This is a genomic window from Prosthecobacter sp. (assembly GCF_029946185.1).
Taxonomy (GTDB): domain Bacteria; phylum Verrucomicrobiota; class Verrucomicrobiia; order Verrucomicrobiales; family Verrucomicrobiaceae; genus Prosthecobacter.
On the sequence record NZ_JAQSEA010000117.1, the window covers coordinates 1660 to 48621 of the forward strand.

The following is a 46962-nucleotide window of genomic DNA, read 5'->3' on the forward strand; positions in this document are numbered from 1 at the left end:
CTGAAGAGCAGCAGATGCGTGCCCAGCAGGAGGCCGCACAACGGGCGCAAGAGATGGCGCAGCGTCAGGCGGAAGAGCAGGTCCGCCGTGCCCAGGAGGAAGCCCAGCGTGCCGCTGCTGAAGCTGCGCAACGCGCTGCCGCCGAAGCCGCCCGCAATCAGCCGCAACCCGCGCCTGGATCGTGAGTGGGCGGGGCTATTTGACCGTTTTGATTGTAGTTCCTGATTGTCATGCTGCAGATGGGCGGGATAGAATTGAGCATGCGCTGGCTGCTCCCGATATTCCTGTTCTGCGGTGGGCTGGCGGTGCGTGCGGATGAAGTCATCCGGGTTACTTGGAAGACGGCGCATGCGGCAGCACCGCCGCAGTTCAACCGCCCAGCGGCTGATTTTCTGCCGATGTTTCGGCTGGCACTGAACACGCTGCCAGAGGCTGCGATCGTCGCGCTTGCCTTGTCACAACCCGTGCTGCTCGGCCTGACACCTGCGCAGGCAGGCATGATGAGACCCTTGGTGGCGGAGCGGTATGCATTGATCGCGAAGTCGCCGGTGTATTCCAGCGTGGGGTCGGCACTGCCGTATTGCTTTGCGGAAAAACGGCCGCAGGAAGGACTGGCACTGGTGCATCTGCCGGCGGGTGCGGATGCGCGAACGCCCGTGCTGGTGTTTCTGCACGGCTACGGCGGCAGCTTCCTCTGGTATCAGCATTTGCTGGCCGAGCATTTCGGCAATCACATCATCATCTGCCCAGCGTACGGCATCAACACGGCCACCGTTCCCAGTGAGTATGTGCAGGAGTGTGTGAAGGCGGTGAGCGTACGGCTGGGGCGAGCGGTGATGAGGCCGGTTTTGCTGGGGCTGTCAGCAGGTGGCACGGGTGCCTGCAATGTCTTCACGAAGCACCCGGAACGTTTTGACCGCCTGATCTGCATGGCTGCGTATCCGCCGGAAGATCTGCTGCTGAAATTTCCGCGTGATGCGAAGGCTGCATTCATCGCAGGCGGCCGCGAATACTTCGTGAAGTCGGGCGATTTCGCCCGGCGCATTGCGAAGGTGCGGCAGTTTGCACCTGCCACGCAGGAATTCACCGTGACGCAGGCGGATCATTTTTTTCTGCTCAGCCACACGGTGCTGACGATGACGAAGCTGCGCGAATGGCTGCCGCGTCTGTGATTCACACCCGCAGCATGTCCTTTACGACCTGCCAGTAGAGGAAGATGCAGCCGCGCCAAGAGTAGCGGAATTCGCCGTTGCCGGTGGGCTCGATGACGCCGCTGGTGATGTTGTGATCAATGAGCACGCTCATGTCGCGCTCGATGTAGGCGTGGAGGTACTCGGTGTCCTGCAGGGCGAGATCTTCGAGACGAATGCCTTCGTTGTGGAGGAAGAGTTCATGGCGCTCCAGCAGGTCTGAGAAGGATCCGGCATGCGTGAAGCGGTTCAGGCGCTGCCGGGGCGAGTGCTTCATGGTGGCGGCGAAGGGGTAGTTCGTTGTGGTGAAGGTGACCCCGCTGGCGGCACGTGAAGTGAGGCTGACGTATGAGAAGCCAAAGTCGCCCTGCTGTGCGAGTGCGATGGCGGCCTGCATGCGTTTTTCCTCGTGGTAGAACAGCCGCATGAAGTAGTCCGTCTGGCTGAACTTCCAGCCGGTGTCACCGATCTCGGAGAAGCCGTCATCATCCGCTTCGCTGCTGAGCTCGGAGAGTTCCGGGAACACCTCGCGGGAGGGTGGGAAGCGGTGTTTGACCTCACTTTTGATCGGGAAGCGCAGGCGGCGCACGCGGAAAACGATCTCCATCCATGGCAGCATGAACCAGGCACCGACAAAGATGGCACCGCCGACGTGGGTGTAGGTCAGGTAGTAGCCGCTGAGATAGGAAGCACCTAGCAACGCCAGCCAGCCCAGCTTCTGAATGAAGCGGTTGTTGAAGGAGCGGCAGGCGATGGCAAAAACGAGGGCCGCCGCAACATAGAGAATCTGCTGGATTGTGGTTTCCATAAGGCGGCAGGGTTTGGAGCGAAGGCGAAGCTAAGGGATGAGATGAGACAAAGCAACCCTGCATCCATTCGTCCGAACCGTGGAAACGAGGAGGCCGGACACATCTCCCGATGCGCCCGGCCTCCAACTCAACCGATGAACCAAAAATGACTGTTAGAAATTGACCTGAGCCTGCAGGCCCAGATAATCATAATTCACATTGTTGTAGGGTGCCACCGCCGTGTTGGTGCGCATGCCGTGCATGAACATGGCCGTGAATTCCAGTTCCGGATAAGGGACGTAGCGGAAGCCGACGCCCACTTCGTTGACCTTGTCCTTGGGAGCGTTGGCGGCGAATTTGCGGGCGCCGTCGTAGCTCTGCCAGCGGACGAAGGGGATGAACTCCTTCTGGTTGGCAAATACATGGCGATAGCTTGCCTGTACATAGCCGCCGCTCAGACTGGCGGAGGTGATGGTGCGCATGTCATTGGAAAGCTGCGGGCCTTTACCCCAGTTCCATTCGGTTTCGATGCCGAAGGGCTGCGGATACAGAATGGCGGAAATGCCGACGCGTGCATCGGTGATGCCACGGTTGGCCCCGTTGCCGTTATTAGGTGTGCCAACGCCTGGGATCGCCGCCGTGGTGGTGTTGAATCTCCCGGCATAGCCTGCGATGCCCAATTCGAGGAACTGGCCGTTTTCGAACTCGAAGGGATAGGTGGCACGGGCCACCCAATGCGGCTGTCCATTCGTGTCCGGCTTGTTGATGCCCTGGCCGGAAAAAGCACCAAAGGCGATCATGCCATAGTCACCCGAACCGCGCAGGCCCATCTTGACTAGGTTTTTGAAACGTTCGCGGATTTCATAAGGGGCATACATGTAGTAGACGCCAAAGTCACGCTCGCCTTCGATAGCAGTGCTGATGGCTTCAGGGCGCTCCAAGGCAAGGCGATTCTGGGAGGACTGCAAGATGGCATGGCCATAAGGGACTTTGGACAGACCCATGCGGACGCGATGTTCACGGGCGGGATCCAGCGAGACATCGGCGTAATAGTCGCGCGCCTGGACTCCGCCGTTGCCATTGACTCCGCCGAAAAGGTCTGCTTGGAAATAGAGATAGACGTGGTTGGTCAAGTCACCGCTGAAGGCCATACGACCGCGGCGGATGCCGATGCTCGACTGGCCATTGGCCAAGGAGTCATTCTGAACATGCAACTGACCACCATCCTCGTGCATGACGGAATCCGTACGCACCTGCAGGTAGCCTTTCATTTTCAGGCGCTCATACCATTTGTCTGCCAGCAGCACATCAAGCTCGGCAGCAGACATCGTGGAGGGGGAGGTGTTGTCAGTGATCCTGGAGATGTCCTCAATCTGCCCACGGGTGTTGGTAAGGACGTTTTCGAGACTGCCCACCTTGCTTTCGGTCTGAGACAGGCGCTGCTCCAAGGCGGATGTGTTGGGGGCTGGTGCGGAAGCTGGTCTTTCCTTGTCCTTGTCATCCGCACGTGCGGCGGCGATGAGCATATCATACTCATCCTGAGTCAGGGAGCCCTTGGATTTGAGGATGAAAAACAGCTTTTCCATGGCCGGACTGGCGGCAACGGGCAAGGATGGCGGCAACGCGATGGCGACGGAAGCTAGGGCCGCCAGTACGCGTGAAATGCGGGAATGTTGAATGCGCATGTGTGAGGTATGTCAGGTGAGTTTAGGAGCTCCCCGGCTGATTTTTTGGTATCGCCCAGGAAACGAATGTCACATGCCCGTAACATTAAATTAACGCCAGATGCTTACTGTGACGCTTTCGTCACCTTTGGAGTTATTCACATATAACAGATGGCGCGGAGCGTTTCGGGAGATTCAGTGTGGTGTTTGTGACGCTTTCGTCACAGTGAGCATTTTGACCACCTGCCGCCTTCCGCCAATATCCGGCTCGTCGCCGCAAGCTGGCGGCGGACAAGTCAATCGCCCCATCCTATCCCAAACAACTCATGAAGATCGCCTTCCTCTCTCTCTGCACCACCTTTGCTGCTGCGCTGTCGCTTCAGGCTCAGACCACCCTGCGCATTCGTGGTTCCGACACTCTCGGCGCGAAGCTCGTCCCGCAGCTGGCTGAATCCTTCAAGAAGCAAGGTGGCAAAGTGAGCTTTGACATCGCAGCGGAAGGCTCCTCCACCGCTTTCACGAATTTGGCCTCCGGCACTGCGGAAGTGGGCATGTCCAGCCGCAAGGTAAAGGCGGACGAGCGCACTCTTTGCCGCAGCAAGGGCGTCTCACTCAAGGAATTCGAAGTCGCGTGGGACATGATCTCCGTGGTTGTGAACAAGAACAATCCCATCGCGGATCTCTCCAAGAAGCAGCTTCTGCAGATTTTTGCCGGTGACATCAAGGACTGGAGCGAAGTCGGGGGCACCCCCGGCCCCATCTCGGTTTACACCCGCAATACGTCTTCTGGCACGTACAAAGACTTCATCGGTCTGGCCATGAAAGGCCGCGAGTATGGCAAAAACAGCCAGAAAATGGCTGGCAATGAGCAGATCGCCGCCGAAGTCGGCTCCAATTCCAACGGCATTGGTTATGTCGGCTACGCCTATTCAGGAGCCAAAGGGATCAAGGTTGTCACCATTGCAGGCTCTGCACCCAACCCTGCGTCGGTGAAGTCCTACCCCCTGTCCCGCCCGACTTTCCTCTACACCAGCGGCGAGCCCACCGGCACCACCAAGGAGTTCATTGACTTCTGCCTCAGCCCTGCGGGAGACGCCATCGTCAACAAGGCGGGCTTCGTTCCTCTTAGCATTGCAAAATAACTGTTGATTGACCGATCCACCAGTCCGGCGGAAGAGACTTGTCTCGACCGCCGGATTTGGTTTCAACTCCGGTGTAATCCTTCCCCTTGCCGCATGAACAGCCTCCCGACGCCCAGCAGACCGCCGCTGCGCAGCGTGCTGCTCAGGAGTCGCAAGCACACGATTCTCGGGGTCGATCCCCAGAAGCTGATCAAGTACTTCTTCGGGAGCAATGCCAGCGTCGCCATCATCGTGCTGGTGCTGATCATGGTGTTCCTGCTGCGTGAGGGCATCGACTTCCTACCCACCTACCAGCGCGAGCTGCAAACCTATCGCCGTGCGGGACTGGAATTTTGTGACATCATCGACCAGCCTCTGCAACGTAATCAGGCGCTTTCAAGCAGTCTGCGCCAGGCGGTCAGTGCTTCGTTGGAAACGCTGAGCAAACCGGCGCGTGACCGGCGTGACGCGGCCTTCCTGCTCAAGCGGCAGGTAGAGGACAAAACCGCGCGGCCCCGCGAATCGCTCAGGCAGGTGCTCGAAAAGACACCGCCTGAACCGGAGCAAATCAAGGTTTTGCGCGGTGAACTGGTGGCGGCGTCTGCCAGTGCCGCCGCCGCACTAAGCTATCCCGATTTCTTCAGTACAGCAGAACGCGAACAGTTGCAGCGTGAATTTGCCGCGCTCACCCCGGAGGTCACTGACCTGCCACCGTTGCTGCAGACGCTCGTGGCGGAATTCGATGTCAAAGACGGCGAAGCACGAACCCAGTTTGCCGAGCTCGTGACGGCGCAGGAAGAATTTGAAGAAGCTGCGGAGCCTCTCCAGGAAGTGCTGGACGACCTCAAGGCAAAAGCGCTGGAGACCAAGGAGAAAGCGGTTGAGTTCGACGTGCTCGAAATCAACCGTCAGAGACTTCTCGAAGCTGCCGCCACAGAAACCGACCCGGAGGAAAAGGCCAGTCTGACCCAAGAGGCGGAGGAATCCGTCTCTGAAGCCGTCAATCTGGAGGAGAGCATCAAGGAAATCACCGGTCGCACCGCCGAACTGCGCGAACAGGTTGAAAAATATGCCGTGGTCATTGAAAAGGCAGCCGCCGTGCTGCCCAAAGACGCGGGCACGGGTGCCGCCCGAGCGATGGTCAACAAAGTGCGGGAAGACATTCCGGCTCACGCTCGTGAAATGCGCGCCGCTGCTGCCACGCTCGAAGGCTGGCGCTGGGACAAGCCGGTTTCCATTTTCCGCGTCATTGGAGCTTTCTTCTTCGGCACCCAATGGATTACGAACAGTTCGTGGCAGGACTTCTATGGTTTTGTCCCGTTGCTGACCGGTTCGCTTGTCATTGCCGCCATTGCCATTTTGATCGCCACGCCGGTCAGTGTCGTGGCCGCCATTTACACGAACCAGTTCGCCAGTGAGCGGGAGAAGGAACTGATCAAGCCGGTGATCGAATTCATTCAGGCTATTCCATCGGTCGTACTGGGTTTCATCGGCATCTCGCTGCTCGGTAATCTCATCAAAGACGTGAGTGAATGGGGCTGGCTGCAATGGGTGCCTGGTTTCCCCATTCAGGAACGGCTGAACATGTTCAATGCGGGCTGCCTGCTCGCCTTCATGGCCGTGCCGACTATGTTCAGTCTCTCGGAGGACGCTCTGAACAACGTCCCGCGCGCCTACATTGATGCCTCCGACGCGCTCGGAGCCACCAAGCTGCAAACTGTCTTCCGCGTCATCGTTCCGGCGGGCATCTCCGGCATTCTTTCGGCCATCCTGCTCGGGCTCGGGCGTGTGGTGGGTGAGACGATGGTGGTGCTGCTCGTTGCGGGCAACCGCATCGCCATTCCCGACTTCAGCAGCGGGCCTGGTGTCATTTTCCAACCGGCGCACACACTGACAGGCATCATCGCGCAGGAGCTTGGCGAAGTGTCGCGCGGCAGCTCGCACTGGCAGGCGTTGTTCATGGTCGGCATCGTGCTGTTTGCCATCTCACTGCTGGTCAACTGGTGCGCGCGCGCTGTGGCACGCCGCTTTGAACCCCACAAGGCATGAATCCCGCCCCTACCAACGAGAACCCCTTCGCAGGCGACAGCTCCGGCATTCAGCAGCGCGAGACGGCTGCACGCTGGGGGCTGCGGGTCGGCAGCTACATCGTCGTGATCATCACGCTGGCGATCATGCTGCACATTTTTGTCAAAGGCGCGCCGGTCGTGTTCCAGTCGAAGTGGCCGTTTGTGAACACGCAGTTCCTCACCGAGCTGCCCGCCACACTGCACGTCATTGAAGACCAGGAGGGCACCCGCATTGAAACCGATGTGAACGGCGCCGACGCGGTCAAAAAGAAACTCGGCGACAACTTCCGTTCGGAAAAAACCATCTCTTACTCTGGTGGCGGCATTCTGGGGCCGATCGTCGGCACAGCTTTGCTGGTGATCGTCAGCGTGGGTGTTGCGCTCTTCCTCGGCGTCGCCTGTGCGATCTATCTCAGTGAGTATGCCAAGCACGGCAAGTTCCTCGAAATGGTAAGGCTGGCGATCTTGAATCTCGCAGGGGTGCCCTCGGTCGTGTTCGGCTTGTTTGGTCTGGGAGCGTTCGTTTTAACCGCGCCGACCTTTGTCGATGTTCCGGCGGACCGCTCTGTGTTTTCCATTCCGCTCGGCTTTACCACGCTCAGCTTTGAAGGCTGGGACACCTGCGTGCTATCCGGCGGTTTTACGCTCGCCTTCGTCATCCTGCCCGTCATCATCACTGCCAGCGAACAGTGCCTGCAGGCGGTGCCGCAGGGCTTTCGGGAGACGAGCATGGCGCTCGGGGCCACGCGCTGGCAGACGATCCGCTACAGCGTGCTGCCCTTCGCCACACCTGGCATTCTGACCTCCAGCATCCTCGGCATCGCCCGTGCGGCTGGTGAGACAGCCCCCATCATGTTCACCGCTGCGCTAGCCTTCAAAGACAAGCTGCCTTGGCAGAAAGACCTGCCACCGCTGCCGGCGGATGCGTCGATCTTTGCGCATTGGGAGCAGAGCGTATCGCGCTTCCTCGGCATTTTCACCGAGTCCGTGCAGGCCCTGCCGTATCACATCTACACGCTGGCCGCCAAGATCCCGCAGAATGAGTATGCTGAGCGTGCGCAGTATGGGTCCGTGTTCGTTTTCCTTGTTCTGGTCGCTTCGCTGGCCGCCAGTTCTGTGCTGCTGCGCAAACATTTGCGGGCCAAGTATCGCTGGTAATTGCTGCTCTCTTCATGACCCCTGCCGCCACTCCTCAGTCCATCCCGCCGCCTGTCGTCCAGGTGCGAGACATGGATTTTTGCTATGGTGCCAGCCAGGCCTTGTTTGACATCAATCTGAAGGTTGAATACCACCGCGTCACCGCGCTCATCGGCCCCTCCGGCTGTGGCAAGAGCACGCTGTTGCGCTGCATTAACCGCATGAACGACCGCGTGCCCAGTGCCCGCGTGACGAAGGGGGAAGTGCTGGTCAAAGGCAAGAACATCCATGATGGGGATGTCGATCTCACGCAGTTGCGCAAGCAGGTCGGCATGGTGTTCCAGAAGTCGAATCCCTTTCCCAAGAGCATCTATGAAAACGTGGCCTATGGCCTGCGCATCCATGGCGAGAAAAACAAGAGTGTGCTCGATGAGGCGGTGGAACGCTCACTGTCGCATGCAGCGCTGTGGGAGGAGCTTAAAGACCGCCTCCATGCAAACGCCCTCGCTCTTTCTGGCGGTCAGCAGCAGCGGCTGTGCATCGCCCGTGCGATTGCCACGGTGCCGGATGTGCTGCTGATGGACGAGCCTTGCTCGGCGCTTGATCCCATTTCGACGCTCAAAATCGAAGAGCTGATGCACCAGCTTGCGAGAGAGTTCACCGTGGTCATCGTCACCCACAACATGCAGCAGGCCGTGCGTGTCTCGGATTACACCGCCTTCCTGCACCTTGGTAAGCTGGTGGAATTTGCGCCCACGGAAGAGCTCTTCACCAATCCGCGCGAAAAGCTCACCGACTCCTATTTGCGCGGTACTTTCAGTTAAACATGGCCGCAGATACTCCAGATCTTACCGTCGCAGAGCCGCTCATTCAGGTGGAGAAGTTCAACTATGCCTATGGTGACAACCAAGTGCTCTTTGATGTCGATCTGAACATGCGCAGCGAGGATGTGATGGCGCTCATCGGCCCCTCCGGCTGTGGAAAGAGCACCCTGCTGCGCTCCATCAACCGCATCAACGATCTCGTGGACTCCGCCCGTGTCGTCAGTGGCAAAATCAAGATCGATGGCGTTGATCTCTATGCACCCGACGTCGATGTGATCAGCCTGCGCCGCAACGTGGGAATGGTGTTTCAGAAGTACAATCCCTTCCCGCGCTCCATTTTCGAAAACGCCGTTTACGGCCTGCGCGTTGCCGGGATCAAGGACCGCCACGATCTCGAAGAAGCCGCCGAGCGCAGCCTGCGCTCCGCCGCCTTGTGGGATGAAGTGAAAGACCGGCTGCACGAAGTGGCCACCGGGCTTTCTGGGGGTCAGCAGCAGCGTTTGTGCATTGCCCGTGCCATCGCCTTGCAGCCGCGCATTCTGCTGATGGACGAGCCCTGCGCCGCGCTCGATCCCATCGCCACCGCACGCATTGAGGAGCTGATCCATCAACTGCGCGGCCAGTATACGTTTGTCATCGTCACGCACAACATGGAGCAGGCGAAACGCATTGCCGACCGCACCGCGTTCTTCTACAAGGGCCGACTGATCGAGGAAGATGAAACGATGAACATCTTCAATCATCCGCGCGATCCGCAGACCGAGGCGTATATCACTGGGCGGCTGACTTGAGGGCGGGGCTCCAAAGCCGGTACTCAGAGCGGCCCGCCTTGCTATCCCAGCCCGGAGTTGAAAAAGCCGGTTTATGCCGCACTGTGGGGGCGCTATGAACCTCCGCCCCCTCGCCCTGCTCCTTCTCATCGCCAGCGTTGCCAACGCTGGTGTGGAGGTGGACATCGATAAATTTGGCAGCAGCCTTGGCGGTTGGAACAAAGAAAAGAAGAAGGCTGCGGAGTATAAATTCTCCGAGGTCGATTTCCGCACCTACAAGCCCGAGGTCACATCCGCGCCCGATGGCGGTCTCTTCATCTCTGTCCGTGTGGATCACATGCGCGGCATGTTTTCCTCTGACGACCACGCCAGCCTTGAGATGAGCTTTGCACCCGATGGCACTCTGCTTTCCTCCCAGGCCTCCATCTCCATTCAAGCGCGCCGCATTAGCAGCGACATGTTTCGCAGCGGCGGCAGTTCCGCTGCCAAGGCCGCAGGTGAACTCGCCGGGGGAACCGTTGAAAAAGCCGCCAAGCTCAGCAGCAATGTCTTCGCCAGCCTTGCCGGGAAGCTCCTCCGGGAAAACGTCACCGAGCCCGGTCGCATCGCCTACCCAGCGGCCCTCCGGCATAACTACAATCTCCTCTATCAATGCGTGAAATTCGTCAAGGACCCGCCCAAGGCCCTCGTCGTTGAAGGCGATCCCCTGCGACCCAAGCAAGAAGAAGTCAAAGGTGCGCCTGAAAATATGTTTGGCGTGAACACGTTTGGTGAGGCCCCCAAGGAGGAGAAGAAGGAAGAGAACAAAAAGGAAGACGACACGGCCAAGCCATGAGCCGGAGGCAGCTGCTCATCGACGTCGGCAATGGACGCACCAAGTTTGGCCTCGCGACGAGCGAGACCATTCTCGAACGGCGCGAGCATGCCACGCGCGAGCTTTCGCCCGATGCTGTGCGTGAGGTCACGCAGGGCTGGCAGTTTGAAAGCGCTGTGATTTGCAGCGTCGTGCCGAAAGTGGTGCCTGCGTTTCGCGAGGTATTTGGCGACCAGCTCATTGAACTGCGGCACGACACACCGCTGGGCATCGGCATTCGTTATCCGAAACCCGAGAGCATCGGCCCCGACCGGCTGGCGAATGCTGTCGCGCTGGCGCACATGCATGGTGCGCCGGGCATCGTGATCGACTTCGGTACTGCCGTGACCTTCGACATCCTCTCGGCTGACAAATTCTACATCGGTGGCGTGATCGCCCCGGGGCTGCGCTTGATGACGGATTACCTCCATGAGCGCACCGCCTTGCTGCCCAGCGTGGATCTTCGCGAGCCGAGCACAGCCATCGGTCAGTCAACTGAGGGGGCCATTCTTGCCGGGGCTGCCATTGGCTATCGAGGCATGGTCAAAGGTATCCTTGAGGCACTCAAAAAGGAGCTCGGCAGGCAGGATGCCCACATCGTCGCCACGGGGGGGGATGCCGAATGGATCATCTCCGGCATGGAGGAAGACATCCTCACGGACCCGGATTTGACCTTGCATGGTCTGCGTTTGGTGGGCAATCTCCGCGCCCCGCTTTGAGGCGGACCGCGTTATGGCTGAAACTGATAAAACCTCCATTGGCATCGACTTTGGCGGCACCTCCGTGAAACTCGGTGTGTGCCGTGGCGATGAACTGCTCGTCACCGACGAACCCATCCCCACAGGCCAGTTCCACGGCCCTGCCGCGCTCATTGGCGAGATGGCTGCCCGCGTGGCGAAGCTGCGGCAGACCTATCCTGACATCTGTTCCATCGGCGTGGGAGTTCCCGGCCTCGTCGATTTTGATCATGGCTTCGTGCATGAGCTGACGAACGTCCCCGGCTGGAAGCATGTGCCTCTTAAAGCCATTCTTGGCGAGAAGACCGGGCTTCCCGTGCTCGTCGAAAATGATGCGAATGCGATGACCTATGCGGAGTTTCGGCATGGGGCAGCGCGAGGTCTGAAAAACGTCATCGGCCTCACCATGGGCACCGGCATCGGCGGTGGTCTGGTGCTGGATGGCAAGATGTTTCGCGGCAGCGGCTTCGTCGCGGGAGAGATCGGCCAGATGAGCATTCACTATGACGGCAAACCCGGCCACTACGGCAATCTGGGTGCTCTGGAGAAATACACCGGCAACCAGCAGATCGCCGAACACGCCGTGTTTCGCTACGCTGAGGCAGGCATTGGAAAAGACATTGCGGACTGCACGCCCAAGAAGATCGCCGATGCGGCGCAGGCGGGTGATGACATCGCGCGTCAGATCTGGGGTGAAATTGCCGACTGGCTTGGCACCGCGATTTCCAGCATCGCCTGGCTTCTCAATCCTGATGCCTTTGTGATCGGCGGCGGTGTGGCCCAGGCGGGTGATCTGATTTTCACGCCGCTCAAGAACAAGGTGCAGAGCATGCTTAGCACCGTGGTGTGGGAGCGTCTGCAGATTTTGCCCGCCCGCTTTAGCAATGAGGCCGGCATCATCGGCAATGCTGCACTGGCGGCGGATGCGGTGTAAAGCAGCCCTGTTCCCGTGGAACAGGGCTGTCTTGTTGCACAGCAACAAGGCTACTTCTTCTTTGGCTTGGGCTCCCAGTCCTCCACCTTGATGATGGCTTCCAAATCCTTCTTGGCAGCGATGTCTTCCGGCAGGATTTTGAACTTGGTCAGGTAGCGCAGTGCCTTGGCCACTTGCAGAATCTCGCCTTTCTTCGACTCAATCTTGCCGGGGGGCACCTCTTTAATCACGCCAGTGAAATCGCTGAGAGCCGCGAGCGCAAATTCACGGGCCTCGGCATCCTCCGCGTAGCAGAGAGACTCGAAGAAATGCAGCATCTTTTCAGTGCCTTCGAGCTTGGCAGCAGAAGCGCGGATGTTTTTGGCGATCTCCGCACGCTTGGCGGTGGTGGCGGCTTCGGTCATGTGGCTGGTTTCGCCACCGTCGATGGCGCGCTTGGGCAGCGGGCGGTACCAGATGTTGCGATAGCGCACTGGATTGCCATGGTCCTGCAACTTGAGCGGGCCTTGGTCTGGGAAGGCTTTGGGGGAAGAGCGGCGCATGTGACCGCCACCGCCTTCGAGCGGGGTGTGGTCCTGGGTGAGGACGCCGTTTACGAAGACGGTGATGTAGCCGGGATCGAGCTCCTTGCCGTCTTTGAAGATGGGGCGGCGGAAGACGATGTCATAGGTCTGCCATTCACCGGGCGCGCGCAGGGGATTGGCCATGGGCGGATTGATGCCGTAGATGGAGGAAGCCATGCCGTCCGGGTAGCTGGGGTTGTTGTAATTATCCAGCACCTGGACTTCGACCTGACCCATGAGGAAGATGCCGCTGTTGCCGCGGCCCTGGCTGTTGCCTTCGACCTTGACGGGTGCGCTCCATTCAATGTGGAGCTGGCAGTCGGAGAATTCTTCCTTGGTGCGGACGTAGCCGCTGCCCGGCACGCATTGCAGCACGCTGTCTTTGACTTCCCACTTGGTCGGCTCGGCGGGGTTTTTGTCGGCCTGCCATTTTTCAATCTCCTCGGGCTTGCCGCCGAAGAGGATGACCGCATCCGAAGGCGGGGTGCCCGGCTTTTCCTGAGTGCCGAAGGTGCCAGGCTCCACGCGCACGGGCTGCGGACGGTTCATGTCATGGATGGCCCATGGATGCGTCGCGTCTGGCGGATCGCCGTAGAACGCGCCATCAGCGAGCGCAGCGGTTGTGAGCAGGGACAGGGCGAGAGTGTGAAGCGTGGGTCGGTTCATGGTGGTGGAGAGAGGTAGATGGGAAGGCGTGGGGAGCAATGAGGATTCGCACGCTGGTTGGTGTTAGCGTTCGAGGTTTTTTGGTCGCCATGAAAAAAATAGGCCATTCCACCGATGCGGTAGAATGGCCTATCGTATTTTCAAGAGGATCAGCCGTTGGGCAGCAGACGCTCCCAGAGAACATCATTCATGAGGACGTTCGTGATGAATTCACGACTGCCGTCAACTGGAGCGATGGGGGCTGGAGCCACGGCAGGAACGACGATGTCGAGGACGAGGCCCTTGGCGCTCCGCTGGGAGGTGATGCTGCCGCCGAGATGGTATGCGAGGAAGAAAGCCCCCATGAGGGTGAGTCCCGGGCCATCTTTGTTGGCATCATCGTGAGTGAAGAAGGGATCAAACACGGAGCGCAGCACTTCGCCTGCAAGTCCCGGACCGGTATCGGTTAGCGTGAGATGCAGTGCTCCAGCGTCGGCAGCCGCGGTCGCTGTTTTGGCAGAGAGGGTGACGTTCGTGCCGGAGGAGAGCACCGCCAGTTCCGTCTGGAGCAGCAGATGCAGCATTTTTTCAAACGCAGGGCGGCTGGCCTGGAGGGAAGGGAGAGCACCTTCAGATTCGAATTTCAGTTCAATGCCTTTAGCGGTGAAGGCGGAACGCTGCTGATCGATCAAAGCAGTAAGAACATTTGCAGAATCCATCTTGTGCTCTGCGCCTGAGGCGGACTGCAGCTCACCGAGGAGATCGGCGATGCGGGAGGCCTGACGTACCACATGCGCGTGGAAGTCGCGCCAGAAGGTGGCCTGGCGCAAGCGGTCGAGATCAAAGTTCTGGGGACTGAGTCTGCCAGGGGTGATGTCCAGGAAGGCATGCACGGCGCGCAGAGGCTGATTCAGATGCTTGTTCAGCCCGGCGGCGACGACACCGAGACTCATGACGCGGTCAGTGATGAGGAGGTTTTGCAGCACGGAGAGTTTTTCCTGCAGCAGGCCATCGCGCTCCTGCTGGAGGATGTAGAACTCCATCGCGCGGTGGAGGGTGTTGCGAACATCGTCCATCTGAATGGGTTTGGAGATGTAGCGGAAGATGCTGCCGAGATTGACCGCTTCGACCGTGACATCGTAGTCGGCATAGGCGGTGATCATCATGCGCACAAGGCGTGGACGGAGCTGGCGGGCGCGCTCAAGCAACTGCACCCCCTTTTCTCCAGGCATGCGCTGGTCAGAGAGCAGCACGCCGATGTCTTCACCATGCTGTTCGATGAGCTTGAGCCCCTCAGCGGCGCTGATGGCGGTGAAGATGCGGAATTCGTCCCCGAAAGTTTTTTCGAAGTACTTCAACGCCTTCTCTTCATCATCAACATAGAGAACGGCATAGCGTTTGAGGTCGTATTGGTTTTGCATAGGGAAGAGGCCTTCTAGGTGTCGGTGTTGTTGGTGCTGTCGGTAGAGGGTAGTTCAAGAATGAACTCGGTAAACTGGCCGGGCTGGCTGCGGACTTCGATGCGGCCGCCATGATCGGCAATGATGCGATTGCAGATGGAGAGTCCGAGCCCCATGCCCTCCCCCACATCCTTGGTGGTGAAGAAGGGATCGAAGATCTTGTCCCGGATCTCCTGCGGGATGCCGGGCCCGTTGTCCTTGATGGAGAAAAGGATCCTGTCTCTACGGGTGGATGCGGACAGCTTGATGCAGGCCGACTCTCCCTCCGGGTATTCCTTGGTGGCCATGGCATCCAAGGCGTTCTGGATGAAATTGATGAGCACCTGTACGAACTGGTTGCTGTCGCCGCGGATTTCAAGCTCGTCGGGAATGTCCACCTCACGCTGGATGCCGTCTTTCCAGACGTGGGAAAAGAAGCGCAGGCAGGTGTTTACCACGTTTTTCAAGTCAAAGGCGTGATTGAGCTGGTTGGTGGTGCGGGTGAAGCCACGCAGGTCGGAGATGATCTGGATGACGCGGTTCACCCCTTCCTCCACATCTTTGACGGTGTCGGCAAAGTCGGCGCGCTCGTCTTCCGGCAAGGATTTGGTGGAGCGACTGATGATGCCAAGTCCCTGACGTGCGTAGTTGAGCGGATTGTTGATTTCGTGGATCAAGCCGGCGCTGAGGCGGCCGAGAGAGGCGAGCTTCTCGTTCTGCACGAGCATGGATTCCGTTTCCTTGATCTGCTCCAGGGCATTTTCGAGCTGCTGCTTTTGCACCACGAGCTCCTTCTGAAACAAGCGGGAGTCGACGAGATTTTTCAAGCGCACCATGATCTCCGTGAGTGAGAACGGCTTGGACAGAAAGTCGTTGGCCCCGGCGGCGAGGCATTCGATCTTGGTTCTTTCATCTGCGCGTGCGGTGAGCAGTACAATGGGGATGGAGCGTGTGATGGAGCGTTCGCGCAGTTCGCGGCAGACCTGGAGACCGTCTTTTTCCGGCATCATCATGTCGGAGAGAATGATGTCTGGAAGGAATTGCGCGGCCTTTTCCACGGCTTGCTGTCCGTCAACAGCCTCCAAGATTTCAAAGGTGTCGCTGAGCTGGCTCTTGAGGAAGCGGAGCATGTCCGGTTCGTCATCAGCGATGAGCAGCTTGGGCTTGCGGCTGCGGCCCACGCCTGTTTCCACCGGACGCAGGGTGGCTTGCAGCGAGGTCATGGCAGGGAAGAGTTCGGCGCGGCGGTAGAGTTCGGCGATCCAGTCTTTATTCTGGGGATGCTCGGCGTCTGCGTCCTCGCTCGTGTCACTGGGCTCATCCTCAGCGGCGGTGGGCTCGCCTTGGAGAAGAGGCAGGTTCACCGTCATGGTCGTGCCTTTGCCGACCTCACTCATGGCCACGACATTGCCGCCCTGGGCTTCCGCGAGCTCTTTAACGAGGGCGAGGCCGATGCCCATACCCTGAAACTTGCGCTGGGAAGAGGTGTCTGCCTGCCAGAAGCGATTGAAGATGTGCGGCAGTTGATCCGCCGGAATGCCCATGCCGGTGTCACGAACTTCGATGGCCAGCCAGCCGTCTGTCTTGAGGGCGCTGAAGTGGACGTGACCATTGGCCGCAGTGAATTTGAGGGCGTTGAAGAGAAGGTTGAGGCAGATACGTTCAAGCTTGTCAGGATCGGCAATCACGTTGCTGAGGTCGTCATCCACGTGAGCATGGAGATTGAGGCGCTTGTCCTTCGCGACGCTGCCGACGGCATTGGCGAGGCCATTGACGAAACTATTCAAATTCACGCGCTTGGTGGAAACCTGCGCGCGGCCCGATTCCAGACGTACCAGATCCAAGAGATCATTGATGAGTTTCAAGAGGCGCATGGAGTTGCCATGCATCGTGTTCATCAGATCACGTTCTTCGGGAGGACGGGTGGATTCAGCGCGCTGGATCAGGCTTTCCAAGGGTGCGATGAGCAGGGTCAGCGGTGTGCGAAGTTCATGGCTGATGTTGGCGAAGAAGCGGCTTTTGGCCTCATCGAGCTCACGCAGCTTCTGGTTGCTGGCTTCAAGTTCGGCGCGGTTGAGGTCCAGGTCATGACGCAGTTTGAACTCGGAGAAACGGATGCTGTTGTAAAACCACGTGCCGGCGGTGGTGAAGACCCCGGTGACAAACAGGAAGTACAGGTTGTTGAAAAAGATGCTGCGGTTGGCGATCGGGCCATGGAAGAAACAGGCCAGAAGATAGGATATCACGGTCAGGACCACGACGATAATGCTGTCCTGCAAAGTCCAGCGCATGAGGATTGCAGCTCCCAGCATCACCAGGTTCAACCCGGCATAATAGGGGGAGTCGGCACCGCCCTTGGCGTAAATCATCCATGCAATCCCGACAATGAGAGGCATGGCCATGAGCAGGCCGAGCAGGCGGTGCATGTGCTTGCCCCAGGCGGTGGTCAAAGCCAGCCAGACAAGGGCGCTGACGACGGCGGAAAGAACACGTGCGGGGAAGAAGCGTTTGACTCCCTCCTCCTGAAAAACCACCCAGTCCAAGGAACTGCCCGCAAGCATAAACACCACGGCGAGGATGCCGCAGAGCTGGTAGTTGCGGACTCGGATGTCCTGCTCGTAGGCTTGGAAGTTTCCATCCAGGCCACCAGCTAAAACTGGAGAAGCATCAGGCATCGAGAGGTTTGCGTACTTCGAGGAAGATGTTCACACCCGTGGCGTCTGGTTTCACCAAAATGGAGCCGGGGGGCGCGCGATCAGGCGCGAGTTTGAGAAACTGTTCTTCGTCACGGTACACGAGATGCCATTCTGCGAGGTACTCCATCCAGTTCCGCCATGGATTGCTGGGGTGTACGTTCGTCGCGATCAACAATCCGCCGGGAGCGAGCAGATCATAGAAGATCTCCAGGAGGCGGCGGCAGATGCGGTCGGAGAGGTAATCGAACAAGCCTGCGCAATAGACCATGTCGTAGGTGCCTGCCTGGGCCGCCGCACGTCCGGACTCTTTCAAAACTTGATGCACGGATTTTTTCTCAAAACGCAGGCCCGTGCGGCGGCGATGGCGGTTGCGCAGATCTTCCAGCGACCGCGTCGTGTGCATGATGGTCTCATCATTGAAGTCCAGCAGCAGCAAGTCTGCGGAGTCGGAGATGGGCTCATGGGTGAGGAAGTTTTGAATCTCCTGAGCCGGGCCGCAACCCAGGTTGTAGATGCGGGCGACACGGTTCTGGCCAGCCGCACGCGTTGTCTCGGCCTTGAGCTGCTCGACCAGGTAAACGATGCGGTTGCGGTGTGCGATGACCGGCGGGATGTCCAGATAGAGCTTGTTGAGCAGCTTCGCGAAGATGGAGCTGCCTTCGTAGGGATCACGCAGCATCATGCTGACCATTTCATAGTCACCGGCATAGCCGAGCGGCTTGTGATAGGTACGGTAAACAAACGGCGCGCAGAGTACGAGGGGGTGCAGCTGGCGCTTGATGTAGCTGCGGTGCACCGGCTGCTGCTCCAGGGGAATGATGGCGGCTGATTCCTCAAAGCGTTTCATCAAAGGATACACCGTGGGGACGATGGGCTCCTCCATTTGCAGAAGGACTTCACGCTCCGCCTGAATGCGGTCTCCCGTTGGCAGCGAGCGGACACCCAGTTCCACCTGCTCCATCCAGCGGCGCAGATCGGAAAGCATGGTGTGCATGTCTGCCACCACGATTTTAAACTCGGGCACGACGCGATAGCTCTTTTCCGTCTCACGCAGGAACTCGGCGAACTCGGTCAGCAGGCGGCCTTTGTTCTGCGAGGGGGAGAGGATGTCGATGTCGATCCAGCCTTCGTCTGAGAGCGAGGCCTCGCAGATGAGCATGATGCCGGTATTCACCAAATTGGCGATCGTGGCCCGGCCGGTGTAAACCACGCGGTCGTTCATCATGATTCTGAAGTCGTTCAGAACTTCAGATAACTGGACAATGCTGTAGGGATTGTAGACTTCGAACACGCCGAGATAGCGCGTGAGCCGGTGCAACGTGCCGCGCACTTCAGCGCCCTGGCTGTTGCGGCAGATGATGAAACTGAGACGCTCTCCAGTGGAAGCGAGATTGGGCGGTGCGTTGTCGTTGTTCTCCATGTTACGAATCCTCTGCTAAAGCGGTTTGCGCCTTGATGACAACACAAGCCTTGTTGAAAAAGTTCGCCGCGCGTTCTGGCATGGCACCACGATGGTGGTGGAGACATGCGAGGTAAATATGCATACTGTCATTTTTTTGAATTAAAACCGCTGCGTGACACTCAGAGACAGCACGTGCCATTGATGGTTGTAGTTCCCGTCGTACTGGTTGGCAGGAGTGGATGCGGCACCGCTGATCACGCGCGTGGGGTAGTAAACGTAGGCATAGGTGAGATCTACTCCTCTTGTTTTACCCCGCCAGCCCACACCCAGGCTGAAGACGTGCCTGTCATTGCCAGGGACCAGTGGGGTGTAGCTGTTCTGCGGCTGGGAGTTTTCTGAAAAGAGATAGCCAGCGCGTAGCGCCCAGTTTTCATTCAGTTGATACGACATCCCGGTCCCGAGATCGATGGAGTTTCTCCAGCCAAAGACGGTGCCGGTAGAGCCCCCCAGCAGAGGCTGATTGTTGCCGATCAGGATGGGAAGATCATCATGGGATGAGTTCTGGGCCCACTTGAAGTCAAAACCCACAGTGAAGCGGTCGGTGACGTCAAACCCATAGCCGACGGAGATGGAGCCCGGAAAGGTTATGTCGGACTGAAAGCTGCTGGACTGGCTGAAGGTGCCCGCCAGTGCTGGGGGAATGTTGGAGGCTTTGAAATCACCGTTGAGATTGACCTTCACTGGCAGCCGCCCGATTACTGCGAAACGATGTCTTTTGGCAAAGGTCCAGTTGATGCCGGCATAAGCGCCCATGCCCCAGCCTTGGCCGTTTATCTTGATGTCTCCTTCTGGCGAACCGGGAATGATATTGTTCCAAGAGTAGAACTGCTTCAGCGACAGGTCTGCGTACAAGATGTCGAGTCCGACGGCAAAGCTGAGATCATCGGTGATCTTCACCGCCACCGCCGGGGTGATGTCCACCGTCATCAAAGTCGCCTCATAGGGCAGCGCATAGCGCAGGGCACCGCCCATGCCTTTGGGATAGGAGGCTGCCATGCCATAAGGGGTGCTGACTCCGAGGCCGAATGCCAACCTGCCTGGAATGACGGGCTGCACAAAGTACATGCTTGCGGGAAACACCCACGGCCGGTTCATCGGCACCCCTTGGCCGCCATTTTGCGTGAAGTAAATGTCACCATGCCAAAGCGCTGTGTTGATCAGCAGCTCGCTTTTTTCGATCTTTAAGATGTTGGCTGGTGCGACCCGCACGGCGGAGGCGTCGCTCAGATTGGCATACCTGCCGCCTACGATGCCCAGCCCTTGGGCGGAATCAGGCACCACGGAGAAGGTTTCAGATGCCTGCACCGCTGCTGAGACCAGTCCTAGGGCAAAAATGAAATAAGATACCTGTGCTTTCATGGTTGGGGTGGGGGTGGAGTTAAGCGAGTCCGTTGGACTGGCAGTATCTGAGAATTTCGACGGTTCCTTTGAGCCCCGTCTTGCGACAGAGGTTGTGCTTGTGAACTGCGACGGTTCGCGGGCTGAGAGACAGATCGAGCGCCACCTGCTTGAGGCTTTTGCCACGGGCCAGCTGCATGAGGACTTCCAGTTCACGGTTGGAAAGCTTTTCATGAACCTGTCCGGAGGAGCCTTTGCGGATCGACCGATCCGCGAATTTTTGCGCCAGTTCTCTGGAAATGTAACTGCGCCCTTCCAAGGTGCAGCGAATGGCGTCAAACAGCTCGTGGGGCGGTGCATCCTTGGTCACGTAGGAGCGTGCGCCGAGCTGCATGGTGCGTGAGACAAAAGTTTCCTCCTGATGCATCGAAACAGCGATGATTCTGGGCGGGGTGGGCAGCATGCGCAGTTCCGTGGTCAGCTCCATTCCCGAGCGGTCCCCCAGTTCGATGTCCACCAAGGCGATTTCATAATTGTGCAGGCGGGCCTCGACCATCGCCTCTGCACAGGTGCCGGTGGAGACCACGGTGGCCTGAGGAAACTCGCCCTTCAGCATACTCGTGAAGGCCTCACGTACCAGGGCGTGATCATCGACAACCAGAATTCTAAATGGGGGAGGGGATTGCATGAGCGTGTTCAATGTCTTGAAGTGGTTTTATGCTGCGGACTGTGCGAGTGATGGCAGCGCCATCAGACAAATTCGCGAACTGCCGTCCGGGCCGGCGCTCATGACCTGCATGCGGGATCCCAGCAGGGCGCAGCGGGCTTCGATGAGAGCCATTTCCGAGCCGGATCCCATCTCCTTCCAGATGTCGTCACCGCCGTCGTGATCGATGGTGATTTCCAGTTTCTCGGCCGATGCGCGGCAGGTCACCTCCACCCATGAGGTGTTGGCAAATCGCACGCAATGGGTCAGCAGTGCCTGCATGATGCGAAACAGATTGAGCCGGCTGGCGAGATCGAATGACGGCTCATCACCGCTGAGGTGGAGAACCAGAGAGCCGGGGAAATTTTCGCCCACATTGCGCACCAGCTGCTGCAGCGCCACATGCAGCCCGAATGCTTTCAAAACGGGCGGAAACTGCTTTTCAGTCATGTCGCGAACCAGTTGCAGCGTCTGCCGTAGAGTGGAATCCAGGCTGCCCAGCAGCTTGACGACGCTTCCTGTATTCCCACCGTTCGCCAGTTCGTGCCGCATCATTTCACCCAGCGACGCGCAGGCCACCAAGCCACCGGCCATGTCTTTGTGCAACAAGTGGGCAAGATCGACCCTCTGAGCATCTTCTTCTTTTAACAAGCCGCTTAGTGACTGTAGTAGCGTTGCGGCTGAATTATTTTCCATTTCTAGAGCGGTTGAATGCATTGGGGGCTAAATAATTTAAATCATTATGTCGCGGCATTTAGAAGTTCCAGAGGCAGCTCGACCCAGCACCTAAATATTTGTTCATTATTTAGGTGTCACCTAAATCGAATGCGCATTTCAATTTTACAGTTTATCATTCAAATTCTGAATCTTTTGATAAAATAAACCTTATTTTATCATTATTATAATAAATTTGGGTTAGTATGTGGCGCATGTATCTAAATACTATTCAGCACAACCTTAGTGCCAGCAGCCGGATCCTGATTGTGACCGAAGAGCGCTCCTTGCAGGAGGATTTGCACATTTCCAACACTCTACAGAACATGAGCCACAGTGGAAGCTCCTCGGCTTCACTGGGTGTGGATCAGGTCAGTACCAAAGCTAGGGCGGCAACTTCCGCCGCAGTGGTGGTATGCACTGCGAATGAGAAGGAAGCAGTGGAGTTGGTTGAAGCAGCGGCGCAAGGGCATAAGCCTTTTTCTCTGGTTATTATCGATGGGCGTCTTTTTTATGGTAAAGATTATCGAGGCATCATCAATCGCTTATGGCAGTCCCAGCGCGACTTGCATGTGGTGCTGCATGCCGTGTCCCAGTTGGAATCATTCGAACAAATTCCGATCGACCTAGGTTCCAATCCACATCTCCTGGTGTTCAAGTTCAGGCTGGTTCCCTTCGAGATAACACAGCTCATCCGCACACTCACGAACAAGCACGGTGCTGAAAATCAAACTTCACATCGCAATCTGAGTCTGAATGCCCAGTTGCTGGAGGTGACCACGAGGTTCGAAGACGTCAGCAACCGGCTCCGGCTTGAGCAGGACCACCGCAAGCAATTGGAGGACCAACTGTGCCGGAACCAGCGCTTGGAAACGGTGGGACGTTTCGCGGACGCGATGGCTCACTTTTTTAACAACTACCTCACCGTGATTCAGGGCCATCTGGAAGTGGCGCAGCTGAACCAAGAGGGCACTGGCTCCTGCACGCTGCCGACCGCGACGTTAAAAGAACTCATCCTTGCCACACAGGGGGCGGCGGGCGTTACGTCGCAGTTTGTGTCATTCAACAGGCGCGAATATCTGCAGCCGACACCCCTGCATCTCGGACAGATCATCGATGGCCAGTCGGCAATGCTGCAGAAAGCGATCGGAGAGCAGATCGCCATTCAGATCAGCCATCACCCTGATCTGCCAAGTGTCATGGCGGATCAGGCTTCCTTGGAGCAGATCATTTTCAATCTGCTCATCCATGCACGTGAATCGATGCAGACGGGCGGCAGATTAATGATTCAAACCAGACCCATGACCATCCCAGACGCCGAGACGGCCTGCCAGATGCATGCGGAGGCGAAACCTGGAGAGTATGTTGTCATGACGATTTCTGACACTGGCAAGGGGCTGAACCCTGCCGAGCTTGCAGGTCTGTTTGACTCATCCAAGCTCTCCTCGGATCAAGAAGGCGGTGCGGACATCTCTTTGATCTTGGTGCAGGGCTTGGTGCGTATGCAAGGTGGCTGGGTCGAGGGCAGGAGCGTGCTGGAAGTAGGCACGGAATTTTCGATCTATTTGCCAGTCGCCACTGGAAGTACGCCAGCCCTCGCAACACCAGAGAAAAAACTTTTAAGCAACAACACTGAGGACGAGGCTTCGACCATTCTGATCGTTGATGATGAAGATTCCGTGCGGCAGGTGATGGAATACGTGCTCACGAGTCAGGGGCACAAGGTGCTCACGGCCGCTGATGCCAATGAAGCTTGGGCCATCTGGCGCGAGAAGGCGTCAGTCATCAAACTTGCGCTCGTTGACGTCAAACTGCCCGGTGGGGTCAGTGGTTTCGATCTTGAAAAAGCCTTGGCGGCTGAAGATCCCACCCTCCCAGTCATTTTTACCTGTGGCTATTCTCCGACCACTCTGAACAATGCGAAGGAGTTAAAGGCCGGCGAAAACTTTCTGCCAAAGCCTTTTGGAATGGTGGAGTTGCTCAACATTGTGGGTCAGGCCCTGCTACAACCGGCGAGGCTGTAAATGCCGGAAGGCGGGGGCGTATACGGCCGCCTGAGACGAGCCCCTGAATCCAAATCCCCTATGAGGAAATCGCCTTTCGCTGCAATGCGAAGGCACATTTGCCATGCCCAGTGACGCGGGGCTGGAAAATGCAGGATGTACCTGCCTAATCATATGATGGGAAATGCCTCCAAATTGAATGGTGGCTATGGAATTTCCTTGAATTATCTGTGCTGAATCATTTGGGTGCACAGAATCTTGACCCCATACGTCGATGACCGAAGGAGCAGCATGGTCATCCTGACAAACAAGTGCTCTTCTGGTGCTCGCAAACGCAAATTCATTCCAAGGTCGCACACATCTTGGTCGTGCCCCAACATATGTCATTTTGCGAATAGTTCTTTCCGGTGTAAGAAATCCCCACGTATTATCTGACCAGTGGTGAGAATGAAATCATACCCCATGAAGGTGCCAGGCGGGGAAGCCCTTCTGCCATGAAGTCTGCCAAGTCAGGTTTTGCGCTGAGTGTGAAGGATCAGACCCTCACCGGCAGCCTGGTCATGATGGTGGACAGTCATGGTTTGATCCATGCAGTGAACGGTGGGCTGGCTCCCTTTGCGGATTTTTTTGGCCAGAGTCCGCTTCTGCCGGAAAGCAGGAGAAGCTGTTTTGATTTCTTTGCCACGGAATGCAAACCTCGGTTTGATGGCGGGGAAACATGGGCGCAGGCGCTCAAGGAGGTGTTGGATCAGCAATCGGTGGGTGTCCGGATCGAATCATGTTTCTTAGACTCGACGGAAAAGAGCTGGATCGAAATCACGATCATTCCACTGCCGGTGGATGATGGCGCAGGTGCGCTCGTCACATGCGTCGACATCACCTCCCGCAAGCGCACTGAGGAGACGTTTCAAAGCAGTGAACTGCGCTTCCGCCATGCCTTTACAAATGCCAGCGGGGGCTTTGCGATCACGGATATGAGCGGGCACCTCATCCAAATCAACAAGCACTACTGTCATATCATCGGCTATGCTGAAGAGGAAATGATCGGCAGATCTTTTGCCGCCTTCACGCATCCTGATGATGCGGCGCACATCCAGGAACTGAACCAGAGATTGGTGGATGGAGAGATCAACGACTACATCGTGGAGAAACGCTATCTCAGCAAAAAGGATGAGGTGGTCTGGGTGGAAGACAGCGTGTCTGCCATTCGGGATGGATCCGGGGTGGCTCTAAATGTGGTGATGCTCTGCAAAGACATCACGAAGTCGCGCCACAATCAGGAACAGTTGCGACTGCTGGAGGGCTGTGTGGCCCATCTAACTGACATCGTGCTCATCATCGAGTCAGCGACTTTGAATCAACCCGACCCCCTTATTGTTTTCGTGAACGATGCATTTTGCAGGCAGACCGGCTACACCCGGGAAGAAGTGCTGGGGCGAAGCCCGCACTTCCTGCAAGGACCTTTAACCGACTTGTTTGCACTGGGCCGAATGCACGCGACCCTGGCCCAAGGGCTGCCAAGCAAGGAGGAACTGATCAACTATAAGAAGGATGGTTCCGCCTTTTGTGTTGAGATTGATATTGTGCCGATCACCGACCTCAAAGGTCAGATGTCGCACTATGTGGCGGTTCAGCGTGATGTCACCGCACGTAATGAGGCCGCCGACCGACTGAGGAAGAGCAATCTGCGTTATGAAAGACAGCATGTCGCATTGGCCCGAATGATACGCGGGGGGGTGATGCAGGCGGTCCATCTTGAGTCGGCCTTTCGTCTGATCACCGAAGAAATCGCCCACGCCATGGAAGTAGAGCGTGTCAGCATCTGGCGGTACGATCAAACCCGCAGCAGCATCGTCTGCCAGATGCTGTTTGAGTCTGGTGTGCGGCGTCACTCCTCTGGACGTGAGCTGCGCGGTGAGGATTCACCGGCCTATTTTCGTGCCATGGGGAAAAATGAAACCATTGCGGCAGATGATGCGCTGCATGATCTTCGTACCTGCGAGTTCAAGGACAGCTATCTTGCCCCGCTGGGCATCACGTCCATGCTGGACGCCCCGTTGCATGTGGGCGGGGTGCTGGCGGGAGTCCTCTGTCAAGAGCATGTCGGCCCGCAGCGGGCCTGGCTGCCAGAGGAGAAAAGCTTTGCGACTTCCATGGCCAACTTCATCTCCCTAGTGCTTGCTCAATGGGAGCGCAGACAAGTCGAGGACATGCTGCGTCAGCAGGCATCACTGCTCGACAAGGCAAACGATGCCATTTTGGTGCGTGATCTCGACCACAACATCACTTACTGGAATAAAAGCGCTGAAATTCTTTATGGCTGGACCGCCGAAGAGGCAAAGGGACGCAAGGTGTCCGAACTGCTCTACCTCGATGATTCGCAGTTTGAGAGAAAAAACGGCAAGGTGCTGACCGAGGGTGAGTGGGCAGGTGAAATTCTGCAGGTGACCAGGGCAGGTGAGGTTCTGACCGTGGAAGGGCGCTGGACTTTGGTACGCGATGCCGAAGGCCGGCCCAAGTGCGTGCTGGCCATCAACACGAATATCACGGAAAAAAAACGACTGGAAGATCAGATTCTCCGTTCTCAGCGCATGGAAAGCATCGGCACGCTGGCGGGTGGCATCGCGCATGATCTCAACAATGTGCTCACGCCAATCATGATGTCGGTGGATCTGTTGAATTTGCGCATCAAGGATGAGGCTTGCAGGGAAACACTGGAGACGATCGCCTCCAGTGCTCGTCGTGGAGCCGACATGCTCAGTCAGGTGCTGTCGTTCGCCAGGGGCATGGAAGGGCAGAAGGCGCCCCTGAAGGTCAGCCGCGTGTTACAGGACCTGGCACGCATCGTGGGGGATACCTTTCCAAAAAACATCCATCTCCGCCTGCAGGATGAGCTGCATGAAACCGATATCGTGGCAGGTGACATAACGCAGATTCATCAGGTGCTGCTCAATTTGTGCGTCAATGCGCGGGATGCGATGCCTGCCGGAGGCATGCTCGCGATCAGCGCGGCAAACATTTTGATCGATGCGCAATACACCGCCATGAACATCGATGCGCGTGAAGGGCCACATATCATGATTAGTGTCGAGGACGACGGCATGGGCATTGCGTCGGAAATTCTCCCGAAAATATTTGACCCCTTTTTTACCACGAAGGAAATCGGAAAGGGCACCGGCCTAGGGCTCTCCACATCGCTGGCCATCATGAAAAGCCATGGGGGATTCTTCCGTGTTTACAGCGAGCTGGGGCTTGGCTCCTGCTTCCATGTTTATTTTCCCGCACAGCCGGCACAGGCCACGACTCGGCCGGTGGTCGAGGAGCTGGTGCTGCCCCGTGGCAATCACGAACTGGTCCTTATCGTGGATGACGAGGCGGCCGTGCGGGAAATCACGCGCCAGACGCTTGAGGCTTATGGCTACAGGGTGCTGCTGGCTGCGGATGGCACGGAGGCGGTGACTCTGTACTCAAAACATCAAAGTGACATAGCCCTGGTCTTGACCGACATGCAGATGCCGGTCATGGACGGCTCAACCACGATTCAGGTTTTGATGAAAATGAACCCTCGGGTTTGCATAATTGCCGCCAGTGGGATCAGTTCCAACAGTGGCATTGCGAAGGCCGCCGGGGCAGGGGTGCGGCAGTTTTTACCCAAGCCTTACACGGCCGAAACCCTTTTACGGGCTCTGCATCACGTTTTGAACGAACATTGAGCACCCCAAGGCTCAGGCTGCCTTCCGCACATGCTGCAGCACATCACCGAGCGCTTCCAGCAAGGCGTCGGCATTGTAAGGTTTGCGCAGAAAATGCTTTACCCCCAGGCTGTTGACCTGCGCCTGCATTTGATGGCTGAGTCCGCTCGCGCCAATGATGGGCAGATCGGGATGAATCTTGCGCAGCGCTTGGATGAGCGTCGGTCCGTCCATATTGGGCATCATCATGTCAGTGATGAGGGCGGCCGGCTTTTCAGCGCTTTTTAAAAATGTCGCGATGGCGTCGGTGCCGTCGCAGGCTGAGACCACCCGGTATCCAAAGGCTTCCAAGGTGTGCTTGGTGGCGGTAAGAATGGCGACTTCATCATCCGCGACAAGGATCAGCTCTCCCTGTCCAAGGCAGCGCTTGGATTCGATCACTTGAATTTCCCTGTGTTCTACGTCGGTTTTGGCCGGCAGATAAATGCGAAACACTGTGCCCTTGCCCATCCGGCTCGTGAGATCAATGAATCCGTGGTGCGATTTGACGATGCCGAGAGTGGTGGCAAGTCCAAGTCCCGTGCCCTTGCCTATTTCCTTGGTGGTGAAGAACGGATCAAAAATGCGGTCCCTTACTTCGACCGGAATGCCGGTGCCGGTGTCCTTGACCTCAAACACCACATGGGGTCCCGTATTTGCGTAGGGATGCATGCTGGCAAACTGCTCATCCACGACCACGTTGTTCATGGTGATATCCAGTTCGCCTCCGCCGGGCATGGCATCCCGCGCATTGACGCACAGATTGAGCAGCACCTGGTGCAGTTGGGTGGGGTCTCCCTCCACGTTCCAAGTCTCTTCTGAGCAGGTTATGCGGCACTTGATGAACTTGGGGAAGGTTTCGTGAATGAGCTGCTCGATTTCCTGGAGGACATCTTGTGGCCGCAGGCGCATGCTGCGGCCCTCGACACCCCGCGCAAAACTTAGAATTTGCTTCACCATTTCCGCGCCTCGGTTCGCGCTGTTCTCCATGGCGTTCAGCAGTTCCACGTCGCGTGGCTGTTGCAGTTTCATGCGCAGAATCGTGAGCGACATCAGAATGGGCGTAAGCACGTTGTTCAAATCATGCGCCACTCCGCCAGCAAGTGTGCCGATGCTTTCCAAGCGCTGATTGCGCAGGGACTGGGATTCCATGCGGCGTTTCTCAGTCACGTCGGTCATGAAGCCCTCGATGTGGCGGATCACGCCGTCCTCGGAGTGAATCCCTTGGCCGCGTTCCCAGATCCATTTCACCGCGCCTTCAGCCGTGCGAATGCGGTAGCTCATTTCAAAGCGTTTCTCAGCCGCGACAGACTCTGCCACGGTCTCACGCACATGCTCCCGGTCCTCCGGATGGATCAGTTCACCGAAGAAGACTTCACCGGTGCCAGTGAATATTTCCGCCTCATAACCTGTGAGTTCTTGACAGCCTTCACTGATAAACTCCAGCGTTCGTTTTTCATCAATGAAAGAGCGGTAGGCGGCGCCGGGAAGATTTCCCATCAGCGTTGAGATCATGCGTTCATTTTCACGCAGTGCATCGATGGCCTGCTGGCGTTCCTTCTCCCTCTCCACCGTTTCCATGGCGAATGACAGGTCATTGGCGAGGGCGCTGAGCACGCGGATTTCCTCCTCTTGGAAGCAGTTGCGCTCATCGGCATAGATGAGCAGAACACCCACGGGAATGTTACCCGGTTTCAATGGAAAGGCGGCGCAGGAACGAAAGCCACCCTCTAGCGCGCGCATACGAGAGAAGAATGTGTCATCATTCTCGATGTCATTGGAAATTTCATGCGTGCCGCCTCTAAAGGCACGTCCCGCCGGGCCACGACCCGAGGGATGATCATCGCTCATAATTAGCGTCAGGCCGTCCAGATAGTTCTGATAAGTGCCGGCGCATGCCACGGGCCTCAGGCTTTGCGTCGCTTCATCAAAGAAGGCGATCCAGGCCATTTTCATGCTGCCCTTTTCCACCGCGATGTTTACCGCGGTTTCATAGAGCATCTGCGGCTCGCGGATGCGGACAATGGCCTCATTGATGCTGCTGGACATCGCATGCAGGCGGTTCAGGCGCAGCAGGCGCTGCTCATCCAGCTTGCGTTCGTGGATGTCCAGCGCAGACCCGGCCATGCGGTAGGGCTCGTCCTGTTTGTCCCACAGGGCCTGGCCGCGGGCCTCAAACCAGCGATACCCGCCCGACTTCACCAGAATGCGGTATTCGATGCAAAATTCACTGCGCTGCTCCAGGTGACTCTCCAATGCCGCACGCACCAGCGGCAGGTCTGCCGGGTGCATTTTCTGCTCCCACGCAAAAAACAGACTGGGGAATTCCTCGTGGTTGTAACCGAGCAGCTCGCGGAAACGGGCGGAATAATAGACGCCACCCGTGCGGATGTCCCAGTCCCAGACACCTCCGGTGGAACCGGTGGCCGCCAGCGCATAGCGTTCTTCACTCTGCCGCAGGGCCAGTTCTGCCTGATGCCGCTCCATCTCCGCCGCTGCACGCACCGCAAAGAGCTGGAACATGGCCTGCAGGCGCTCCCGGTGGTCCAGCGTATGTTCGCTGAACACGGCGATCATGCCGATCACGCGCCCGTCGGTGGCGTGCAGTGGCATGCCCATGTAACTGTTCGCACCCAGATCCTGCAGGATCTGGTCGTCGGGGAAGTGCTGGCGCACATCACGGTCATAATAACAGATATCGCCGCTGGCCACGTTGTAGCATGGCGTGCCGACCAGGGAGTAGGTTTTGTTGGGCAGCACCTTGCCGTTTGCGCAGAAACCGAGTGTCCGCACCATCCTGTCTCGCTCCGGCAGGAGCATCGCCACTGTGGCGTATGTGGCCTCAACGGTGCGGGCCATTTGCAGGCAGAGCGACTGGAAGAAGGTCTCGCCGCTGCGTGCGTCCACGCCCTCGGCCATCGCCCGCAGGGCTTCCTCCATTTTTTTCTCCACGGTGATGTCCGAGGCCAGTGAGAGTATCGACTGCAGCTCTCCCTCCTCGTTCAACAAGGCGGAATTGTGCCACTCACAGACAATCACCCTGCCATCGCTGGTGAAATTGCGGTTGATGCAGGTGTTGCGGGACTCAGACCGGTCCAGCAACCGGTCTAGAGTCGCCTTTACTCGCGGCAAGTCTTCAGGATGAACGAAGCTCCAGTCACTGTTATCGTTCCCCATGACGGCGGCCTCGGGCCAGCCAAAGATTTTTTCGGCCTGGGGGGACCACCGGCAGATGCGGCTGTTCGTGTCGCACTCCACCAGCGCCAGCGAGGTGTTTTCCAGATGATACAGCAGCGTGGCATGCGCCTGCTGCTGCAGTGCCTCCTCCTGTTCGCGCCGTGTGGTGAAATCACGCAGGTTGCCGATGATCGCCACCGGCTTGCCCTCATGGTCCCGTACGACGGAGCGGTTGTCGCTGATCCAGCGGTAGCCTTCATTCTTGTGCTTGAATCGATATTCCAAGACAGGCTGAAAATCCCCATTGAAATCACGGGCGATCAGTTTGTCCAAGCGGTCGCGCTTTGACTGATAGTCCTCGGGATGAATGCGCGAAAACATGAAACGAAGTCCGCCCGCGATGCATTCCTCAATGCTGAAACCCAGCACCTGCTCAACTGCTGGACTTATGTAATCATAGGTCAGGGTGGGCAGGCTAAGACAGTAGACGGGATCTTTGGAGTTGCCGAGCACGGTGCGGAAACGTTCCTCGCTCCGCCGCAGTTCACTCTCGGCATGCTTCCGCTTGGAGATGTCACGCACGGTGGAGATCAGCCTGTCTTTCCCGAGAATCTCAGCCTTACGCATGCTCACCTCCACCCAAAAGATATGTCCTGAGAGATCGCGGGCCTGCCATTCGAAGAGCTGCGGGCCTTCTTCCATCGTCTTCCGCATCCAGTACAGCGACTCCTCCACGGTGTAGGGCGGGGTGTTTACGCTTAGTGCCGCTATGGAAAGCCGCCGCATTTCATCTGGATCCCCGCCATACATTTCGCAGGCACGCTGGTTGACTTCCAAAATTGCCCCGGTGACGACGTCGTAGATGAAAACCGCATCATTGAGGCAGTCAAAAACACTGCGGAACCAGTCACCTTGCACCTTTATGTCCAAGGCATCGGTGGTGGTAGTCGTCGGCATGGTTGGAATGATCATGGATCAGGAGGTTCAATCATTCACTGGATCTGTGTCAGTGCCGGTTCCTGTTCCTTTAGAGCAGGGAGTTCAGGTGCTTCAGTGCTGCAAATGGCGGTGATCTTTTCTGCAAGTGCCTTGAGTCCTTGCTCCTTCGAGAGATAAGCATGCACATCACTTCGGTTCAAAACCGGCACCATGTCGGAAATGGAATGGCTGCTTAGCACAATCACTTTAACCCCTTGCTGAACGAAATGGCCGCATTGTTCCAGCAGGTCAATTGCAGACCCGTCTGGCAGGGTCATATCAACGACCATCACATCAATTTTGCGCGAGTGCAGGATCGGGAGCGCGGCGGCCACGCTCTCCGCCGCCACCAAGTCAAAATGGGGCAGGTACTTGCCCAGCGCGGCGCGCACGACTTCGCGATAGATGTCATGATCCTCCACAAGTAGGATCACCCCGGGATTTCCTGAACAACTGGAATGCCAATTTGCCTGCTGCATGAATGCTCTTTAGTTTCTAACTATGAATAAAATCTGCTGTAACATACAGCAAATCTGGCACGTGTAGCCTAGAAGCAAGAGAATGAATAATGATTTAGACCCGCCTAAACCTCAGCAGCGTGATGCAATGCGGCCGAACTTCTCGTTGACTGGGGGAACCATGGCGGAGAAAAATGAATTCCTCGGCAATATTGGGCATGAGCTACGCAATCCGCTCTCAAACATTATCGCGCAGGCGGAAACGCTGCTGGAAGATGTTTACGGGCCGCTGGAAAGAGCGCAAAAATCGGCTGTCTCAGCTATTCAGGACAGTGCGCAGCAGTTGCTTCAGCTTATTTCCGACGTGGTGGATCTCGGAAGGCTCGAAGCGGGTGCGTCACCGCTGACAAAGGCTGCATGCAGTGTCAGTGAGATCTGTGCCAGCAGTCTGGCCATGGTGGCGGGCCTTGGGCGGTCACGCTCCATTGAGATTGTTACGGAGGTGCAGCCGTCCACTCTCGGAGTCCTTGCTGATGCGCGCCGGCTGCAGCAGATCCTCACGGAACTGCTCTCTGCTGCTGCCTTATCCATGCACACTGGTGGACAGCTGCGGCTGCGAATCAGCCATGACGAAGGCTGCCTGAAACTCCAAACTTTAGGCCTTGCCGGTCAGCCTGCTTTTGAGTCGGTGCATCTCCTCAGCCGACTGGGAAAATTAAAACCCATCGGACTGGCCTTGCTGCAGCAATTGGTGCAACTCCACGGCGGCACCTTCGCGGTGGATGAAGCCGCCGTACATGATGCCGGCATGACTGTTCGGCTGCCACTGAGCCGGTCGTCGGCTGAGGTGTCAGCGGAGGAACCGTGCCTGCCAGAAGCTTCGTCCAGCATTGAACCTCCGCTGCCGGCTTCCCGCCGCCAGCGCACCATTCTGATCGCCGATGATCAGACCTCGCTCGTCGCCGTCACACGCAACTATCTTGAAAGCGTGGGCTTTCAGGTCATCACCGCCCGGGATGGCGGTGAAGCGGTTCAGCTGGCCAGCATGCTGCAGCCCGATCTCATCCTGATGGATGTTCGCATGCCGGTCGTGGATGGATTGAGTGCTATCCGGCAGATTCGTGCTTCCACTGATCTCAAAACGCGTGACATTGCCATCGTCAGTCTTTCGGGGCATGCGAGTGCTTCGGATAAAGAAAACTGTCTGGCCGCAGGCGCCACTGCCTACCTGAACAAACCTTTCGGCGTCCGCGAACTGGATCGCATCATCGCCGCGCATATCTGCTCAGATGCAGGCTGAGCAGGCCACGTTCGGGTCTGGATAACGCACGCTTCTAGCTGGCTTGAAGTATTAAGCTGGTCGGGGCGTGAAAATAATAGGATATTGGGAGCCGCGCATGAATAAATTCATCCAGATCCGCATGATTCCGGCAGCATTTTTGGGGGTGCTGCTGTGTGCTGTGGGCTTGTTTTGGCCGGAGTCTGAATACAAGCGGCCTCTGACTGTGGCGGTGAACATCTGGCCAGGTTCAGAGCGTCTGGTGATGGCATGTGATTCAACTAATAATAATGGTCTGAGGATCAACTTGGTTGAGATGTCATGGTCCACTGCGGTCCTGACGGCATTTCGTAAACATGTGGCGGATGCGGCGGTGGTGACGCTGGACGAGTTGATCCGTCTGGAAGCGGACGGTGCAAAACCACGCGCGGTGGTGATTCTTGGCGTTTCCAAGGGATCGGATGCAATCATGGGGCACGCCGGGTACAGGGGGCTTTGGGATACTCATCGTAAGCCCTGGGGAGTGGATGCAACCTTGGAACATGCCGTCCCTTTGACGATGCAGAGCCTCCGGGGCAAACACATCGGGGTTGAGCTCAGATCGTCGAGCGAGTATTTGCTGAGACATGCGCTGACGGCGAATGGCATGTCGTTCGAGGATGTGGAGGTGGTCCCGTTAAATTTGGCGGAAACGGAAGCCGCCTTTAAGGAAGGGGGGATCGACGCGGTGGTTACTGCGGACCCTTGGTGCACCCGGTTACGGGACAAAGGTGCCACGGTGATCTATGATTCGGGCAAGATGGATCTGGAGCTCAGCCGGGTGTTGGTGGTGAGGGAGGATGTGCTGCGCGCTTATCCACGTGAATTACGTTCGCTGGTGTCCTCCTGCTTGGGGAGTAATTCCCGGGTAGTGGAAAACGGCCACGGGCTGGACGCTACATTACGCCGAGAAGGATTAACTGTGGAACAGTGGCAAAAGGCCCTGCAAAAAATCCATCTGCCTGATGCTGCGGAGAACAGGCGGTTGTTTAAACAAAAAACGGGCGGGCTGGAGGAGTGCCTGAAAAAAATCAGCATGGAAATGCTGCAGATGGGGCTGCTGCCGCGCGAGGTCGATGTGAGCGGCCTGTTCACGTCTGAATTCTTGGAGGCGAAGCCATGAAGCGTTTTTTCACCCTGCAGTTTCGAGTCTCTGCGATCGTGATGGTCTTTGGCCTGCTAATGATCATACTGAACATCTCGCGGCAGTATCATCATGATGTGAATGAGAGATTTCAAGAGATGCGGCGGCAGGCTTATGAGGAGGGCACGCGGTTGTCGAGTTTTGCGCAGCACTTCCTCAGGCGGCATCTCTCACAATCAGCTGATCTGGCTATCAGTTATGCTTCAGTGAATCCGGATCTTCGGCTGGGGCTGATTTCGGACGGGAATGACATCATTTGCAACACCACTAGGAGACAGTGGCGTGGTCTGTCTATATGGGACTGCCCACTGTCGGTCAGCCTTCCGCTGGTGAGAAAGGCTCAGGAGTACAGCGAAGGGATGTTGAATGAAGACTTGGAAAAAGGGCGTTTGACGGCGGTTTTTCCATTTATCGATGTCAGTGCGGGGTCGAGAAAGGGATTGGTGGTGCTGGAATATGACTTGAACTGGTTCATTGCCGCCGCCGTCAGCCATGCTCTGCACGAATCCATGGCGCAGGCCTTCGTATTGTTTGGGAGCTGCCTGCTGCTGTGGACTCTGCTGCAGTTGTTGATTACAGAACGGGTGGCCGCAATCGTGGAGCAGGCGCAGCGCATCGGGCCGAATGAGTTGGTGCCCGAATCCATCGGAGGTGGGGATGAACTGGAGACTATTTCACGGAGCATTGAAGACGCTGCCCACCGCCTGCAGGAGTCGGAATGGCGCTTCGGCCAGATCGCCTCGAACATGAGGGATATTTTTTGGGTGGCCCCCCCTGATCCCAACGAACATATCTACGTCAACAAGGCCTATGAGGACCTGTTTGGCCGGCCTGCGGCGGCACTGTCTGTACGACGGTGGGATTGGCTACATGCCGTGCTGTGCCAGGACCGTGCGGCTGCTTTGACAATGCTCCGCTCATTGCGCGGCACCCCTGTCGAGGAGGAAGTTGAAATACGCGTTCATATCAGGGGCAAGATTGAATGGCTGCGATGCCGAGGTTTCTCGACCGCGCGTACGCTCAATGAGGCTGGCATGCTCCAAGTGGCTGGCATGGCCAGTGTCATCACCGCAGAGAAGGAGATGGACAAGATGCAGATCGAGGCCGCAGAAAATGAACGAAGACGCATCGGTCAGGATTTGCATGATGATGTGTGTCAGCGTCTGGCTGCGGCGCAGTTGAAAAGCGGCGTGCTAGGCGGCAGTCTAAAGCGGGATGGGCATCCCCAGTCCGTGCTGGCAATGGACGTGGCGCGTGAACTGGCTGAGGCTTCTGATCTTGCGCGGAGCTTTGCGCGCGGCTTGGCGCCCGTGGCGGTGGGGCCGCAGGAGCTGCCGGACGCGCTGGATGATCTGTGCAAGTTTCTTGAACGCGCGTTTGGCATCAATTGCCGTGTGGCGTGTGAAGATTTTTCGGGGGTCCTGAAAACCGAGGAGGCGGCATTGATTTTTCGTATTGCCCAGGAACTGGCCACCAATGCCGCCAAGCATAGTAGTTCAAGCTGGATAGCGATCAGTCTGATACGGGATCGGAATCTTCTGCGTCTGGAAGTGGCCAACGATGGGATTAGTTTTCAACCGACGGCGGGGACCAAGGGGAAAGGCATGGGATTGTTTATGCTGCGACAACGTGCCGATGCCCTGGGCGCCGTGCTGACATTTCAGCCGCGTGATGTGGCGGGAGGCGGGACCCTCGCGATCTGTGAAATGCCACTTGCATCTCGATGAGTTATCGGGTTTCGAAACAATATGAGCACAAATAGCAACAAACCCTCCAACGAAACGCCGGTCATCCGTAAGCGTGTTGCCTTGCTCGATGATCATACCATGATGCGTGGTGGCGTTAAGGTTTTCATCGACAGTCTGCCTGATTTTGAATGCTGTTGGGAGGCAGCAGACTGCAAAACCGCGCTGGAAAAGGTGGAGTCGGACATGCCGGACATCATGCTGGTAGACATTACTCTGCCCGACCGCAATGGGCTGGAGTTTATCAAAGACGTGCATTCAGTTCACCCAGATTTGGTAATGCTAGTCATTTCGATGCATGACGAGGCCTACTATGCTCATCGTGCCTTAAAGGCGGGTGCCAAAGGCTACATGATGAAAAATATGGGCTATGATCTCTACGAGGCCGCCCTGCGTAAAGTGGCCTCAGGTGGAAGCTGGCTAAGTGATGCGGTCTCAGAGCAGATTCTCAAGGCTTACACCAGCGGCACCAAGCCCCGCATGGAAGGCGGGCTGGACGCATTGACCGACCGCGAGTTCGAAATTTTCCAAATGATGGGAGATGGGCGCGGCACGCATGAAATTGCGGAATCGCTGCGCATCAGCCCAAAAACGGTGGATGTGCACCGCATGAACATCCGCACTAAAATGAAACTCGAGGACGGTGCTGCAGTGACGCGTTTTGCCATCCGCTGGGTGGAATCGCGCAAGCTAGGGCAGGCCTAGGCGGCCTCTATTTTTTGTGGCGAAAACCAACGATGCGCGCCTTGCCGGGCTCGACTTCATAAAGCTTGGCAAGATCCTGCAGTCGCATCAGCAGCCAAGGTGTGAGGAGGTTGGCGCCGTTCTTGGTGAAAAGAAGATCGTCTGCCAGATAAGTGGCTGAATGCACGGCCCGACCATCCGGAGTGATGAACATAAGCACGTCACCGTAGCGGTAGGGAGGCTCCACCTTGTCGAAGTCTTGCTTCACCAGACTGGTGGCCAGGCGCGTATCCAGCAGGAAGTGCTGGGGGGTGAGATTGAAAAAATTCAGGCTGGTCCAGTGGCAGTCCGGCAGCCGACCTTCGGCGGTGTAGCTGATGTCGGGATAGGTGTACAGCAGTTTGCGTGGCAATGGCGGCACCAGATGAAGCATGTCGAGATGGGAGAGTCCCTTGGTGTGCGTGATGGCGTTCATGAGCGGCTCCAGCTCTTTCTGGCGGAGGCCGAGACCGGTGGACCAGTAGTTCAGGAGATCCGGGATGGAGTCCTCTTTCGACAGTTCAAGCTGGGCCATCAGCGTGCGCACTCGCGTGAGTTTGCGCATGATAAAGCGTGCTTCAGCCACGTCTTCAGCCTGACTGAGCAGAAGGGGAATGTCCGCGAAAACGAGCGCGTTGCCCGCCTTGTAAGAAAGGCTGGAAATCTTGCTGACGATTGAGGCGGAAAGCCCGGAGTTCCGTGCCCATTCCTCCACCGAATCTGTCAAAAAGAACACTGGTGAATATTGAAACAGATTGGCCGGAAGCTTCGCGAGTTCCGCATAAATACGTGACCGGCCATCCGGCGTCAGCAGTTCCACGTCAGTGGCGGAAGGAAAGATATACGCATACCGCGCATCCTTGACCACGCGCCGTGGCGCCAGCAGGCGGTCCATTTGTTCCGGGGTCATGCCTGCGCTCATGAGCAAGGGTTCGATCTGGTCGAACTCATTCACATTGAACACCCATTTGATGGTGGTGTTGGGCAGCGGAAATTTTTCGACTACATAGTCGGGTGCTTCCAGGTAGAAGTAATAGTAGCTGACGCGTCCCCACGGCCCGCTCGCACAGGTATAAAGCTCATTTTTATTTTCTACCGGCGCATCCGTCTCACCTGCCCCCACAGCAGGTAGGTTCGGCAGTGTCAAAATGGCAGCCAGCAGCCAGATGAAAGGTCGTGAAAGCGGGTGCTTGGAGCCGGAAAACGGGACAAAACCATGAACTGGGACGAGCGGCATACGAGAGGAGTGCGAAAAAACGGACGGCGGAGATGGAGGCTGAAAAGCCAGTGATACTTCAATGACAGAAGTGGTTCCGCTAACGTTGAGAAACGTTCAATTATTATCTGATTCAAGCGCGGAAAGTGCCGCTTACCGGGGCGCAACCCCTGCCGCCTTACTGGCTAAGCAAAAGGTGTATAAAACGGCACGCACAAACCGCATTGAGGCGCAAGCCGCGACCCCAATAGGCAGAAATAACCATTCAGGCACAATGGCATACAAATAAACGGAGCTGTGCCCGGCAGTTCCGACCCCACCACGCCAATCAAACCATGAATACATTGCTGTCACCCAAAAAACGCTCCAACGGCATTCCTTCCGCTGCCCCTGGTACAGCGCGGATCCTGCGGGCCGGACGTTCGCTCATGCTGCTGCTGTCAGGCATCCTGCTGTTTTCAGTCATTGCGCCAGCCGGTGCCCAGACGGAACACAGCACCATTGGCCGGTGGAATCTCGTCAGTGCCAATGGCAATTGGAGCACCACGGCCAACTGGGACGGTCTGGACCCTGACACCGACTACGTGAGCGGCCAGGATGCTTTTGCCAACTTTGGAACCATCAACATCACGGCCAATCGCACGATCACGCTCGATGTGCCGGTGATGCTGGGTGAACTCACCATCGGCGACACCTCGGGAGGCCACAGCTACACCATCCAGGGCGGCACGCTGACCTTCGACTCATCCAGTGGCCTCTCCATTCTCAGCAAAAATGACGGCGGTGGCAACGACACCATCTCTTCGGCCATCGTGCTCAACAACGAGCTCAGCATTTTTAATTACGATGTCTCGAACAGTCAGGGGCTGCTGCTCACCGGTGTCATCTCCGGTGGCACCAATGGTGCGGTGGCCATGCGATTCACGGATCTGACGATGCCTGATACGAGCGGATCTTTGAACTTTTTGTATCTTAGCAATGGGGGCAATACTTTTGAGGGGCAGTTGGTGGTCGAATCGGGTCTGATCCGTTTTGAATCGAACCCGCGTTCCGCCGGGGCACGGGGCGTGGGCAATGAAACCATTGCGATAGGTGAGGGCGGCATTGATCTGCGCGACCAGGATTTCAACTATCAGTCTGACGACACGGAAATCTTCATGATTGCCGGACGCGGGCCGAACGGCCTCGGTGCGCTTCGCAATACTTCCGGCACCGCTTACCTCTCCCATCTGGTGGTCACGGATGATGCGGTGTTCATATCGCAGGGAACGATTGTGCTGGAACGTCGCCTCAGCACGGATGGCTCTGCAGGGATTAATTCCATTCTGGACTTTGGTGCACCTGGCAACGACTTGACCAAGGTCGGTGCTGGCGACTGGATCATTCGCGGCGTGGATGTGTTGAACGCGGACGGCGCATCGCTGACGATCAACGAAGGCGAGGTTCGGTTTGAATCACGCGGGCCGGCTAGTGGCTTGGGCTCATCCGCCGGGATCGATTTGGATGGCCTCACGGTGAACCTGGCCTACAACCGCAATCCCTATGACAATGTTGACTTTGCCAATGGCAGCCGCCTGACCAATGATCTCTTTGGCGTGAACATCAACCAGTCCGCCACCCAGGGTAATTCGGTCATCGATGCACGCTTTTCCATCGGGTCCTACTGGGGGCCAAGTGTCGTGGGCACAGGTGCCCTGGCGGAGCAGACGAAGGAAACGCTGACGTTTGACAACATGACCTTCAACTTCAACAACGGTGTCTTCCAGCGTGAGGGGAACGGGGAGGCTGGCCGCACGTTTGACCACATCTTTACCAACGTCACCATCAACCTTGTCGGCGGTGGCATTGGTCGGGATGCGGTCGGCAATGGCAATCTGTTTGCCATCGACGGCGGCTCCAGCCTTTACAACAGCACCAGCGGCACCTTCGACCACCCTGGGGTGACGGAGTTTGGAGGTGTGTTTGACAACACCTCCGGTGACAATGCTGGCACCGGTTTTACCGTTCGCGGCTCCCGTGAACTGCGCGTCACGGGCAACAGCACGAATTTTGACGGCGATGTTCTTATCAAGCTGCCGACGGGCCGGTGGGTCAGCAACAGCTTCGATCGCGGCAACGGCGGTCAGGCAGCCTCGGTTTATTTCAACATGTCGCTGGCCGGTGCGGACGGCAGCCTCAACCAGGCGAACTCGATCACGATCACCCGCTGGGGTTCGCTGGCGCTGCTGAACAACGCTGACAACTTGGTGTATGCCAGTTCGAATAATGACGACCGCATCAACGACGCCGGTTTCACCAATCTGCGCAACGGCTTTCTGCTGCTGGAGACAGACACGACGGCGGCCAATCATGAAAACTTCGGCAATGTGGTGGCTGACTTCGGCACCAATGTACTCGTCCTCGACACCCGCGCGGGCGGTCAGTTTGACGGCGCATTCCAGACCTTCACACGCAACAACCAAGGCGTGCTCAAAATTTATGACACCAATCCATCCCACACCTGGGGCACCGGGGTCGGCGAAGACCGCATCGCGCTCATTGATGACACCGGCCTGGTGAAAGTTGGGGCGGACGCTCCTGGCACGGCCACTCAGAACATCGTGCCCGGTTTATTTGGCGGCGTGCTGCCCAATCTGCAGGCGCCCACCATCTCCACCCACACACGGCCGCTGGAATCGGTGCAGGGCAGTTTCATTTATAGTGGTGCAGGCACGGGCCTGATGACGTACGACAACGGCTTTTTGCGCCCGCTGACGGCCTCCGAGTATGACACGGGACTCAACCCGACGGCAGGCACCAACTGGCTGGTCAATAGCTACGTCGCCGGCATCACCGGAGTGGAAAACTATGGCGACGCGAACAACTACGCGTTCCGCAATGTCACGACAGACACCGCGGTCAATTCGGTCACCCTCAGTTTCGATGCAGCGGCCTCCGGGCAGGTGGTTGGGACTTCCACCAAGGACTACATCCTCATCGAGCAGGGCAAGACGCTGACGATCAATTCGGGCGTCATCAACATTGTTAATTTTGTCGAGGCCACGAGCGCGAACATGGAAGGCGTCATCCGCGGTGGTTTCCTGGACATGAACGGCGGTCCATCGCTGATCAACTCCAACGCCATCTGGCATGATATCGACCGTGACACGCCGAACTGGTATGAAATCATGACGGGCAACAGCTCCTACATACGCTCCCACATCATCAATACGACGGATCTGGCGAAAACCGGGCGTGACACGTTGTATTTTGACACCTGGAACACCATCACGGGCAACATTTACCTCGGTGATCAAGGCTCTCTGGTTGCGCGCCATTCAGGTGCGCTGGGAGTGGGCGGCCCGGGGCGTGAAGTGCAGAACGGAGGAAACGCGGCGTTGCTGCTTGAGTATGGTACGAACATCAGCGGCATCAACCTCCGTGTGTCAAATACCTTCCAAGGATCACCCACCGTGTTGCGCAACGAAGGTGCCACACACGGCACCTGGGGCGGGGACGTGATCCTCGATGTGGCGGATGCCGCAGGGAGTTCCGATTTGCAATACTACACCATCACCGCACGTAACAACGGCACCCTGTCGTTGTATGGCAATATTTACACCGATAACAATGCCAACTTCACCGACAGCGATGCGTATGCCGATCCGATCACCATTTCGACCAGCATCGGTGAAACGTACACCCTGAATCTGCGTGGTCAGGTCCGCGATATTGCGACCGGCAATCTGGGCACTGATCCGGCGAACTCCGCCATCACCTCCATTTATCGCACCGGGGACTCCGCCACGCGGCTGGATTCAAACCACTCGCTACGTTTTTATATGTCGGGTCATGACGAGGGCAATGTGAATGTGTTCCAGCAGTGGGATGCCACAGGCCGGCTGGACATGCGTCAGGGCTTTTTCCGCATCATGTATGACCCGAATGCCGCAGGCAATGACGGCACCGGATTCTTGTCGAATGGCGCGAACTCGCTCATCCAGGCCAACGAATACTGGACACGCGCTGTACTCGGGGCGGATGGGGTCAGCACTGGCACCTATGACTCGCATCTCATGCTCACCAGAGACGGTCAGGTATTCAACTGGGGCGTGCAGCTTTCCGTGTACAACAACAACATCAACGGCACTCTCAACATCGGGGGTGAGAACAGCAGTGGCACGGTTTATATCGGCTCGGATGATGGGGCTTCGAACTACTCGATCGTGTTTGAAAACCAGGGCTATACCGGTGGCAGTGACCGTGACCTGCGCTTTCTCCAGACACGCGGTGGTACCATGGTCATCAACGCCCGCCTGGTTGACAACGGTACACTCGTCAATTCCATCGCCAACATCACCGGCCCCGGCACGATCATCTTCAATGCCAACGGCGCGGGTGCCTCCACGGTGGAGAAATGGAACTTCATGGGCGGCGAGACCATCTGGCAGGCCAATCCCACGACCGACAGCCTGCTGGGCAACGACCGCTTCAGTAAAGCCGACGCCCAGGCTTTGTTTGGTGGCGGCACGCTGAACTACATCGCCGGATCGGCGGCCAACCGCACCGAAAACCTCACGGGCACCTTCCGCATCCTCAATGGGGAATCCACCATCCGTGTCGTGTCTGCCACCGGGCGCACTGACACGCTCAACTTTGGTTCTGCCGCCGGTGCCTTTTACAAGAACCAGGGCGGTACCTTCCGCTTCATTGAGACCGGAGACGGTACTTCGGTGCTTACCTTGCAGGCCACCGGTCTGACGGATAGCGGCATTATGTCCTATGCAACCTATGGCACCGCGATTGGAGTAGCGACGGATTTTGCGAACAACGGCACAGGCGGGCAGATCAGCGCCTACACCGGCTATGTGACCGGCGCATCCGAGGCTGATTTCACCACGGGCAACACTGTGGATGTGACCAATGATGTCACCTTCACGGGTGCCTCGACGCCGGACAATCTGCGCTTCAATGATCCGGTGGATTTGACCCTGGACGGACAGACCATGACGCTGGGCGGTGGCGCGATCCTCATCTCCGCGCTCAATACCGGATCCAGCAGCATCAGCGGTGGCATTCTGACCAGCAGCTTCGATGGCGATCTCACCGGTTCCGGTAGCCGCCGCGACCTGATGATCCACAACTATGGTGCAGGCGCGCTGACCATCGGTGCCACCATCACCGACAACGGTGCCGACCGGGTGAATCTGGTCATGGGCGGAACGGGCACCACGATCCTCACTGCGGACAACACCCAGACCGGTGAAATCTACCTCAACAACGGTGTGCTGAGCATCTCCAGCGAAAGCAATCTGGGCAACATCGACGGCAGCATCGCGACGCTCGCTCGGGTCAATGTTGGCGGCTCCAATGGCGCAAGCCTCACCGGTTCGCCGCTCATTTTCAGCGGCGGCGGCGGCGGCTCCGGGGCGGCAGGCACCTTCAATACGAATAGCAGCCAGCAGGTCACTGCGACCACGCTCTCCAATGGCGGTTCTGGTTACACCAACGGGATCTATGTCACGAATGCCGCTGCTGGCTCGGCCGGCATCTGGGCCGTGCTCGACAGCGGCAACCTGCATTTCGACGGCGGCACGCTGGCGGTGACGCAGGATGTCACCTTGGATGGTGCACGCACCTTGTTCATGGGTTCCAACGGCGGTTTCCTGGATGTGACGGCGGGCAAGACGCTCACCATCAATGGTTACATCACCAGCGAGTTCAGCCACATCAATGCTGCCAACGGTTTCACCGCCAATCACCTCGGTGCTTCCGATGATCCCGCCAGCCTGGGCAATCCAGACGTGGGCGATCTGATCATCGAAGGCGGTGGCACCGTGGTGCTCACGGGTGCGCCAGACGGCACCATCCGTGCGAACATGTTTAACAGCTACGGCGGCATCACCTGGATCAACAACGGCACGATCAAGGTCGCCGGCGCGGGCTCTTCCGCCGTCGGGGCGCTGGGCACGAACCGTTCGGCAATCGACGGCACCATCATCGGCGAAAACGGTTCGCTGGAATTTTCCACCACCTCCGATCCCTCCGTCTATGAATGGCTCACCTTGGGCGGGTCCGGCTATGAAGGCCGTGGTGCCGTGCTGGCCACTGGCACCGGGCGTGTGGTCCGGCTCAACGGCCAGATGCAAATCGACAGCCCCACCCTCTTCAACACCGCCAGCAGCAGCTATGGCTACATCCGTCTGGGTGAGCAGGGCGGCGCGCTCTACGGCAGCGGGGACATTCTCCGCACTGGCAACAATGAATTCGCCTTCTACACCAATTCGCCCGACTGGACCGGTGACTTTATCAATGGCAGCGGCGCAGCCCGTGTCTCTGGGGTGGCGAATCTACAGGGTATGATGGGGATGGAACTGGACCGCAATTCGATCCTCTATTACAGCGCTGGCAGCACCAGCGTTGACGAGTTCCGCGATCGGTTGAATGACAATCTGGCGATCACCAGCAACGGCTACACCCGGATGCGCATTGAAAACTACTCCGGCGTGTTCTCCGGCGAGGAAAAAGTCGGTGTCGTCAATGTGACCGGCGGGGTGTTCGGCATTGAGTTCGCCATTGGCGCAGATGTCATCAATGGTGCCGTGCGACTTCAGGGTGACTATGCCGCCTGGCACTTCACCGACATTATTCGCAATCAGGGTACCTCGGTGCAGGTGCGTCTCTTCGACCCCGGCATGGACATCTCCTCCGGTGTCACGGATTTGACGAACCGTGCTCTCGTGCTGGTGGACAATGCGCCGACGATGGTGGGCGCTGGCGACGGCACCAACGGCAATACCGCCATCATTCCCGGCTTCTTCGGCGGCACCCGGCCTGCACTTCTCTCCACGACTACGGGCATCGCTTGGGATGAAGACCGCACCTCACGGTTCCTCATGACCTCGGTGTTGAGCACGAACCCCATCACCGGCGAACCCGTGTACTACCTGCGTCCGCTTTCGGATGCGCCCGGCTCCACGGATTACAAGATCATCAATGATCCGGGCACCATCGCGGCAACCGCCGGACCACTGGATCTCGCCACGGCAGGCATCAGCGCGGATCAAAATGTGCGCTTCGTCGGCATTACGGACGATGCCATCGGCAACGGCTTCACTACCCGCATCAATTCCATCCTCACGCTGGATTCGGTGGTGGAGGTGAACTCGGTGTCCTTTGGTTCCGACACGACCGTTAGCAACGTCAATACTGCAGGCAATCAGGTGAACCTGTTGATGACGCAGGGCGGGGGGCTGAAGATCGATTCCGGTGTTCTGATGTTTGCCAACATGGGCACGATGGACCGGCTGGGGAACGCTTCGAACACGGGCATCAACCTCGACATGTACAACTACATCATCGGTGGCTCGCTCGACTTCAATGGCAAAGAGGCCATCATCTACGCTGGCAGCGAGTGGGCACAGTACAACGTCTCTGGCAACACCGCCTACAACAACACCGATGGCGACTACACCACGGCGATCATCCGCACCAGCATCTACAACACGGGTGGCAACGGCCTGATGAAAACGGGCAGCTCCAGTGTGACCTTGGAAGCGGCCAACTACTACACCGGCGACACTGCGGTGAACTATGGCTACCTCTACGCCCGCCATGACCAGGCGCTGGGGCAGAGCACGCGGTTGAACCTCACCGGCGGCGGCGGATTAATCCTCGGCTACAACGCCCGCATCATGGGTGTGGATCTCGTCATCGGTCAAATTCAAGGCAACAATCTGGCGCTGTATGCGGAAGGCGATGGAACCGAGTGGGGTGGCAATATCATCTTTGACAATGTGGACGCGACTGGCAGTGCCGGTGGTTTCGGGCGCAACTTTGTTCCGCGCATCGAGGCCGCCAGTTCGAACACGGTCATGCATATCAATGGCAATCTCTACGGCAGCGACACCAAGGTGCTGGCCGGCGAGCAGGCGACCTCCCGCATCTTCACCACCTACACGGGTGCCTCCCTTTCCACGGTGAATTTCAGGGGACAGATTCGTGACAAGATTACGGGCGCGGTGGATCTCAGCGGCGGTGACACGCTCAACGATGCTCTGCGCATGGAAGTCGCAGGCACAGACACTGCCAACGTGCATCTCTATCAGCAATATGACGCCGCTGGCCGCATCAGCATCGTGCGCGGAGTGCTGCGCTACATGGGCACCGGCAATTTTTACAGCGACGCCGCAGAACTGGCGCTGGACCCGAACAGCGACCTGTCCGGCTTCCAGATGGGTGGCCGCTCGCTGATCGACAGCAACATGGGCATTGGGGCAGCGGACGTTTCTTTCTTCCTGCACAATGAAGGCAGCACCTTCAACATCTCCAGTTGGAATGTGGGTGTGGACACCTCCGATCCGGACAACAGCTTGGGCAACAGCAACTACGGCTTCGGCAACACGACCGGAAACACCACCATCGGTGGTGAGAACACCACCGGCACCATCACCTTCGGCACAGGCACGGGCAGCGTGCGCTTCACCCAGGCGGACTCGCTGTATAACCGCAACCTGAACCTCTACTCCGCACGCGGTGGTGAGGTGAACATGCGGGTGAACTTCCTTGATGGCGGCGACTTCGTGAACTCCTCCATCACCAAGGTGGGTGCGGGCACGGTGAACCTCCTGGGTTCCACGGCCGGTGACAGCACGGTGGAATCTCTCAAGATGCTCGGCGGCACCCTGGTGCTGACCGGCTATGATGTGAATGCCAGCCGCCGTGTCGGCAATGGCGCGGCGCTCACGATGAGCGGTGGCTACCTCATTGTGGATGCTACGGTGGGAACGGCGCAGGAAGACTTCAGTGACTTCACCTTGAACTCCGGCGGCTCACGTCTC

29 protein-coding genes are annotated in these 46962 nt (G+C 57.6%); 17 read left to right on the forward strand and 12 right to left on the reverse strand.

The window, feature by feature from the left end; all coding sequences use genetic code 11:
• On the forward strand, window positions 1-185 hold a 185-nt coding region (locus PSV43_RS09330), incomplete at its 5' end, for a hypothetical protein (protein ID WP_300196062.1).
• 75 nt (window positions 186-260) lie between these two features.
• Window positions 261-1172, forward strand: a complete 912-nt coding sequence (locus tag PSV43_RS09335; RefSeq protein ID WP_300196065.1) for an alpha/beta hydrolase — start codon at window positions 261-263, stop codon at window positions 1170-1172.
• Window position 1173: 1 nt separating this feature from the next.
• On the opposite strand, the gene PSV43_RS09340 is transcribed toward PSV43_RS09335, so the two are convergent.
• Window positions 1174-1998 (reverse strand): hypothetical protein, encoded by an 825-nt coding sequence (locus PSV43_RS09340; protein WP_300196068.1) that lies wholly within the window; start codon window positions 1996-1998, stop codon window positions 1174-1176.
• 153 nt (window positions 1999-2151) lie between these two features.
• Window positions 2152-3663, reverse strand: coding sequence for a porin (locus tag PSV43_RS09345; protein WP_300196070.1), 1512 nt, complete (start codon window positions 3661-3663; stop codon window positions 2152-2154).
• 305 nt (window positions 3664-3968) lie between these two features.
• Here PSV43_RS09345 and PSV43_RS09350 point away from each other — a divergent pair, with 305 nt between their 5' ends.
• The 8 genes from PSV43_RS09350 (at window position 3969) to PSV43_RS09385 (ending at window position 12087) form a co-directional block, all read left to right on the forward strand.
• Window positions 3969-4784, forward strand: coding sequence for a PstS family phosphate ABC transporter substrate-binding protein (locus PSV43_RS09350; RefSeq protein WP_300196072.1), 816 nt, complete (start codon window positions 3969-3971; stop codon window positions 4782-4784).
• Window positions 4785-4877: 93 nt separating this feature from the next.
• On the forward strand, window positions 4878-6812 hold the full coding sequence (gene pstC / locus PSV43_RS09355; protein WP_300196074.1) for a phosphate ABC transporter permease subunit PstC: 1935 nt from the start codon (window positions 4878-4880) through the stop codon (window positions 6810-6812).
• Window positions 6809-7990 carry a phosphate ABC transporter permease PstA gene (pstA, locus tag PSV43_RS09360; RefSeq protein WP_300196076.1) on the forward strand — a complete coding sequence of 394 codons (1182 nt, stop codon included), beginning with the start codon at window positions 6809-6811 and terminating at the stop codon, window positions 7988-7990. The genes pstC and pstA overlap by 4 nt, the downstream gene beginning before the upstream one ends.
• A 14-nt stretch (window positions 7991-8004) precedes the next feature.
• A complete protein-coding gene (gene pstB / locus PSV43_RS09365) occupies window positions 8005-8793 on the forward strand; it encodes a phosphate ABC transporter ATP-binding protein PstB (protein ID WP_300196077.1) in 789 nt (262 codons plus the stop codon).
• A gap of 2 nt (window positions 8794-8795) precedes the next feature.
• Window positions 8796-9584, forward strand: coding sequence for a phosphate ABC transporter ATP-binding protein PstB (gene pstB, locus PSV43_RS09370; RefSeq protein WP_300196079.1), 789 nt, complete (start codon window positions 8796-8798; stop codon window positions 9582-9584).
• Window positions 9585-9678: 94 nt separating this feature from the next.
• Window positions 9679-10398: a hypothetical protein gene (locus PSV43_RS09375; protein WP_300196081.1), complete on the forward strand. Its 720-nt coding sequence runs from the start codon at window positions 9679-9681 to the stop codon at window positions 10396-10398.
• Entirely contained in the window at window positions 10395-11135 is a 741-nt protein-coding gene (locus PSV43_RS09380) for a type III pantothenate kinase (RefSeq protein ID WP_300196083.1), read from the forward strand. Before PSV43_RS09375 ends, PSV43_RS09380 begins: the two co-directional genes overlap by 4 nt.
• A gap of 13 nt (window positions 11136-11148) precedes the next feature.
• Window positions 11149-12087 (forward strand): ROK family protein, encoded by a 939-nt coding sequence (locus PSV43_RS09385; RefSeq protein WP_300196085.1) that lies wholly within the window; start codon window positions 11149-11151, stop codon window positions 12085-12087.
• Between the two features lie 50 nt (window positions 12088-12137).
• Here the strand turns inward: PSV43_RS09385 and PSV43_RS09390 are convergent, their stop codons facing one another.
• The 7 genes from PSV43_RS09390 to PSV43_RS09420 all read right to left on the reverse strand — a co-directional run bounded on the left by PSV43_RS09390 (window position 12138) and on the right by PSV43_RS09420 (window position 21545).
• Entirely contained in the window at window positions 12138-13316 is a 1179-nt protein-coding gene (locus tag PSV43_RS09390) for a DUF1080 domain-containing protein (protein ID WP_300196087.1), read from the reverse strand.
• A gap of 149 nt (window positions 13317-13465) precedes the next feature.
• The gene (locus PSV43_RS09395) at window positions 13466-14716 is read right to left on the reverse strand and encodes a response regulator (protein WP_300196089.1); all 1251 of its coding nucleotides are present in this window, start codon (window positions 14714-14716) and stop codon (window positions 13466-13468) included.
• Between the two features lie 14 nt (window positions 14717-14730).
• Window positions 14731-17409, reverse strand: coding sequence for an ATP-binding protein (locus tag PSV43_RS09400; RefSeq protein ID WP_300196091.1), 2679 nt, complete (start codon window positions 17407-17409; stop codon window positions 14731-14733).
• A complete protein-coding gene (locus PSV43_RS09405; RefSeq protein WP_300196093.1) occupies window positions 17402-18850 on the reverse strand; it encodes a class I SAM-dependent methyltransferase in 1449 nt (482 codons plus the stop codon). The genes PSV43_RS09400 and PSV43_RS09405 overlap by 8 nt, the downstream gene beginning before the upstream one ends.
• Before the next feature lie 141 nt (window positions 18851-18991).
• Window positions 18992-20251 (reverse strand): outer membrane protein transport protein, encoded by a 1260-nt coding sequence (locus tag PSV43_RS09410; RefSeq protein ID WP_300196095.1) that lies wholly within the window; start codon window positions 20249-20251, stop codon window positions 18992-18994.
• Window positions 20252-20270: 19 nt separating this feature from the next.
• Entirely contained in the window at window positions 20271-20918 is a 648-nt protein-coding gene (locus PSV43_RS09415; RefSeq protein ID WP_300196097.1) for a response regulator transcription factor, read from the reverse strand.
• Window positions 20919-20945: 27 nt separating this feature from the next.
• Complete coding sequence (locus PSV43_RS09420; protein WP_300196099.1) at window positions 20946-21545, reverse strand: hypothetical protein; 600 nt, start codon at window positions 21543-21545, stop codon at window positions 20946-20948.
• Between the two features lie 320 nt (window positions 21546-21865).
• Between PSV43_RS09420 and PSV43_RS09425 the strand changes: the two genes are divergently transcribed.
• A complete protein-coding gene (locus PSV43_RS09425) occupies window positions 21866-23674 on the forward strand; it encodes a response regulator (protein ID WP_300196101.1) in 1809 nt (602 codons plus the stop codon).
• A gap of 506 nt (window positions 23675-24180) precedes the next feature.
• Window positions 24181-27366: a PAS domain S-box protein gene (locus tag PSV43_RS09430; RefSeq protein ID WP_300196103.1), complete on the forward strand. Its 3186-nt coding sequence runs from the start codon at window positions 24181-24183 to the stop codon at window positions 27364-27366.
• 12 nt (window positions 27367-27378) lie between these two features.
• On the opposite strand, the gene PSV43_RS09435 is transcribed toward PSV43_RS09430, so the two are convergent.
• Entirely contained in the window at window positions 27379-31518 is a 4140-nt protein-coding gene (locus tag PSV43_RS09435; protein WP_300196105.1) for a PAS domain-containing protein, read from the reverse strand.
• A gap of 35 nt (window positions 31519-31553) precedes the next feature.
• Window positions 31554-32018 (reverse strand): response regulator, encoded by a 465-nt coding sequence (locus PSV43_RS09440; RefSeq protein WP_300196107.1) that lies wholly within the window; start codon window positions 32016-32018, stop codon window positions 31554-31556.
• A gap of 160 nt (window positions 32019-32178) precedes the next feature.
• On the opposite strand from PSV43_RS09440, the gene PSV43_RS09445 reads away from it, so the two are divergent.
• The 4 genes from PSV43_RS09445 to PSV43_RS09460 all read left to right on the forward strand — a co-directional run bounded on the left by PSV43_RS09445 (window position 32179) and on the right by PSV43_RS09460 (window position 36909).
• Window positions 32179-33297 carry a hybrid sensor histidine kinase/response regulator gene (locus PSV43_RS09445; RefSeq protein WP_300196108.1) on the forward strand — a complete coding sequence of 373 codons (1119 nt, stop codon included), beginning with the start codon at window positions 32179-32181 and terminating at the stop codon, window positions 33295-33297.
• Window positions 33298-33394: 97 nt separating this feature from the next.
• Window positions 33395-34438, forward strand: coding sequence for an ABC transporter substrate-binding protein (locus tag PSV43_RS09450; protein WP_300196110.1), 1044 nt, complete (start codon window positions 33395-33397; stop codon window positions 34436-34438).
• On the forward strand, window positions 34435-36186 hold the full coding sequence (locus tag PSV43_RS09455) for a histidine kinase (RefSeq protein WP_300196112.1): 1752 nt from the start codon (window positions 34435-34437) through the stop codon (window positions 36184-36186). Before PSV43_RS09450 ends, PSV43_RS09455 begins: the two co-directional genes overlap by 4 nt.
• A gap of 21 nt (window positions 36187-36207) precedes the next feature.
• Window positions 36208-36909 (forward strand): response regulator transcription factor, encoded by a 702-nt coding sequence (locus PSV43_RS09460; RefSeq protein WP_300196114.1) that lies wholly within the window; start codon window positions 36208-36210, stop codon window positions 36907-36909.
• A gap of 7 nt (window positions 36910-36916) precedes the next feature.
• On the opposite strand, the gene PSV43_RS09465 is transcribed toward PSV43_RS09460, so the two are convergent.
• The gene (locus tag PSV43_RS09465; RefSeq protein WP_300196116.1) at window positions 36917-38164 is read right to left on the reverse strand and encodes a hypothetical protein; all 1248 of its coding nucleotides are present in this window, start codon (window positions 38162-38164) and stop codon (window positions 36917-36919) included.
• Between the two features lie 314 nt (window positions 38165-38478).
• Here PSV43_RS09465 and PSV43_RS09470 point away from each other — a divergent pair.
• The coding region (locus tag PSV43_RS09470) for a hypothetical protein (RefSeq protein WP_300196118.1) at window positions 38479-46962 on the forward strand (8484 nt) is incomplete at its 3' end.

Excerpts from the sequence above, each read along its gene's own strand:
- PSV43_RS09415 (WP_300196097.1), bottom strand. The coding sequence starts at position 20,918 with ATGCAATCCCCTCCCCCATTTAGAATTCTGGTTGTCGATGATCACGCC.
- PSV43_RS09375 (WP_300196081.1), top strand. The coding sequence starts at position 9,679 with ATGAACCTCCGCCCCCTCGCCCTGCTCCTTCTCATCGCCAGCGTTGCC.
- PSV43_RS09455 (WP_300196112.1), top strand. The coding sequence starts at position 34,435 with ATGAAGCGTTTTTTCACCCTGCAGTTTCGAGTCTCTGCGATCGTGATG.
- PSV43_RS09450 (WP_300196110.1), top strand. The coding sequence starts at position 33,395 with ATGAATAAATTCATCCAGATCCGCATGATTCCGGCAGCATTTTTGGGG.
- PSV43_RS09335 (WP_300196065.1), top strand. The coding sequence starts at position 261 with ATGCGCTGGCTGCTCCCGATATTCCTGTTCTGCGGTGGGCTGGCGGTG.
- PSV43_RS09425 (WP_300196101.1), top strand. The coding sequence starts at position 21,866 with ATGTATCTAAATACTATTCAGCACAACCTTAGTGCCAGCAGCCGGATC.
- pstA (WP_300196076.1), top strand. The coding sequence starts at position 6,809 with ATGAATCCCGCCCCTACCAACGAGAACCCCTTCGCAGGCGACAGCTCC.
- PSV43_RS09460 (WP_300196114.1), top strand. The coding sequence starts at position 36,208 with ATGAGCACAAATAGCAACAAACCCTCCAACGAAACGCCGGTCATCCGT.
- PSV43_RS09340 (WP_300196068.1), bottom strand. The coding sequence starts at position 1,998 with ATGGAAACCACAATCCAGCAGATTCTCTATGTTGCGGCGGCCCTCGTT.
- PSV43_RS09445 (WP_300196108.1), top strand. The coding sequence starts at position 32,179 with ATGGCGGAGAAAAATGAATTCCTCGGCAATATTGGGCATGAGCTACGC.
- PSV43_RS09435 (WP_300196105.1), bottom strand. The coding sequence starts at position 31,518 with ATGCCGACGACTACCACCACCGATGCCTTGGACATAAAGGTGCAAGGT.
- PSV43_RS09380 (WP_300196083.1), top strand. The coding sequence starts at position 10,395 with ATGAGCCGGAGGCAGCTGCTCATCGACGTCGGCAATGGACGCACCAAG.
- PSV43_RS09440 (WP_300196107.1), bottom strand. The coding sequence starts at position 32,018 with ATGCAGCAGGCAAATTGGCATTCCAGTTGTTCAGGAAATCCCGGGGTG.
- pstB (WP_300196077.1), top strand. The coding sequence starts at position 8,005 with ATGACCCCTGCCGCCACTCCTCAGTCCATCCCGCCGCCTGTCGTCCAG.
- PSV43_RS09350 (WP_300196072.1), top strand. The coding sequence starts at position 3,969 with ATGAAGATCGCCTTCCTCTCTCTCTGCACCACCTTTGCTGCTGCGCTG.
- PSV43_RS09400 (WP_300196091.1), bottom strand. The coding sequence starts at position 17,409 with ATGCCTGATGCTTCTCCAGTTTTAGCTGGTGGCCTGGATGGAAACTTC.
- pstB (WP_300196079.1), top strand. The coding sequence starts at position 8,796 with ATGGCCGCAGATACTCCAGATCTTACCGTCGCAGAGCCGCTCATTCAG.
- PSV43_RS09410 (WP_300196095.1), bottom strand. The coding sequence starts at position 20,251 with ATGAAAGCACAGGTATCTTATTTCATTTTTGCCCTAGGACTGGTCTCA.
- PSV43_RS09395 (WP_300196089.1), bottom strand. The coding sequence starts at position 14,716 with ATGCAAAACCAATACGACCTCAAACGCTATGCCGTTCTCTATGTTGAT.
- pstC (WP_300196074.1), top strand. The coding sequence starts at position 4,878 with ATGAACAGCCTCCCGACGCCCAGCAGACCGCCGCTGCGCAGCGTGCTG.
- PSV43_RS09390 (WP_300196087.1), bottom strand. The coding sequence starts at position 13,316 with ATGAACCGACCCACGCTTCACACTCTCGCCCTGTCCCTGCTCACAACC.
- PSV43_RS09405 (WP_300196093.1), bottom strand. The coding sequence starts at position 18,850 with ATGGAGAACAACGACAACGCACCGCCCAATCTCGCTTCCACTGGAGAG.
- PSV43_RS09345 (WP_300196070.1), bottom strand. The coding sequence starts at position 3,663 with ATGCGCATTCAACATTCCCGCATTTCACGCGTACTGGCGGCCCTAGCT.
- PSV43_RS09385 (WP_300196085.1), top strand. The coding sequence starts at position 11,149 with ATGGCTGAAACTGATAAAACCTCCATTGGCATCGACTTTGGCGGCACC.
- PSV43_RS09465 (WP_300196116.1), bottom strand. The coding sequence starts at position 38,164 with ATGCCGCTCGTCCCAGTTCATGGTTTTGTCCCGTTTTCCGGCTCCAAG.